Source organism: Candidatus Accumulibacter phosphatis, from assembly GCF_012939955.1.
Classification (GTDB): Bacteria; Pseudomonadota; Gammaproteobacteria; order Burkholderiales; family Rhodocyclaceae; genus Accumulibacter; species Accumulibacter delftensis.
The window spans coordinates 57,019-103,815 of sequence record NZ_SPMY01000010.1 but is presented as its reverse complement, the minus strand read 5'-3'; the positions used below and the strand labels follow the sequence as shown (position 1 = coordinate 103,815).

Here is a 46,797-nt window from a genome sequence, read left to right as displayed (position 1 = left end):
AGGAGATCGCCGACGGTCGTCGGTGAAGCATTGATCGCCCGGGCGATCTCGCGGTGGCTGCGACCGCCTTCAAGCGACAGCCGTAAAACGTCAAAAATCTTGCGCATGGATAGCCTGCTATTCGCCATGTGGGCCTCGGCAAATCTCCCGAGGGTGCCACGGTTATCCCGCGCGCTACGATATTACAAATGACTGTCCAGTTTGCTCTGGAATCGGTGTCCAGTTTGCCGTGGAATCACTGTCCAGTTTCGTCTGGAATCCGTGTCCAGTTTGGTGTGGAATACGCATGGGTTTTGCGAGCTGAGCACAGTAGCGGAAAATGCCCGGCGGTGAAAGCAGGAATCGCCGCCGGTCTGCCCGTCCCGTGTGCCGGGAGCGGCCCGCACAACAGGCACACGCATTCGGCAAGCACGGTGCCGCCGGCTGAGGCAGGCCTGGCCAATGCCAGTCATTCCTGGAAATGGCCGGGTCTGTCGTCAACAGCGCCATGGCAGGCGAACATGCAGCACTTTCCACGCTCCCCACGATTCCCACGATTCCTTTCCATGGCCGATTTATACTGCCTTCCCGAGCCGATGTTCCGGAGAGAAAGCCACCGCCTGACTCCCTGCGCGTTGCCCATGAGGACCCCTTCAAGCCGCGCGCTTCACCGCAACCAGCCACGCCCAGCCGCTACCGATGCCCGTCGATCACTACGAAAACTTCCCCGTCGCTTCGCTGCTGCTGCCCCGGCGCCTGCGTCGACCCATAGAGGCCATCTATCGTTTTGCGCGCGGCGCCGACGATATTGCCGACGAAGGCGACGCCAGTGACGCGGCACGTCTGCAAGGGCTCGCCGACTATGGCGAAGAAATCGGACGCATCGAACGCGGCGCAGCACCTCTCCGGCCAGCGTTCAACGAACTGGCCGAGATCATCGCCGAATGGCACCTGCCGACGCCTTTGTTTCGCGACCTGCTCGACGCTTTTGCGCAGGATGTGGTCACCAAGCGCTACCCCGATTACCCGCAGTTGCTCGACTACTGTCGGCGCTCGGCGAATCCCGTCGGCCGCCTGCTGGTGCATCTCGTCGGGCGCGCCAACGAAGAGAATCTGCACCGCTCGGACTGTATCTGCACGGCGCTGCAGTTGATCAATTTTTGGCAGGACGTGGCCATCGACTGGCAGAAGGGCCGCGTCTACCTGCCGCAGAGCGACCTCGAACGCTTCGGCGTCGGCGAAAGGCAGATCGCCTCCGGACGCTGCAGCGCCGAATGGACAGCGCTGCTCGCCTTCGAGGTAGAACGCACACGCGACTTGATGAACGCCGGCGCAGCGCTGGTCCACCAGCTGCCGGGGCGCATGGGCTGGGAAATACGCTTGACGGTGCAGGGCGGCCTGCGCATCCTGGAAAGGATAGAGCAGACCGACGGCGACGTTTTCCAGCAGCGTCCACAGCTGGGTCCGAGCGATTACCTGTTCATCGCCAGCCGCGCGCTGTTCATGTAAGTGCTACAAGCCGGGCAAGTCATGTGAGAATTGCGACCCTGTGCACCTCCAGAGATTGCGAATGACCCCCGACGAATACTGCCAAGAGAAAGCCGCCCGCAGCGGTTCCAGCTTCTACTACAGTTTTCTCTTCCTGCCGCCGAGCCAGCGCCGCGCGATTACCGCGCTCTATGCCTTCTGCCGCGAAGTCGACGATGTCGTCGACGAGTGTCAGGACGTGCAGATCGCGGCCACCAAACTGGCCTGGTGGCGGCAGGAATTGAGCAGCGTCTACGGCGGTAAACCACAGCATCCGGCAACCCAGGCGCTGCAGGCAGCCTGCGCCGAATTCAACCTTCCGGAAGAGCAATTGCAGGAAATCATCGACGGCATGGAGATGGATCTGCAGCAATCGCGCTACCTCGACTTCAAGGTGCTGTCGCTCTATTGCTACCGTGTCGCCAGCGTCGTCGGGCTGCTGGCGGCCGAGATCTTCGGCTACCAGGACCGCAAGACGCAGAAATACGCGCACGATCTGGGCCTCGCTTTCCAGCTCACGAACATCATTCGCGACGTCGGCGAAGACGCGCGCATGGGACGCATCTACCTGCCGATCGACGAACTGCAGCGCTTCGACGTGACCGCCGCCGACATCCTCAACGCGCGCCACAGCGACAACTTCGAGCGCTTGATGGCTTTCCAGGTCGAACGTGCCGAGAGCTACTACGCGCAAGCCATCGACGCCCTGCCGGCCAGCGATCGCCGCACGCAACGCCCTGGCCTGGTGATGGCGGCGATTTACCGTACCCTGCTCGACGAGATCAAGCGCGATGGCTATCAAGTCCTCAGCCAGCGCACTTCACTGACCCCGATACGCAAGCTGTGGATCGCCTGGCGGACCTGGGCGCGGGGATGAGAGCGGCGATCGTCGGCGGTGGCTGGGCAGGTCTCGCCGCCGCCGTCGAACTGGCCCGGTCAGGGGCACAGGTGACACTCTTCGAGGCCGCCAGACAACTCGGTGGCCGGGCACGCAGCGTCGAGACGCACGGCCAGCGTCTGGACAACGGCCAGCATCTTCTGATCGGCGCCTATCGGGAAACGCTAGAGCTAATGAAGGACGTCGGCGCAGACCCCAGGCAACTGCTCAAGCGCCTGCCGCTCGAACTGAATTTCCCGGCTGGCAAGAACAACCACTTCCGGATGCGCCTGCCGCGGCTGCCAGCCCCCTGGCACCTCGCGGCAGGCCTGCTCGGCGCGCGCGGCGTCGGCTTCGCCGAGAAAATCGGCGCGGTACGCTTCATGCGTTTTCTGCAGGGCGTGCGCTACCGCCTGGACGCCGACTGCACGGTCAGCGCACTGCTCGATCGCCATCACCAGCACGGACTGCTGCGCAGGTATCTGTGGGAGGCGCTTTGCCTGGCCGCGCTGAACACCGCGCCGGAGCAGGCATCGGCGCAGATTTTCGTCAATACGCTGCGCGACACCCTCGGCGGAGGCCGCGCGGCCACCGACCTGCTGCTGCCGGCAACCGACCTCGAGCAGGTATTCCCGGCCGCTGCCGCCCGCTTCATCGTTGCGCACGGCGGGAAAATCCGCCTGGCGACGCGTATCGAAAGCATTGAGAGCATTGACGACAATTTCGAGCTCGCTGGCGAGCGCTTCGATTACGTAGTCGTCGCCGTCGGTCCGCAGCACGCGGCGCCCTTGCTCGCCGGCCAGCCGGCGACGGCCGAAAGCGCACGGCTGCTCGCCGGCTATCGCTTCGAGCCGATCGCCACCGTCTACTGCGGCTATCCACCGCAGCTGCGCCTGCCTTTCCCGATGCTCGGCCTGGCAGCGCAGAACGGTGGCCAGATCGGGCAGTGGGTTTTCGATCGCGGCATGCTATGCGGCACGCCAGGAGTGATCGCCTTCGTGCTCAGCGGCCATGGCGCCTGGGAGAAACTCGACAAGCCAACGCTGGTTGCGCAGCTCGACAGCGAACTCTCGGCAGCGCTGTGCACCCGCCTACCGGCGATCGAATGGCAACAGGTGATCCGCGAACAGCGCGCGACGTTCTCGTGCCGCCCGGGCCTGCATCGCCCAGCCGCACGCACCGCGCGCAACGGTTTGTGGCTGGCCGGCGACTATGTATGCGCCGACTACCCGGCGACGCTCGAAGCAGCGGTGCGCAGCGGCCTGGCCGCTGCGCGCGGCATACTGCTCGAAAGCCGCAGCTGAGCGCGCGCTCAGGCGGGCGCTTTCCAGCTCTCGAGGCGCGTCCGCGAGCAGTCAACGGTCGCCGCAGAGAAGAGCTCGGAGTGGCGGAGGACGACTTCCTCGAAAGCGTAGTCCTCGAGACCCAGTTCGAGCAGTGCCGGATAGCTGCCGACGTCAACGTCACGATTCACGGCGCGCTCGACGGCGCCGATGATGCCATGGCGCTTGATCAGCTGCCAGGTACGCAGATCGCGCGTGGCCTTGCCATTCCTGGCCGAGAGCACGCCTTCGTAGGCATAAACTGCCTCCAGGCACTGCCGTTCGGGCTCGCTGTTCGCTCCGTATTTCTCGGCACGCAATTCGAGCGCACGCTTGCGCGCCGCGACCGCCAGGTCGGGGCGCCCGCGTTCGAGAACGTTCTTCTCGAACATGGTGCACTCTTCCGGCGTCTTGAGGTTTGCTACTCGTTCGACCATCAGCGACATAAGATTCCTAAGCTATTGAACTACAGTGGTTACTACCAGCGCGGAAGGAAATGGGACATCTCCTCCCTCGGCGCCTCGTTTCTCGCCCAGCCTGCTACGACTTCTCCAGCGGCTCGGCACTGACTTCTTCCAGCTGTCCGGCTTCCATACGCAGGCGACGACGGCAACGCGCGGCGATCTCCTCGTCATGGGTGACCAGAATCAGGGTCGTCGCACTTTCAGCGTTGATCGCAAACATCAGGTCGATCACCTGATGTCCGGTCACCGCGTCAAGGTTGCCAGTCGGCTCATCGGCCAGCACCAGTCCTGGCCGCGGGGCAAAGGCGCGGGCCAGAGCCACGCGTTGCTGCTCCCCACCCGAGAGATGCTTCGGATAATGCTTCAGACGGTGCCCCAGCCCAACCCGCTGCAACCAGCGCTCAGCCTCGCTGCGAGCGTTCGGCGTAGCCGCCAGCTCCAGCGGCAACATGACATTTTCGATCGCCGTCAGCGATGGCAGCAACTGAAAAGTCTGAAAGACAAAACCCAACATCCGACCACGCAATACGGCGCGCGCATCCTCATCCAGCGTCCCCAGGTTCTCGCCCGCCAGGACCACCGAGCCCGCACTCGGCTGGTCGAGGCCAGCCATCAGACCAAGCAGGGTAGACTTGCCGGAACCCGAGGCGCCAACAATGGCCACTGTCTCGCCCGCCGCGACGGCGAACGAAATCTCGTGCAGAATGGTCAACGGCTGGCCGCCGCTATCCACCCGTTTGGCCAGATCGCGAACCTCTATCACCATTGCTGCGGCATCTCCTACCACGCTACCATGCTCCGTTTATTGATCTTGCGCTCCCTGCTACTCGCCGGATTGCTGCTACTTGCCCCCGCTGCACAGGCGGCGCGTACCATACTGATCTTTGGCGATTCGCTTTCGGCGGGCTACGGCATCCGCCAGGAGGCGTCCTGGCCAGCCTTGCTAAGCCGACGCTTGCAGGAGAAGAAGCTCGATTATAACGTCGTCAATGCCAGCATCTCTGGAGAAACATCCGCCGGAGGCCGTACGCGCATCGCCGCGGCACTGCGAAAACACTCCCCACAGATCGTCATCGTGGCCCTTGGCGCCAACGACGGCTTGCGTGGCCTGCCGCTGGCGCAGCTGCGCGAGAACCTCAGCGCCATCGTCACCAGCGCCAAGGATAGCAAGGCGCAGGTGCTCCTGGTCGGGCAGCGCATCCCGCCCAATTATGGTGCGTATGCGAGCCAATTCCACGCCAGCTTCGGTGCCGTGGCCGAAGCCCGCAAGGCCGCACTGGTGGACTTCCTGCTCGCTGGAGTGGCGACCACGCCACAACTGTTTCAGGCCGACAACCTGCATCCGACCGCTGCCGCCCAACCCCAGCTACTCGACAACGTCTGGCAAGGGCTGGCGCCGCTGCTAAAATAGCAGGCTGCCAACCAAGGAACTTGCCGAGCATGCAGGCAGCCGTATGAAACGCGATATCGCGACCCTCGAACAACTCAGCGAACTGTCTACCTTTGACCAGGTCATCGACGTTCGCTCGCCCGGCGAGTTTGCCGAGGACCACATCCCGGGCTCGATCAACTGTCCGGTACTCGACAACCAGCAACGTATCGAAGTCGGTACGCTCTACAAACAGGTGTCGCCCTTCGCGGCCAAAAAGCTTGGCGCCGCCTACGTGTCCACCAACATTGCCAAGCATCTGCAGGCACAGTTCTTTGACTGCGCGAAGAGCTGGCGCCCGCTGATCGTCTGCTGGCGTGGTGGCCAGCGCAGCGGCGCCATGACCTACGTTTTCCGGCGTGTCGGCTGGGACGCGCTACAGTTGGAAGGCGGCTACAAGGCCTATCGCCGCCTGGTCGTCGAAGACCTCGCCGAGCTGCCGCGAAAACTGCAGTTCAAGGTCCTCTGCGGCGCCACTGGCAGCGCCAAGAGCCGCATTCTGCAGGCCATTGGCCGGCGCGGCGAGCAAGTCCTCGATCTCGAGGAACTGGCCTGCCACAAGGGTTCGGTGCTGGGCGTCCTGCCCGACTCGGCGCAACCGTCACAGAAAATGTTCGAGTCGCAATTGCTGACCGCGCTGCGCGCACTGGACTCGAATCGCCCGATCTATGTCGAAGCCGAAAGCCGCAAGATCGGTTCGCTGCAAGTGCCGGCCGCACTGATCGAAACGATGCGCGGCGGCGAATGCTTCACTATCGAAGCGTCTTTCGCCGCGCGGGTCGATTTTCTCTTGCGCGACTACGATTATTTCCTGCTTGCCCCGGCACGACTGAACGCCTGCCTGCATCCCTTGCGCACCCTGCAGAGCGCGGAAACCCTCCTGCGCTGGCAGGACTACGTGCGCGACGCGCAGTGGCGAGAACTGGTCAGCGAACTGCTCGAACTGCACTACGACCCGCTCTACAGTCGCTCGCAAACGCGAAACTACGGCGGATTCGCAGCGCCCGCACGCTTCACCAGCGACGACCTGACCCCGGTCGGCGTCGAAGCCCTGGCACTGAAAATTTGCGGCGGATAGTTGCGGAGTCGAATAGTCGGATCAGCAGTGGGAGTCGCCGTCAGAGCCGAGCCGCAATCGCCCCTCGCGTGCCGCACAAGCGTTGCACCATTGCCGGCTTCGGCGCATCGACCTGACCTTCCTCGAAAGCCGCCACCTGCCAGCCGCGCTCGCGCACCCAGCCAAGCATCTCCTGCGAGCGCAGCAGAAAGTCCGGATTCGACGGTTTGCCGTAGCGCTCATTGCCGACCATGAAGGTTTCGTAGAGCAGGACCCCCGGTTCGGCGAGGCAGGCCAGGAGTTCTTCGATGCGCGGGCGATAGAGGTAATTGGTGACCACGATCCCCGCGAACAGGCGGCCATGGTATGGCCAACTGCCGCCTTCCAGGTCAGCCTGGCGCGGCGTCACCCGCGCGATGCCCTGCAGCGACGCAAGCGCCAGGGGACTGCGATCGACCGCCTCGACCTGGTAAGCAAGCCCCGCCAGCAAACGCGCATGGCGGCCAGTCCCACAGGCCAGATCAAGCACCTCGCCATGCTCGGGGATCAGGCGCGCAAAACGGCGTATCCAGGGCGATGAGTGGAATTGAGGAGATGGCGGCGATTCATCGGGAGAAGCTGCCATGTGCGGTCTTCCTTCCTTTATCATTAGCCAACCTTTTCGGAGAGCACAGCATGGCACAAGAAAAAGCGCCCGTGGTCGTTAGCGAAAACGGTCGGGGACCCTACCAACAGACAGTTCGCCTCGGCAGGCACACGCTGATTGCCGATGAACCTCTGGCCATGGGCGGCGAAGACGCGGGCCCTGAACCCATGGATTTCCTGCTCGCCGGCCTTGGCGCCTGCACCTCGATCACTCTGCGCATGTATGCCCAACACAAGAGTTGGCCGCTGACCGGGGTCAGCGTCGCGCTGATACACGACAAGCTCGACCTTGACAATGGCCGCGGCACGGTCGATCGCATTGCCCGCGTGATCACCCTGGAAGGCGAGCTGACAGCGGAGCAACGGCAGCGCCTGCTGGCCATCGCCAACAAGTGCCCAATGCACCGTACCCTGCAATCCGACACACGCATCGACAGTCGGCTCAGCGATCTTTGCGCGGCAGCAGCAAACGCCGCCTAGGCCGAATTCCTGGGCACTGGGAAGCAGCCGCAAACAACACGACTCGGGGGCGTAGCGGTGCTCCCCTGCATGCTCGAGGGGTGACAAATGTCGCAGCTGGGGGTCAGGGCGACCGCCATATTTCGAGACTCGACGGGCCATCTGTGGTAAATTGATGCGGTGCAACATCAACCTGTACCGCGCCTCACAAACACGAGGTGAAAGTCCCCAATGCTAGAACATCACTACCTCACTACGCTGTTTGAACCGAAATCTGTCGCGGTAATCGGCGCCTCCGACCGAGCGAACTCGGTCGGCAACGTGCTCTTCAAGAACATCCTCGATTCTGGCTACAAAGGTCGTCTGTATCCGATCAACACGAAGCACGACACGGTCCAGGGCGTGCCTGCGTACAGGTCCATCGAAGAGATCAGCGCCCGTGTCGAGCTCGCGGTCATCGTCACCCGACCGCAGACGGTGCCGAGAATCGTCGAGCAATGCGGCCGCAGCGGCGTCAAGAACGCCATCGTCATCTCGTCCGGCTTTGCCGAGGCAGGGCACTCGGGGGCTGCGCTCGAACGCAAGATGATGGAGATCGCCCGCAGCTACGGAGTCCGCCTGCTCGGCCCGAACTGCCTGGGGATCATTCGTCCGGACCTTGGCCTGAATGCCACTTTTGCCAGCGTGCACGCGCACGTCGGCAATCTGGCGCTGGTTGCGCAGTCGGGCGCCATCTGCTCGGCCGTTCTCGACTGGGCCTCCAGCAACCGCATCGGCTTTTCCAGCGTCATCTCGCTGGGGGGCACCGCCGACGTCGATTTCGGGGAGATCCTCGACTACCTGATCTATGACAACCGCAGCCATTACATCCTGCTCTACGTCGAAGGCATTCGCGACGCCCGCCGCTTCATGAGCGCGCTGCGCTCGGCGGCGCGCGTCAAGCCGATTGTCCTGCTCAAGGCCGGTCGCCACGCTGGCGGACTGGCAGCCGTCGAAACGCATTCCGGCATGGCCGCCGGCTCGGATATCGTTTTCGATGCCGCCGTGCGCCGTGCCGGCGTGGTGCGGGTGAAGAACATCGGGCAGCTGTTCTACGCCGCCAAGGCGCTGGCCTCGAAATTCCGTCCGCAAGGAAAGCGCCTGGCGATCATCACCAACGGTGGCGGACCCGGAGCCATGGCTGCCGACCGTGCCGGCGACCTCGATATCCCGCTTGCCGAGTTGTCACCAAGCACCATGCAGGTGCTCAACGCGAAAATGCCGGCGACCTGGTCGCAACGCAATCCGGTGGACATCGAAGGCGATGCGACCGCCAAGCGTTATCACGACGCGATTCTCGCCGTTGCCGAGGACAGCGAAGTCGACGGTGTTCTGGTGATGCTGTCACCGCAGGCAATGACTGACCCGATGGCAGTCGCCAAAGCCGTCATCGAAGTCGACCTGCTGACCGCCAAGCCGATTCTCACCTGCTGGATGGGCGAGGAGCAGGTCGGGGAATCACGCGCCATGCTCGAAGAAGCCGGTATCCCGTCTTTTCGCATGCCGGAAACCGCTGTCGAGCTCTACTACCATATCTCGACCTACTACTGGAACCAGAAGCTCCTCTTGCAGACCCCGGCGCCCTTGTCCAAGGACGCGCGCCCGGAAACCGAAGGTTCCAAGATGTTGATCGACGCGGTACTGCACGAACGCCGCAAGATTCTCTCGGAAATGGAATCGAAGGCGATCCTGCGCGCCTTCCGCATTCCGGTCGCGCAGACCATGGTCGCGCACACGCCAACCGAATCGCTGCTGCTGGCCGAACAGATCGGTTTCCCGATTGCCATGAAGATCGATTCGCCGGACATCGTCCACAAGAGCGAAATCGGCGGCGTGCGGCTGAACATCACCAATGCGCCGGCCGTTCGCAACGCCTATCACGACATCATCGAAACGATCAAGAAACGGCACCCGACGGCGCGCGTCAATGGCGTCTCGATCGAACCCTATCTGGCGCGCCCGCACGGTCGCGAGCTGATGATCGGCGTGTCGCGCGATCCGATTTTTGGTCCGATCATCACTTTCGGCGCCGGCGGCACCGAGGTCGAGGTTTTCAGCGACCGGGCAGTCGCCCTGCCACCGCTCAACCGCTTCCTGGCGCGTGACCTGATTGCGTCGACGCGGGTGTCGAAACTGCTCGACGAGTTCCGCAACATGCCGCCGGTCAACCTCGAAGCCCTGGAAGACGTCCTGCTGCACGTCTCGCAAATGATCTGCGAGCTGCCGTCATTGCAGGAACTCGACCTCAACCCGCTGATCGTCGACGAGAACGGCGCCATCGCCGCCGACGCGCGCATCGTGATCGACTACGCGGCGCCATCGGGCGACCGCTATTCGCATATGGCGATCCACCCCTACCCGGTGCATCTGATCCAGGACTGGGAATTGCCCGATGGCCGCATGGTCACCATCCGCCCGATCCGCCCGGAAGACGCCGAGCGCGAAAAGCAGTTCGTCATCTCGATGTCCGAGGAAAGCAAGTACTACCGTTTCATGGACACCATCCGCGAGTTGACGCAGACCATGCTGGTACGCTTCACGCAGATCGACTACGACCGCGAAATGGCCTTGATCGCGACAATCCTCGACGGTGAAGGCAAGGAAGTGCAGATCGCCGTCGCCCGCTACGTGACCAACCCGGACGGCGAATCGGTCGAGTTTGCCCTGGCCGTCGCCGATGACTGGCAAAAGCACGGCGTCGGCCGCAAGCTGATGAGCGCGCTAATCGCCTGCGCGCGCGCCAAAGGCTACCGGACGGTCGTCGGCGACGTGCTGTCGATGAACACCAAGATGTTCAGTCTGATGACCAAGCTCGGTTTCACGATTCACCCACACCCCGACGACCCGGCAGTCAAGCGCGTCATCAAGCCCCTTAACACTTAAAGGCCTGTCCGCTTCGCGGTTAGCGGGCCGGGTGCCGTCTTGGCCCCACCGTTCAAGTCGGAGCAGCGGCAAAAAGCGACCAGACCCTGTGCGGGCCTGGTCGCTTTTTGCCGCAAACTCCCTGAAGAAGCGGCCTACTGCTGTTCGAAATTGACGTCGTAGGGATAGGGGCGAGGCGGCTCGCTGGCTTCCCGGTAGGCTCGCTGCTCGTCGAGATCGGTCTTCTTGTCCCAGAAAATCGCCCGACCACGGCTTTGGTCTTCAAGCCACTCCGGGTGCTGGGCCAGCATCTCGCGCATAAACTTGGTGTGCTCGGATTCGTACAAGGCCATCTGGCCTACTCCCCATGAAAAAACAGCTTTAGGCGATTGCCGGAAAAGAACGTACCAGATTGCGCCGGATTTTCGGTCGGCTTCAAGGCGCGACACCAGGCGCATAGTCGAACTATGTAACTGTTGTCGCAACACAGAAGACGGGCGAAAAGACAAGCAAGATGGTAGGTTGTTTGACAGAAATCGCCTTAATCAGCGACATCGTCAAGTCAGGGATTATACGCTGGCTGCCGGTGGACTGTCAGCGACGCCCAGACGATCACGGCCCGCCGGGCGCCGCTGATCGAAGGGGCGAACCCAGAACAGCTCATGGCGACGAACGGCCTTGCGAAAGAACTCGTTCTCACCGCTGGCCGGCCATTGACGAGCGGCGAGCAGTTTCTGGATCGCGCGCCGCAAGCGTTTCTTGAACGGTAGCGATCCTTGCAGGTCGTGCTGCATGGCCAGTGCCATGGCCTTGTCGAGTTGCGTGGCGGCGCTCAGGCAGGGGCTCCACAGGGCATCGGGCGGTAGCGGCGACAGCACTGGCGGCAGGGCGACGCCCTGCCCCGCCGGACCCATTGGCCAGCGGTCGTTGTCGTGCAGGTGATTGGCGTAGAGGAGGCTGGTTGCGGGCTTCCAGGACGAGCGCTCGACCGCCAGCAGCAGCGCCTGCGCGCCGGCCACGTGGTCGGCGTGCGGATCCAGCTCGGGGTGCGGCATGACGACGACTTCGGGGCGGAAGTGCTCGAGCAGGGCAACCAGATCGGCCAGCAGATTTTTCCCGCACGGCAGGCCGTCGGCATCGGCCGGCAGAGGAAACGGATTATGCGCTCGCGCCGAGCGCACATCGGCTTCAGCCGACTCGCGTGAAGCCCACGCGCGCTCGGGTTCGGAAAGCATCGCCGGCAGTTGCAGGCAGTAGTAGCCCAACTGCACGCATCGGCTCTGCGGGACACCTCCCCAGAGGGGCACGGCCAGGCTGTCCCAGGTCCGCAAGCGCCCTTTCAGGCGCGCCGCGGCAGCCGCTTCCAGATCCAGGCAGCGATAGCGGTCGGCTTCGATCTCGCCCTGGGTCAGGGTGACGATGCTGAGCTCGGGGCCCTGGCCAGTCTGGGCGGCCCCGGCAGCACGGCTATAGAGGCCAAAAGCCGCCAGCTCGGCGTCGTCGGCGTGTGGCGCGATGAGCATCATTCGCCGTTGCGCGTAGTCGGGGTTGCCCAGCACGTAGAGGGTGGCGGTCGCCGGCAGGCGGCAGAAGCGGCCGCAGATCGACAACTCGCCGCTGGCCAGTGCCGCTGCTTGCCCGGACAGGTTCAGATAGCGCCGCCCTCTGACGCCGCGCTCAAAATCCTGCCGGTCGTCGCCGAGGACGACCTGTGGGTCCAGACAGTGACCGAGCAGGGTACTGCGTAGGTGCAGCTCGAGAAGCAGTGTCTCGCCGGCCGCCAGCGGTACGCTCAACTGCACTCGCCCGTCACTCAGCGAGACGGTCTGCTGCGCCGTTTCGGCCGGGAAAGCATATTGGTAGTCGTCCTGCGGCGAATAGAACAGGTGGTCGGCAAACCAGGCTTCGTGCGCCACCCAGGCGCACAGCGACAAGAGCGGCAGCAGCCACCAGGCAAGGAAGAAACCAAGGGCGACGAGGAGTATCAGGGCTGCCAGCAGAAAGAGGCGCTTGCGCTGGCGATAGCGCTTCAACAGTTGCTGTTTTCTTGCAGTCATGGGCCTGCTGCTTCCTAAATTCGATAGGCCGGCACGCGGTGGCACCAGCGATCCTTGTACTCGCGATCAGCACGACCAAAGGAAAAGCGCAAAGGCTTGCCGAGCGCGCGCGCGTCTGCCCAGGCGCTCTGCGTATTGATGAAACTGAGCACGCTTCCGGGACTGAAGTCACGCGTTTCGGGATCGACACCGCCATTGATGTATTCGAGCGAAATCCACGCCGGAGCTTCGACGCGATAGAGAATCTGCACGGCAATGGGCTGCTCTTGGCGAAAAAGGATGGCCCCGGTCATGAATTCGCGCAGCAGCGCGAACACTTCAGCCAGATGCGCATGCCCCCTGGCCGCGAAACCCCAGCGGCGCCGGAAGAGATCGGCATACATGCTGGCCTGCTCGCGCGGCGAGAAGTCCAGCATCTGGCGCACCTGCCCGCCTGCCTCTTCGAGCAGGCGCAGCTCGCGCCGCTGGTTGTAGCGAAACTTCTTCGAGTAGTCCTCGGGAGCACGCGCCAGCGCCAAGCCTTCCGGCTGCGCCTTGAGTTCGCTGATCCGTCCGGCGTTGAGCTCGGATACGTAACGCATGCGCTGGCGTACCGGCACACAGGCCTGCGCGTCGATCGGCAAGATCACTTCGGCATTGCCCAGATCGAACAGCTCGCGCTGACCGCGTGTTTTCAGCACCTCCTTCGACAACGCGAGGTAGCGCCCCCAGCAGGGAATCGCCGCCAGCAACTCCTCGCCGGAGAAATAACCGAGGTAGCGCACCGGGATCCCCGCCAGCGCCGAGAGGCGCTCGACGACCAGCGGATGGGTGAACATGCTGCCGCCGCAGCGCTGCCAGGCGGCGGCATAAGCGGCGGCATCGATTGCTGTCCAGCCGCGCTCGCGCCAGACTCGCAGGCGATTCAACATGCGCCGGCGGAGTGTGTGCAGAAGCGGGTCATGACAGCCGGAGTCCTCGCGGTTCGCAGCGCCTGGAGGAATCTCCGGATGCTCGTGGTGGGGTGTCGTTGAACTGTGCAAACGAACCACAGCCAAGGCTGGAAGGATAAACCAATTACGACGCCGTATGCCCCGCGTTCGCGATAAGCGCAGGCTATGGCTGGCGCGATATACTTGTCGGCCTGGAGCGCACCCCAGCTCGGCGGCAAGGAGTGGCGCGTGATCAACATGGAGGACTACAACGATGTCGGCTGAACCGCGCCGCGTGCTGCAGCTTTGCCACAGCTATGGTGCACCGTTCACGGATGTCACCTGCCAGTGGGCCAGGCTGTTCGTGAACCGGGGCTGGCGAATGACGACCGTCTACCTCACCGGCGAAGCCGACGCCGAGGTGGTGCGCAGATCCGGCGGCGACGAGGTCCTCTTTCTCGGCTTCGACTCAGGGCAGGTGCGCGGCCTCAAGCTGGCTGCCCTCTGGAAACTGCGCCAGTTGCAGCAAGCACAGGGTTTCTCGCTGGCCATCGCCCATCGCTTCAAGCCCATCTACGCCTGCTGCCTGGCGCTGGACATCCCGGTCATCGGCGTCCATCACGCCTATGGCGACTACCGGCGCCTGGGACGGCGCCTGTTTGCCGGTGCCTACACCACCCGACTGGCCTTGCTGGGAGTCTCCGATGCGGTGCGCGACGACCTTCGCTCCTGCCTGCCGCGCTGGCCGGCAGAGCGCATAGGGACGCAGTACAACCACGTCGAACTGGCGGCACTACAGGCTCGGCAGCAGCCCCGGGACGAGGCGCGGCGGGCGCTCGACCTGCCACACCACGCCTACGTCTTCGGCAATGTCGGCCGCCTCCACCCGGACAAGGACCAGGCAACCCTGATCCGCGCCTTCGCCGGCCTGCAATCCGCCGACGCGCCGCTGCTGGCCATCGCCGGACACGGGCGCCTGGACGATTCGCTCAAGGCGCTGGCCGCCGAACTGGGCGTCGCCGACCGCGTGCGCTTTCTCGGCCAGGTGCCGGGCATGGACCGCTACTTCCGTGCCTTCGACAGCTTTGTCCTGAGCTCGGATCACGAGCCCTTCGGGATGGTGCTGCTGGAGGCCATGGCCGCCGAAATTCCGGTCGTCGCCACCGACTGTGGCGGCGCCCGCGAAGTAGTCGCTGCCGCCGAGTGGCGTTTCCCGCTCGGCGACACCGACACTCTGTGCACCCGCATGCATGCCGTCAGGGCCTTGCAAGAGGGCGCCCGGACAGACCTCGTCATGGCACAGCTGGCACACCTCGAAGCTCATTTCTCGCTGGCCGCAGCGCGGCGCCAGTTCTGGGAGCAAGCCTGCATGCAGACCTGGAGCGAGCACGATGCCAAGCTCTGAAATCCGGCGGCAAAGCAGCTCGGTAGCCGGTTTTCCGGCGGACCGCAAACGCCGCAGTCAGTTAACTGCCTGCCGTAGCTCACGTTGCCGTGCGTAGTCCAGAAAGGCCTCGATCTGCTCGCTACAGAGCAAGCAGCTAAGGCTGCGTACTTCCTGCTCGGGCCAATCCCACCAAGCGGCCGCCAGCAGCGCCTGCCGCGTCGCCTCCGGAAAGCGCCAGCGAATCTGCCGCGCCGGGTTTCCCGCCACCACGGAATAGGGCGCCACGTCTTGGCTAACCACCGCACCAGCAGCGACCACCGCGCCATGCCCGATGGTGACGCCGGACAGGATGATGGAGTTGCTGCACAACCAAACGTCGCTGCCGATAAGCACATCGCCACGCGTTATCGCATATCCGCGAATCCCGGCGGCCTCGGGGATCATCGCCGGAAACGGGTAGAGACTGACCCAATCCGTACGATGATGGCCGCCCAGGAAGATTTCCACATTCTCGGCTATCGACGTGTAGCTGCCCAGCTTGAGCGTCGCGCCTTCTTGCCAGTCATGGACGACGGGGATACCGTAGGTTCCCAGACCAATTTGATACTGCGGATAGAGCGCCCGGAACTTCGCTGGTCCACGATAGAACTTGGCTAAGCGGCGTATCGACTTGTTGGCGCGCCGCTTCAGGAATCTTGCCCAAAAGCCCATTTCGACTCAGCCCTTCGCCCATGGCAATAGGTAAAGCCTCACCAGGCCCCGCCAGGTTTTCTTCGACCAACGCTTGAAGGGAATCTGCGCCAACAGTTCACGGGCCAAGCCACGATCACGATTGGAGCACTTGAGAAACATCGAGTTGAGAAAACGGTAGCGGACCCAATCGTATTGCGGATGCTCGCCAAACACGGCATAGGTCTTGAGAATGCTATCGACCATGAAGCGGTGATTTTTGTACGAGTTGCTGGCGTGTTTACGATAACGCGCAAGCACTTCGCCAAGGCAATCGATGTAGTAGCCCGCATGGGTGATCTTCAACTCGATCAATAGATCTTCCAGCCGAATTTCAGGGTCGAAACCTCCGACTTTCAGCAAGGCCTCCTTGCGGAACATCAAAGTAGGCGCTGGCGGGTAGGGTTTGCGCTCCATGAACACGTCTTCGAAATCCAGCCGGCGAAAGGGCACGTTGCGACGCTGCCGCTTTTCCGGATACGCTCGTCCAGCGGCATCGATCAGTTCGATATTACCCGCACAGATCCCGACTTCCGGCTTGTCCCGCAGATAGGCGACCTGCTTGGCCAAGCGCTCGGCAAGCATGATGTCATCCGAACCGAAGGACACGATCAGACTGCCCTGGGCTTGCTTGATGGCCGTATTGAGGGTGTGCGTCAAACCCTGGTTCGTTTGCTCCATAAAGAAAAAACCATGCTCGGCCTGCAAACGCCGGATGCGCTCGACACTATCATCAGTGGAGCCATCATCGATAACCAGTAACTCCACATAGGGATAGGTCTGTTCCAGCACGCTGCGGATGCTCGCCTCGATATAGGGACCATGGTTATAGGAGGCGATGATGACGGTGACTAGTTCGTGATTTCTGTTCATGACGGTCGGTTAAGCTGGGCCAGCGACTCATCGACGAGTCGCAAGTACTGTTGACGGAAGCTTTCGATATCGTGGCTGGCGCATAAATAGGCGTAGGCTCGCTCGCCCCTTTCCTGAAGCTCTTGATCACTCAGCCGCAGATAATCAGCCAATGCACTGGTCAACGCATTGACGTCTCCTGGCGGCACGGCAAGACCGCCTGCGCCCTGGATCAACGGCAGCATGGCAGGCACACTGGAGGCAATCACCGGCAAGTGCCCGCTCATGCCTTCAAGCAAGGCCAGCCCCAGGCCTTCGGCGAGGGAAGGCATCGTCCAGATATCGAAGGCACGAATATATTGCAAGGCATCGGCGCGAAAGCCGAGCAGGTGAACTCGCCCCTGCAAGCCGAGCCTGTCAACCTCCGCCAGCAATCGCGGCTCTTCGCGCCCTCTTCCGATGATCGCGAGCGTCGCTCGCGGATAGATATCCTTCAACCGGGCGAAAGCCTGGAGTAGGTAAACATGCCCCTTGACGGGAACCAGACGGCCGCAGGTACCCAGCAGACGCACCTGTTGGTCGATCCCCAACAAGCGGCGCGCCTCATCGCGAGGAAGCTGCAGACCCTCTGCCTGCGCGATATCAATGGCATTGGTTATGGCCACAGTATTCTGCTGGGTAAAGCCGCATTTGCAGTCGAGCAAGTATTGCTTGACTGCCGGCGAGACGCCAACGAAGCGCCAGGCGCGGTCAATTAGAGACCTGGCCTGCAGGCGCCGGTAGTAGCGCCCGTACTCGCCAAAGCCATGGGAAATACCGATGCACAACGGCACTCGCAGCCAGCGGTTCAACTGCAAGAGCATGTTGACCGGCTTGAAGCGGTTGCAGATCACCACATCGAAGCTTTCTGCCCGGCAGAAACGATAGAGCTGCCACATGGCCTGCAAGCGCAAGCCCTTCAGTTGCGGGTCGGAAAACTCGAAATAGACCGAGCGATCTGCCCGACTCACTGGCTCGCCCTGCTGCGGCTTACCGCGGAGGAACGCTGCCACAATCTCGTAGCGTTCAGCCGGCAAGGCCTTGACAATCTGTTCGGCGAGGTCGGCGAAATCGTGCGCCTTGACGTTGTAGTCGGGCTGCAGCTGCAAGACCTTGATTCGCTTACTTATCATTATTTACGCTCGAAACCTTGGTCACTGATTGAGTAAGCGGAGATCCCAGAAAACCTCGTGGCTGCCTGCAGCCGATCGGCCGGAAGCTTTTCCGATTAGGATCTCTTTCAGACCATAAAGTGGCCATCCGGAAGCTCGCTAACCGCAGTCTGGGGCCTCTCGGACTCGCGTGCCATGGTGCCATGACCTCGTTCTTGAACGACCTCGGTGCGGCGATGATCGCCTCGTGCGCCATGGCGCGGGATCAAGCCGGTTCCATACGTTGGTTTCGTCGGCCCATGCTCCTCCAGGATGAGGAGGAACTACCGAACCATTGCCATGCCCGGTGGCCGGGCAGCGCCTCGTTTTACTATTCGCTAAGAATAGTACGATTCAATCACCGCGAACAGGTCCGCCCACCGTATGATCCTGTCACTCTCGGCAAGAAACCGCTTACCCGTGGGCACCGCTGCCTGCCTTCAAACTGACGTTTGAGAGAACTGATCTACTTCCGCGGGCTCGCGCGAGCATGACAGCCCAACTATACCATAGGTATATGTCGGGCTGGGCCATCGTTTCTCTGGTGCAGAGCCGCATTCGTGAAAAGCCTTCGAGCAGGGTTGAAAGCAGCGCGAAACCCTGTCCGTGCCTGGAATTCACAGCTTCCACGCGGCCTGCCACAGGACAGCAGCCGACTCATTGAAAAATTCGACGCAATCGTTCTTAAGGATATAGAAAGATGCCACCCTTGGTGCTGACACGCTCACAACAAGCCTTTTCTTTCATCTGCAATTGGCTACTCCCCTTAGGTTACGTGACCTTGCTGGTAGGCTTGGTCGTGCTGCCTGATCGCAGCATCTACCACAAGTTCTTCTACGCACTGATTGTAGGTCCCGCCGCGATTGCGCTGCTCTTGCGACCAGCAACGCTAAGGGTGTTGTTGCGCGAACCCATCGTCATTCTTTTCCTGGCCTTCGCTACTTGGGCGCTGCTCAGCGTCACCTGGTCAGGCGCCGACACCTCAATCGGCAGCATGCTGAAAAAGCCTCTGTACGTCCTACTGCTATTTGCCGCTTGCTCTTTGCTAAGCCTTCAAGCCAGTAAGCGACTAGAACAGAGCACACTTGTCAGCGCCTTGCTGATGATTCCGCTGACGATGTACTCGCTGGGCACATTCGCCATTGCTTGGACCCCTGGCGAGAGACTGGTTGGTCCAGGCGCATTGGACAACCCTCTGCTTAGCTCACATATTTTCGGTTTCTTTTGCACCCTTTGGCTCGCTTTGGGCATCACCTTGCCGCGACGCCAGGCCTGCCTGGCGATCGCTCTGGCCATGATTTTCGGAGGTGCTCTGCTAGCAACAGGTTCGCGCTCTCCGCTCATCGCCACGGCATTGGTCTTCGCTTGGCTAGCCGTCGCCTGCTGGAACAAGCGTTCGATCATACTCGTAGCGGCGGGCCTATCAGCCTTGCTGGCTTTGCTCCTGCTGCATCCCGATGCACTCCTGAGTCGCGGCACTTCCTATCGCCTTGAAATCTGGCAGCAGGCCCTGGCAAAGATCAGCCAGCACCCTTGGCTGGGCTTCGGGGTCGGCGCCTCCCTGGCCATTGACATCAAGGATTTCGCAGTGCCGTTCAGTGAACCACATAGTTTCGCTCTTGGCATTCTGTACTACACGGGCATCATCGGCTTGTCTCTGTGGCTGGCCCTCAACGCGGTGGCTCTCAGTCTTTGCTGGCGCCAAAGACACCGTCTGGGCTTCCTGGTTGGCGGCGCGCTCCTGATCTATGGTGCTGGCGCTGGACTGGCGGAAGGTGGCTGGATCCTGTCCAGACCAAAAGAGCACTGGTTTTTGACGTGGATCCCGCTAGCGCTGATCGCAGCCTTCAACATCGCCGCTCGCCAAGCCGAAGAGACGCGGAGGTGACTGACGCGTGGTTGCAGAACGAACTCAGCGCCGTGTCGGCTGGTGCAATAGTCCTCAATAACCATCAGCGGCAATCAAGAGTTCTGCGCTTTGAGAGCACGCCCCGCCCACCGTCGACGCTCACGCCGCAGTAACGGCGGCGGCATCGAGTGACGGGTAGTCGATGTAGCCTTTCGCCCCTCCCTTGTAGATCGTCGTCGAGTTCCAGGGCGCCAGGGGCGCCCCGATGCGCAAACGCTGGACGAGATCCGGGTTGGCGATGAAGTGCCTGCCGAAGGCGATCAGATCGCCACTCCCGGCACGCAACGCCGCTTCTGCGCGTTCGTGATCGAAGCCTCCGCAAAGAATCATCGTGCCCGGAAAGCAGGCGCGAAGGTGCGGCAGAAGATCGCCCTGTCGATCGTGGATCCAGCTTCCTTCCTGGTCATAGACGTGCAGATGACCGACCCGCAAGAGCTTCAGCCGCGTTGCGAGATAGCCATAGCTGACCAGGGGATCCGGATCGGGCTGCATCTCGTGCGCGGTACCCAGTGGCGAGATACGCACACCGACGCGTGCGCTGCCGATCGCCGCCGCGACGGCTTGCACCGTCTCCAGCAGGAAGCGCCAGCGATTGGACAGCGAGCCACCGTACTCGTCGGCACGGTCGTTCACGTAGGGGCAGCGGAACTGATCGAACAAATAGCCGTTCGCGGCGTGAATCTCGACGCCGTCGAAGCCCGCGGCGACGGCATTGTGGGCAGCGCGAACGAAGTCGGCGATGATCAGCCGCACCTCCTCGGTCGCCAATCCGCGCGGCGCCTCGCAGGGCACCATCACCGGCTCGGCGCCGCCGTTAAGGATCGGCACCCGGTCACTGTGCAGGCCGATTCCAGTCGGCCCAACCGGCGGGGAGCGGTCCGCGCGCAAGCTGCTATGGCCGACGCGCCCGACGTGCCAGAGTTGCAGATAGATGCGGCCACCGGCATGGTGCACCGCTTTGGTCACCTTGCGCCAACCGGCGACCTGCGCGCCGCTGTAAATTCCAGGCGTGCGGGCGCAACCACGAGCCTGCGGCGAAACCGGCGTCCCCTCGGCAATGATCAAGCCGGCGGAGGCGCGCTGGGAATAGTATCTGGCGGTCATCGCTGGCGGCGCGAGTTGCCAGTCGGTCGCACGGTTGCGGTTCATTGGCGCCATGACGACGCGGTTCGCCAACAGCTGACCGCCGAGCGAATGACGAGAAAACAGTTTTCTAAACATCGTTTGCCTACCTCCGTTGATGGCTGGGCATATCGGCAACAAAGCAATTCTCGTGCCGTCAACCATCATTTCTACTACAAATTATTCAGGGTGATACGTCAGCAGTGCTGGTTCGCCACTGCGGCGAGTGCAGCATGGGGGCTACAGGTTTCGAATTTGTGGCAGCGGCAAGCGCTGCCCGGGAGACGCGCCAGCAGCCGGCGCACCGCACACGCTGGACACGCAGAAAAATGCTGTGACTCCGGCACCAGGAGAGCGCGACCCACGCTCAAGAGCGCCCTGTGGCACGCGACCAGGGAGAAAGTTTCGTCAACTCCGAGAACTTCTGGCGCCGCTTCCGGCCGCGTGACGCTGGCTACGCAGGCAGCCGGCTAGCTCCCCTCGCACTTCGGATCGCGGCTGAGCAGTTTGTCGACCACCGATGCGGCCGGTTCATCGCGATAGAGGATGGCGTAAACCGCCTGCGTGATCGGCATCTCTATCGCCAGTTGGCTCGCCAGGCGAGCCACTTCGCGCGTCGTGCTGACGCCCTCGGCAACGTGACCGAGGTCGTGGAGTATCTGCGACAGCGTCTTGCCGGCGGCGAGTTCGAGGCCCACCCGCCGATTGCGCGACAAAGCGCCGGTACAGGTAAGGATCAGATCACCCATCCCGGCCAGCCCCATGAAAGTCTGCGCCTGTCCGCCGAGAGCCACGCCAAAGCGCGCTATTTCCGCGAGTCCACGCGTAATCAGGGCGGCGCGAGCATTGAGACCGAGGCCGAGACCATCACAGACGCCGGTGGCGATGGCCATGATGTTTTTCACCGCTCCGCCGATTTCAACACCGGGCAAATCGTCGTTGGCATAGATGCGAAAGCGGGAGCTATGCAAGGCCAAAGCCGTCTGCTGGCCGAAAACGATGTCGTTGGCCGCCAGGGTCACCGCCGTCGGCAGGCCGCGCACCACCTCGTCGGCAAAGCTCGGGCCCGACAAGGCTCCGCACAAGCGCTGCGCGCCGAGAACTTCGGCGACGATCTGGTGCGGAAGCAAGGCCGTTTCGGCTTCCAGGCCCTTGCACGCCCAGATCAGCGGGCTGGCCACAGCGGCATCACGCAAGCAACAAAGCGTTGCTCGTAGACCAGCGATCGGCGTCGCTATTAACAATAGGTCGGCATCGCCCACGGCCGCCTCAAAATCCTCCCCAATACCCAAGGCCTCGGGAAAGCGGTGGCCTGGAAGATAGCGCGTGTTTTCGCGCTTGTCGCGCAGGCTGCGCCGCACTTCCAACTCGCGCGCCCACAGCGTCACAGCATGCTGATCACTGAAAGCAGCAGCCAACGCGCTACCCCAGGCGCCAGCGCCCAGTACCGTCAACTTCATGTGTTCACAGACCCCAGATCTGATCGGCGCGGACGTAGCCTGACGCTCCGTCGCGATGGCGAACCTTGACCCAGCCGCCGGCTACGCCTTCGAGGTAATCGAGGGCGACATTCTTCTCGGCTTCGAAGACCATGGCCGCGGCTTCGTCGGCGCTTTGCCGGATTTGCGCACGTGGCGCGGTTACAACCACCGAATGTCGCATAGCGAGGTGCTTGCTCTCGATCCAGGCCATGCTGCCCTCTGAATCGCGTACCTTCGCCCAGCCTTCGAGGTGGACGACCAGTTCGACCGGTGTATCGCGCTGGATGACGAAGAGCTTTTTGCCTCGTGGCGAAGGAGCGTCGTAGAGTACCGCTGCCGTGGCGACGGTGCGAAACTCGACCGCCAAGGCCGGCGCTGCAAGGCCTACCGCGAGCAACACGGTCAGCGATCGCTTCATCGCCGAGACCTTCTCGCTTCTGGCGACCGCTTGCTCCTTACTGAATGGTCGCGTCGCCAGGCTCAGTAGCCTGCGGCGCATTTTTCGCCGCCTCCTCCTGCTGGCTCTGGAGGCGAGACATGTAAAGCGCCTCGAAATTGACCGGCTGCAGCATGACTGGCGCAAAACCGGCGCGGGTCACGGCGTCGGAAACGACTTCGCGAGAATAGGGGTAGAGAATATTGGGGCAGGCAATCGACAGCAAGGGCTCCATATTTTCGCTCGGCACGTTCTGAACACGGAAGATTCCCGCCTGGCCGACTTCGACGAGAAAGACAGTCTTCTCGCCGATCTTGGACGTCACTGTGGCCGTCAAAGTGACCTCAAAAAGCCCTTCGCCGATACCCTGCGCCTTGGTCTGCAACTGGATGTTGATCGTCGGCGTCTCGCGGTCGAGATAGATCTGAGGCGCATTCGGCACTTCGACCGAGAGATCCTTGACGTAGATCTTCTCAATGGCAAAGACGGGGTTCGGGGTTTCTTGTTCGGTCATGGTTCTTTTGCGCCTATGGTTGGGGATTGAAAACAATTGTGGGGAAGTTCACGCTCACTCGGTGAGCCGCTGTCAGGCAGCGTCACCCGCCAGCAGGGGTAACAACTTGCCCGCTCGATCGAAAGCAAGGAGATCGTCGAAACCGCCGACGTGCGTCTCACCGATGTAGATCTGCGGAACGGTACGCCTGGCGGTCCGCTCGAGCATCTCGCTACGGCGCTGGGGATCAAGATCGATGCGGATCTTGTCGATCGTGGCGACGCCTCTGGCGAGCAGCAGTTGCTCGGCACGAACGCAAAAGGGGCAAACGCCGGTGGAATACATCAACACCCGCTGCGCGCCGCTCACTTCCGCGAACCCTTTTTCAGCGGCAGGCCGGCTTCGGCCCACGCGGCAACGCCCCCCTCCAGGGAATGCAGCCTGGAGAAACCGAGCTTGGCCAGCTTGGCGCAGGCGGCAGATGAGCGGGCGCCAGATTGACAGATCAGAATCACCGGCGTGTCCTTGAACTGTGCCAGTTCCTCGATACGTTCATCGAGCGATCCGACAGGAATATTGCGCGCGTCGACCGGGTGCCCGGTAACGTACTCATTCGCTTCACGGATGTCCAGCAACTGCGCATTCTCGCGGTTGATCAACATCGTTGCCTGGGTTGTGGTCACCGATCGCGAGCCGCCCGGTCGATACACCGTAAGTACGAGTAGCAGCGTGCCGCTGACCACAGCGACAGCCACCAGAAGAAGGTTCTGCTGAATGAATTCCAATCGAAACTCCAGAAATTGACGCGAAAAATTGCGAAAAACCAGACCACATCCGGAACAAGGCCCTAGCCCACCCACGCCCCAGGACCGACGCGCAGCGCGCACGCACCCTTACGGCGCTTGCCTAATCGCCGCAGAACACCTCGCGCATCATGCCAATCAACTGCAAGGTGCGCGCGTCGCCAACGCGATAGTAAACGCGGTTGGCGTCCTTGCGCGCCAGCAGAACGCCCTTTTCGCGCAGAATGGCAAGATGCTGGGAAATGTTGCTTTGCGAAGTACCTACGGCGTCGACGATCTCTTGTACACAGGCATCCTGATCGCCGATCACACACAGGATCTTGAGGCGCAAGGGATGCGATATCGATTTGAGCGCACGTGCCGCCTGTTCGATATGCTCCTGCTTGTCGATGATGCTGGTCCGGATAGGCACGTTACGCCAGAGTCGCCGTTTATCATATAATCGCCGATTATAGAACAAAACCCCCCGCCAAGGTGGGCTCCGCACGCCTTGCACGTGAGCGTAGAATACCGTGCTTGCCGGCCTCTCGAAGTGCTGGTCCAGCGGTCTAGCGGCCCCACCCTCCCAGCCCTCTCCAGCCAATCCACGTTTCTGCCAGGCGTGCGCCGTTCATTGACCGAAACCACCGCCATTACTTTCGACGCCGCAACGCCGGACCACACTGCGGCCAAGGCCTGCCTTGCCGTGCTGCGGCCTGGGGTGCGTGCCAACACACCGCTTTCGGCAGCAGGAGCTCGAGCGGCCCGCGGCGAGTACGGGCGCCGGCTGGCCCTGGCCTTGCTCGCCAGCGCACTGCTGGCAGCAACTTCCGCCGCTGCCAGCGACAAGGATGGGGTGGATTCCGATGCGCCCTCAACAAGTGCCGTCGCCGAAAAACAGGGTGACCTGAAGTCCTTGCGCAGCCAGATCGAAGCCCTGCGCCGGGAGATGGTCGCGGCCGAAAGCTCACGCAAGGAATCGGCGGATCAGCTCAAGGACGTCGAGCGAGCGATTTCATCGACCCAGCGCGATCTGCACCTGCTGAAGGAGCAGATCGGCACGCGGCAGAGTACCCTCAAGGACCTTGACGGACAGTCGAAAGCGCTCGAACAGGAGCTCAGCCTGCAGCAGCAACAGCTCGAAAAGCTGCTCTACCGGCAGTACCTGCGTGGCAACCCGGATGCGCTGCAACTGTTTCTCAATGGGGACGACCCCTATCAGCTGGCGCGCGATCTGTACTATCTGGAAGCGATTGGGCGAGCACGCAGCCAACTCCTGCTGGAGATCGAGTCCGGCCTGCAGCGTCAGAAAGCGCTCGCCACCGAAACCCGGGAACAGGCGGCACAACTGGCTGCCGCGCAAGATAAACAGGGCGACGAACACACCAAGCTGCTGGCGCAGCGGGCGCAACGCAAGACGACACTGGACGCCCTGTCGGCACAGATTGCGACGCAGCGGCACGAAATTGGCAAGCTTCAAGGTGACGAGCAGGGCCTGACAAAGCTCATCGATCGCTTGTCGAAAATCATCGCGGCCAGAGCGGCCGAAGCACGCCGGGAAGCGCAGCGCAAGGAAGAGCAACGCCGGCAAGCAGAGCGCCGCGACGCGGAAAGACGAGAAGCCGAGCGCGAGGCAGCCGAACGACGCGCACGAGCCCTGGCGCAACAGGAACTCGCGCGCCAGGAGGCGCAACGCGCAGCCCGGCAACAGCAGCCGGCCCAGCCGGACGCTGGCACGGGCAAGGAACAAGCGTTGGCAAGCAAACCGCCGCGCCCCGAAACACCCCGAGAGTTGGCGCCGACGCCCCCTCCGCCCCCCCCTCCCGCGGCTGCCCGGGCAGTTCCCCCGCCAGCGCGCCAGCAGGCGCCACGTGAAGCCTCGCCAACCGAAGCTTTCGTGGGCAACCTGGCACAAATGAAGGGCTCTCTGCCCCTGCCAACCAGGGGCTCGGTGACCAATAGCTTTGGTAGCGCACGCCAGGAAGGCAGTACCTGGAAGGGACTGTTCATCCGTGCGGCGACAGGCAGCGAAGTGCGCAGTATCGCCGCTGGCCGCGTCGTCTTTGCCGAATGGATGCGCGGTTTCGGCAATCTGCTGATCGTCGACCACGGCCGCGACTACCTGTCGGTCTACGCCAATAACGATTCCCTGCTGAAACAGGTCGGCGACGATGTCCGCGGCAGCGAGAGCATAGCCACGGTCGGCAACACCGGTGGCAACCCGGAATCCGGTTTATACTTTGAAATCCGCCATGACGGGAAGCCGCTTGACCCGCTGGCATGGGTCAAGCGCAAATGAGGCACGCACGGAGTGAAAGAATGAGTATGTGGAAACAGGCCGGGCTGCTTTGCGCCGGAGTTCTTGGTGGCGTTCTGATCACTCTCCAGTTTTCGGCGCTGGCCGAAAAGGAGACTCGCACGAGTCTGCCTGTGGAAGAGTTGCGCACCTTCGCGGAGGTCTTCAATGCCATCAAGAAGGGCTATGTCGAACCGGTCGGCGACAAGGCGCTGATCACGCACGCGATCAGCGGCATGCTCTCCAACCTGGACCCGCACTCGACCTACCTCGATGCCGACGCCTTCAAGGACTTGCAGGTCGGTACGCAAGGCGAGTTCGGCGGTATCGGTATCGAAGTCGGCATGGAAGACGGCCTGGTCAAGGTGGTGTCACCGATCGAGGACACTCCCGCAGATCGCGCCGGCGTGAAACCGGGAGACCTTATTTTCAAGATCGACGATACGCTGGTCAAAGGGCTGACCCTCACCGAAGCGGTCAAGCGCATGCGCGGCAAGCCGCAGTCGCAGATCAGACTGTCGATCCTGCGCAAAGGCGAGAGCAAACCGATAGAAGTCGCGCTGACGCGCGAAGTAATCAAGGTGCAGAGCGTCAAGTCGAAACGGCTCGACGACGGCTACGGCTATCTACGCGTCACCTCTTTCCAGGAAAATACCGGTGCGGCGGTGGTCAAGCACCTCCAGGACCTGGCCAAACCTGGACCCATGAAGGGGCTGGTTCTCGACCTGCGCAACGATCCGGGCGGCCTGTTGAATAGTGCCGTAGGCGTATCGGCGGCCTTCCTGCCGCCGGATTCCTTGATTACCTCGACCGATGGACGTGCCCCCGACGCCAAGCACGAGTTCCACGCCTCGCCGGCAGACTATCTGCGCGGCAGCCGCGATGATTACATCAAGCGGCTGCCTGCCGAAGCGCGCACAGTACCGATGGTGGTGCTGGTCAATGGTGGCTCGGCTTCGGCGTCCGAAATCGTCGCCGGCGCGCTGCAGGATTACAAACGTGCGATCGTCATGGGAACGACCAGCTTCGGCAAGGGCTCGGTGCAGACCGTTCTGCCCCTGCCCGGAAACACCGCCATCAAGCTGACGACGGCACGCTACTTCACGCCTTTGGGGCGTTCGATCCAGGCCAAAGGCATCAGCCCCGACATTGTCGTCGAGGAAACGTCCAATGGCGGCTCGCGGCAGCGCTTGCGCGAAGCCAACCTTGATCACCACCTCGAAAACAACACCCAGCCGGCGACCGAGGCCGCGAAGCCGGAAGTGCCCGCCAAACCGTCAGGCAAGGCGCCGCTACCCGCGCAGCCGAAGCCCGACGAAGCGAAGGACAGCGACCAGGACGAAGGCGACGAGACGGCCGAGCTGCCGAACCGCGAACTGGCTTCGAAAAAGGACTACCAGCTGACCCAGGCGCTGAATTTGCTCAAGGGTATGCAGATCATCCGCAGCAAACCCTGAACCTTTCTCTCGGGGGGAGGCGCACGTGAAACGACCGGCCGCGACGAGCTACAAGACAGCACCGATCCGCAAGGAACGCAATATCCTGTTTGCCAAGTTTCCCCCGGACCAGGTGCCCGAGGCCTCCGAATTCCTCGCCCAGATCGAGCAGCTGGAGGTCGAGCGACGTGAGCAGCAGCGCGCTGTTGGCGTCGCCTACGATCTTCACCAGCACTCCCTGGAAGAGCTCGAAGCCAGCCTTGAGGACAAGGGCTACCACCTCGACAATACCTTGATGAGCAAAATGATGCGGGCGCTGATCTACTACGTCGAGGAAACGCAGCTACATAACCTCGAAGCGCCTGAGCGACCGCGGAAACACTCGCAGTCGCAAGCCTACACGCACGCCTGGGAACGCCACCCACACGGGGATCATGACGATACGCCGCCCGAGTGGCGCGAGTACAAGTAATCGCCGCATTCAGAACGCTCAGAGCAGTCAGAACATGCGCCGCACTTGCAGGAAGAGGCCAGGGCCCGCCCGATGAACGACGAGCAGTTGCTTCGCTATAGCCGCCACATCCTGCTCGACGAGATCGGCATCGAAGGACAGCAACGCCTGGTCAACGCCAAGGCGCTGATTGTCGGTGCTGGCGGCCTGGGCTCTCCGGCCGCCCTCTATCTCGCCGCCGCCGGCCTGGGCCACATTACCCTCGCCGACGGCGACCAGGTTGACCTCACCAATCTGCAGCGCCAGATCCTGCATACTCAGGAGCGCATCGGCCAGCCCAAAGCCTGCTCAGGACGGGTCGCGCTGGCGCACATCAATCCCGAAGTGCAGGTCAAGGCGATCAACAGCCGTCTTGCTGGCGAAGCGCTGGCGGCGCGGGTCGCCGACGCCGACGTGGTGCTCGATTGCTGCGACAACTTCGCCACCCGCCACGCCGTCAATCGGGAGTGCGTCCGACAGCGCACGCCACTGGTTTCCGGCGCGGCGATCCGTTTCGCCGGCCAACTCGCGGTCTTCGACAGTCGCCACCCGGACACGCCCTGCTATAGCTGCCTGTTCCCGGAAGGCGACGACGTCGAGGAGGAGCGCTGCGCGGTGATGGGCGTCTTCGCACCGCTCACTGGCATCATTGGTGCCATGCAGGCGGCCGAAGCACTGAAACTGATCGCCGGCGCCGGCGACGTCATCCTTGGCCGTCTGTGGCTGCTCGACGGCTTGTCAATGGAATGGCGCAGCGTGAACTTCAGCAAGGATCCCCAGTGTTCGGTCTGTGCGTCCGACAGCGTCAGGCAAAGCGTGCCAGCAGGCGCAGGTCCGGGCCGACCAGGCGCAGGTCGCGAATGAGCAGTCTGCGCTTGCCGGCCAAAGATTCCAGCGCCGGCAGATCGAACATCCCGCGCGCCGCGTCGCCGACCAGACAGGGTGCCAGGTAGAGCAGAAGTTCATCGACCAAGCCGGCACCGAGTAGCGAGCCGCCGAGGCGGAACCCTGCTTCGGCGTGCACTTCGTTGATGCCGCGGCAGGCAAGTTCAGCGAGCAAGGCGAGCAGATCGACCCGCCCGTCCGGCCCAGGCAGGAGCAGCACCTCGGCGCCGACTTGCCGGAGAGCCGCGATCCGCGCGACATCGCCAATGGCCGCAGCAACCAGGACGGCACCGCCGCGTAGCAGTCTGGCGTCCAGCGGCAGTTCAAGCCGGCTATCGACGACCACTTTCAGCGGCTGGCGTAAATCGCTGCGCAGCCCTTCCAGCCCACGCACATTGAGCTGTGGGTCATCGTGACGGACCGTGCCAATGCCGGTAAGCATGGCGCAGGCGCGCGCGCGCCAGCGATGCCCGTCCTGACGGCGTCCGCACCGGTCAGCCACTGGCTGGCGCCGTTGTGCAGTGCGGTCTTGCCGTCGAGACTGGCGGCGACCTTCATGCGCAACCAGGGTCGCGCACGGGTCATGCGAGCGACGAAACCAATGTTGAGTTCCCGAGCTTCGGCGGCCAGCAAGCCCTCCTCGGCAAGCACCCCGGCAGCGCGCAGGCCAGCCAACCCCTGCCCGGCGACGAGTGGATTGGGATCGGACATGGCGGCAACGACGCGGCGCACACCCGCCGCCAACAGCGCGTCGGTGCACGGCGGCGTGCGACCCTGATGACTGCAGGGCTCAAGCGTCACGTAGACGGTCGCCCCGCGCGCACGTTCAGCGGCAGCGCGCAGAGCATGCACTTCGGCGTGCTCCTCGCCGGCGCGCAAATGCCAGCCTTCGCCGACGACCTGGCCATTATTGACGATGACGCAACCGACACGCGGATTGGGGGTCGTGGACTGCAGACCCAACTCGGCCAGGCGCAGCGCCCGCGCCATCATTTCGTGATCGGCGGCGCTGAAACCCTGCGCCATCAGCGACCGAGTTTCTGTGGCGAGCGAGAGACTTCGCGAATCAGCTTGGAGAACTCGTCTACGTCCTCGAAATTACGATAGACCGAAGCGAAGCGAACGTAGGCCACCTTGTCGAGTTTCTTCAATTCGAGCATAACCATTTCGCCGACTTTCTCCGAAGCCAGTTCACGCTCACCGAGGGCCAGCAGTTTCCCCTCGATGCGCGCAATCGCCGCCTCGACCGCCTCGGTGCCGACCGGTCTCTTGCGCAAGGCCAGGCGGAGACTGGCGGCCAGCTTCTCGGCGTCGAAATTGACTCGCGAGCCGTTCTTCTTGATCACCTGCGGCATGCGCAACTCGGCACGCTCGTAAGTCGTGAACCGCTTGTCGCATTTCAGACAACGCCGGCGGCGGCGGACGAGGTCACCATCGTCATTGATACGGGTATCAGCGACGGTTGTTTCGTCAGCACCGCAGAACGGGCACTTCATCCGGCCGTCCCGCCATAGACCGGGAACTTCTTGCACAGCGCCGCACCGTCGGCGCGCACTCTGGCCAGCACCTTTTCGTCACCAGGCGCATCGAGCACGTCGGCGATCATGTGGCCAACCAGCTCGGATTCGATCTCGGTGAAACCACGCGTGGTCATCGCCGGCGAACCGATGCGAATACCGGAAGTCACGAAGGGCTTCTGCGGATCGTTCGGGATGGCGTTCTTGTTGACCGTGATGTGTGCCGCACCCAGGGCTGCCTCGGCTTCCTTGCCAGTGATGTTCTTGGCCCGCAGGTCAACCAGGAAGACGTGCGACTCGGTACGGCCCGAGACGATACGCATGCCACGCTCTTCCGACAGTACCCGCGACAGAACCCGGGCGTTGGCCAGCACCTGCTCCTGGTATTTGGCAAAGCTGGGCTTCAGCGCCTCTTTGAAAGCCACCGCCTTGGCAGCGATCACATGCATCAGCGGGCCCCCCTGCAAACCCGGGAAAACCGCCGAGTTGATCGCTTTTTTCGTGCTCGGCCTTCATCAGAATGACGCCGCCGCGCGGGCCACGCAGGGTCTTGTGCGTGGTCGAAGTCACCACATCGGCGTGCGGAACCGGATTCGGATAGCAATCGGCGGCGATCAGACCGGCGTAATGCGCCATGTCGACCATGAAGATCGCACCAATTTCCCTGGCTACACGGGAAAAGCGCTCGAAATCGATGCGCAGCGAGTAGGCCGAGGCACCGGCGATCAGGATCCGCGGCTTGTGCTCGCGAGCCAGCGCTTCCATCTTCGCGTAATCGATGGCTTCATGCTTGTCGAGGCCGTAGGCCACGACGTTGAACCACTTGCCGGACATATTCAGCGGCATGCCGTGCGTCAGGTGACCACCTTCGGCCAGGCTCATGCCCATGATCGTATCGCCCGGCTTGGCGAAAGCCATCAGAACCGCCTGATTGGCCTGCGACCCGGAATTCGGCTGGACGTTGGCGGCTTCGGCAGAGAACAGCTTTTTCAGGCGCGCGATCGCCAGTTGCTCGGCGACATCGACGTGCTCGCAGCCGCCGTAGTAGCGCTTGCCCGGATAGCCTTCGGCGTATTTGTTGGTCAACTGCGAGCCCTGCGCGGCCATCACCGCGTGACTGACGTAGTTCTCCGAAGCGATCAGCTCGATATGCGCTTCCTGACGCCGATTCTCGTTTTCGATCGCCTGCCAGATTTCGGGATCCACTTTCGCCAGTGTGTCGTTAGCCGAAAACATCGTACGCCTCTCAAGCCTTGAAAAAGAAGGGGATTATAGCATGCGCCAGAGCTCTGACCGGGGCCGGAAATCAGCCGCGGCGGACGGGAACAACGCGTTGGCGGTAGTTGATAGACAGCGCGCCGAGCAAAGGATGCTCGCGCAGACGCTCGGCGAACTCACGCTCCGCCGTGCTCACCACGGCCGCGTCTACAAGTGCCTCGTACGGCAGAAATACCTCGGCTTCGACACGGCCATTGAGGTAGTGCAGGACCACACGCTGCGGTTTCGGCAGGTTCGCCAGCACCGGCGCCAGGAAACCCATCAACTCGCTGCGGTCGGGCATGCGCTGGCTCTTGCCGTCGTGGTCCTCGTCGTCTTCGACATCGACATGTACCAGCACGTCGGAGACCGTCGGGTGACTATCGAGCACCCGCTTGCGCGTCGCCTCGGCAATGCGATGCCCCTCCGAGACGCTGATCCTCGGATTGACGCAGACATGCGCATCGACTAGCGAGCGGTGCGCCATGCGCCGAGTGCGCAATTCATGCAGGCTGCCCACTCCCTGGGTGTCGATGATCACCTGGCGAATACTGGCGACCTCCTCGACCGACAGCCCGGTGTCGATCAGTTCCTGCAGCGCCTCCCAGGAAAACACCACCCCCATGCGCACGATCATGAAACCGACGATCACCGCGGCCACGGAATCGGCAAAGACGAAGCCCAGCAGATTGCCGCCAATCCCGACCGCCACCACCAGCGAGGAAGCGGCGTCCGAACGCGCGTGCCAGGCATTGGCGATCAGCATCGGCGAGCGCAGGCGTTGACCGACATGCAGCATGTAGCGAAACAGGCCTTCTTTGGCGACCAGCGCAAGAAGCGCCGTCCACAGCGCCAGCGGCGCCACTGGCGGCAGGCTGGCGAGGTCCTGCAACTTGACGCCGGCGCTCCAGATGATGGCGCCACCGGTGGCCGCGAGAATCGCCCCCAGGCCAAACGACGCCGCGGTCTCGATGCGCGCGTGACCGTAAGGGTGACTCTCGTCAGCCGGATCCTTGCTGTGATGGGCGGCGAAAAGCACCAGGAAGTCGCAAACGAGATCGGACAGCGAATGCATGCCATCGGCGACCAGCGCTTGCGAGTTGGCGACGATACCGGCGACGACCTGCGCCGCCGTCAGCAGCACGTTGACCACCACGCTGATCCACGTGCAGCGCTGGGTCAGCGCATACCGTCCCGGGTCATCGAAGGAAATTTCCGGGCTTGCCTTAGTGTTGCTCATGCTTTGGGTCACTCTGTAAGGAAGGGTTTGTCATATTTTATCGCCATCACCAGGAAAGGGATCGGTCGACAGTCCTGCAAGCTTCGCCCTTGCCCCGCGCGTCGAGGCAGCGACAGGACGCCGGGCGGTGAGCGGTGTCTAGCCGTCGCCCATTGATGGCTCCTTCGTGGCATGAACGACAGACTACCGACGCCTGCTTACGCCTGCCTTAGCGATTTTCGCCTTCTTTGCTGCCGCGCCACTACATCACGCGGCAGCAGCCGTGCCAGTGGGCGACCGCCGATTACCGGGTCAACGCGAGATACGCAAGCTCTGTCACACCGGTCGGCAGGTCGCCCTGATCAGCACGGAGCACCAATCCGGCATAGGGCTCTTGGCGGACACCCGGCGATCCGCCGTGGCCCGCCCTGTCGACTGCGAGCCTGCGGCCTGAGAGAACTGAGCCCGCTCAGCGCCCCAGCGAGTTCACCACTTGCGAAAAAGTGTGTGCGACTTCTTCTGTTGTCGACTCACCGCCCAGCTGACGCTCGATCTGATGCAGGAAGAAGGCACCGCAGAGGATATGGTTGTCGCTTTCGTCGTGCTCGACGACCAGACAGCTAAGTGTGCCCAGTTGCTTGAGCGTGGCCACGACCTGGCCGACCTTTGCCCCTTCAAGATCCCGCAGATGCACGACCTCGGCGTCGTCGTGCTTGTTGATCATTACGTTGCCGACCACCAACTCGCCAGGGCGAATTCCCATCGCATGCGCTGTCGCCAGCGGCCGGTGTCCCTTGGTGCAGGCCTCGGTGACAATGCCCAGCAACTGCCGCTGCTCGTCGCCGACCAGCAAATAGTGCACGCCGCACAAGGTCATCAGCCGGTTGGCCTCGTCAAGTGCGGCGTCGCGCGCAATGGTGGCCGGCGCAAAGCGACGAAAATCGGTCATCACTGCAAGTGCCGGGGAATCAGCGCCAACCCGCGCCCCGACGACAGCCTTCGGCAGGTAACACGGAACACCTCTCCTGAGCCGGGTCCAGGATAGAGGCTTGAAATGACTATCTAACATGTCGTGACTCCCAGTGGGTGACGGTAGGAGAATTAAAGCACCTGCCTTTCCTTCATGGCAAGTGCAATTCGGCTGCCTCGGCCGCTCGCCGACGTTGAGCGCCACGGCCGACGCAGCAGGGGCCAGCGCCCTCGCTAACGTCAGACGCCCCCTCTCAATGCCGTAACGGAGCGACGCCAGACGAAGCCAGAATTGCGTCCAGCGAGTCTTGAAGGTAGTATCCATACCGCACGCCGTACGCTTGACTTAGTCCTGTCAGCCCGATTTTGCCGCGCTGCAATCCCGGTTGCTCCCGTCTGGCTCTCCATCGCTCGCCATTTCTGGCGATGGCAATGTACCGCTGCCTGGCAGGGGTCCTTACACTAACTTCGCAGCTTCCTTTACCGTTCCCAGAATGATTCCCGGCCTACTCAAAAAGATTTTCGGCAGCCGCAATGATCGGCTGATCAAGCAGTATTCGCGGGCTGTCCGCAAGATCAACGCGCTCGAGGAAGGTATCAGTGCGTTGTCCGATGAAGAGCTGCGCGGCAAGACGGTCGAATTCAAGGAACGCGTGGCCAAGGGCGAGACGCTGGACGCGCTCCTTCCGGAAGCCTTCGCGGTCGTGCGCGAAGCCGGCAAACGGGCCCTCGGCATGCGGCACTTCGACGTGCAACTGATCGGCGGCATGGTCCTGCACGACGGCAAGATTGCCGAAATGCGCACCGGCGAAGGCAAGACTCTGGTCGCCACGCTGGCTGCCTACCTGAATGCCCTGGCCGGCAAGGGCGTCCACATCGTGACGGTCAACGACTATCTGGCCAACCGCGACGCGGAATGGATGGGACGCCTGCATCGCTTTCTGGGTCTTTCGGTCGGCGTCAACCTGTCGCAGATGCAGCACGAAGACAAACAGGCCGCCTACGCTGCGGACATCACCTACGGCACCAATAACGAGTTCGGCTTCGACTACCTGCGCGACAACATGGTCTACACGACCGGCGAACGCGTACAACGCAAGCTCAGCTTCGCGATTGTCGACGAAGTCGACTCGATCCTGATCGATGAAGCGCGCACGCCGCTGATCATTTCGGGACAAGCCGAAGACCACACCGATCTTTACGTACGCATGAACGCGATCGCGCCGATGCTCGAGCGCTGCAAGGAAGAAAATGGTCCCGGCGACTACTGGGTCGACGAGAAAGGTCATCAGATCCTGATGACCGAGGCCGGTCACGAGCACGCCGAAGAGATGCTCGCTGCTGCCGGCCTGCTTCCCGACGGCGGCAGTCTCTACGACGCCAGCAATATCCTGATGATTCACCACCTCTACGCCGCCTTGCGCGCACACAACCTGTTCCTCAAGGATCAGCAGTACGTGGTGCAGAACGGCGAGGTGATCATCGTCGACGAGTTCACCGGTCGCCTGATGTCCGGCCGCCGCTGGTCCGAGGGCCTGCACCAGGCGGTCGAGGCCAAGGAAGGCGTGAAGATCCAGAACGAGAATCAGACGCTGGCGTCGATTACCTTCCAGAACTACTTCCGCATGTACAGCAAGCTGTCGGGGATGACCGGCACAGCCGACACCGAGGCCTATGAGTTTCAGCAGATCTATGGCCTGGAAACGGTGGTCATCCCGCCCAACAAGCCGATGCGGCGGACCGACAACAACGATCAAGTCTTCCGTACCGCGCAGGAGAAACATGCGGCCATCGTCGCCGATATCCGCAGCTGTCGCGAGCGCGGACAGCCGGTACTGGTCGGCACGACGTCGATCGAGAATTCCGAATTGCTCTCGGCGCTGCTCGACCACGAGAAACTGCCGCACCAGGTACTCAACGCCAAGCAACACGCGCGTGAGGCCGAGATCGTCATCCAAGCCGGCCGCCCGGGCATCATCACCATCGCCACCAACATGGCTGGTCGCGGCACCGACATCGTTCTCGGTGGCAGCATCGAAAAGCAGATCAGCGAGATCCGCGACGGCGAAAACCTCGCTGCCGACGAGCGCGATCAGCGCATCGCCGAAATCCGTGGCGAGTGGCAGGTGCTGCACGACCAGGTGGTGGCGTCCGGAGGATTGCACATCATCGGCTCGGAACGACACGAGTCGCGCCGCATCGACAACCAGCTGCGCGGCCGTTCCGGCCGCCAGGGCGACCCGGGCTCCTCACGCTTTTACCTGGCGCTTGACGATTCCTTGCTGCGCATCTTTGCCGGTGATCGCCTGAAAGCGATCATGGAGCGACTGAAGATGCCCGAAGGCGAGCCGATCGAGCATCCGCTGGTCTCACGCTCACTGGAATCGGCACAACGCAAGGTCGAAGCGCGCAACTTCGACATTCGCAAACAGCTGCTCGAGTACGACGACGTCTCCAACGATCAACGCAAGGTCATCTACGCGCAGCGCAACGACTTGCTCGAGAGCGAAGACATCTCGGAAACGGTCACCGCGATGCGTGCGGCGGTGTTGCAGGAGAATTTCCGGCGGCACGTACCGACCGACAGCGTCGATGAGCAATGGGACCTGCCCGGGCTGGAAAACACGCTCGCCGCCGACCTGCAGCTAGCGCTGCCGATTGTCGCCTGGTCAAGCGACGAGCCCAACTTACGCGACGAAGAAATGCTCGAGCGAATGCTCGACGCGGCGACGGCCAGCTATTCCGCCAAGGTCGATCTGGTCGGCGCCGAGATGTTTCACCAGTTCGAACGCAACGTCATGCTGCAGAGCCTGGACACACACTGGCGCGAGCACCTGGCAGCACTTGATCACCTGCGCCAGGGAATTCATCTGCGTGGCTACGCACAGAAAAACCCCAAACAAGAGTACAAGCGCGAAGCCTTCGAACTTTTTGAGAGCTTGCTCGACAGCGTACGCGCCGACGTGACACGAATCTTGATGACCGTTCAGATTCGCCCGCAGGATGTCGAGGAAAGCGCTCCGCATGCCGAAGTACAGAACGTCCAGTATCAGCACCTCGGCTACGACGAAGCGCAGGGGAGCGACGATCAAGGACCTCCGGCGGCAGCCATGAAACCGCTGCAGGCCGGGCCAAAAGTCGGCCGTAACGACCCCTGCCCCTGCGGCTCTGGCAAGAAGTACAAAGTCTGTCACGGCAAGTTGTCGTAAGCGCCGCTGCCACCACAAAACCCAATTGCATGGCGGCGAGAATAACCGCCCACGTGCGCCGCTGGCGCCCGCTGCCGAAGCCGTAGCCTGCGCTTACCGCCGCACACTGTCTCTGCCCTACCCCGTTCGCGAGGTTGCAATGCCCGTCAATTATCGTACCCCCGCCGCCGCAGATCTCTGGCCGGTTGCCGGCGTTCGTCTCGGCGTCGCCGCGGCGGCCATCCGCAAGCCTGATCGGCATGACCTGACCGTGCTGGCTCTCGACCCCGGCTGTCGCGTCGCCGGCGTATTTACCAGCAACCGCTTTTGCGCCGCACCGGTGCACGTCTGCCGCCGCCATCTGGAACTCGGCAGCGATGCGCGCGCGCTACTCATCAATACCGGCGTCGCCAACGCCGGCACCGGCGAGCAAGGCTTGCGGGCGGCAGCCGAAACCTGCGCGGCCCTCAGCCAGCTGCTGGCTATCGATGACCGCCAGGTGCTGCCTTTCTCGACCGGCGTGATCCTCGAACCGCTGCCCGTCGAGCGCCTGATTGCCGGCCTGCCAGCCTGTATCGCCGACCTGCGCGCCGACCACTGGCATACGGCGGCACACGCCATCATGACCACCGACACCGTCGCCAAAGCCGCCTCGCGGCGCTTCGAGATCGACGGCAAGCGCATCACCATCACCGGCATCAGCAAGGGCGCCGGCATGATCCGGCCGAACATGGCGACCATGCTCGGCTTCATCGCCACCGATGCCGGCGTCGCCGCGCCGCTGCTAGAGCAACTGCTGCGCGAAGCTGCCGACGAGTCGTTCAACTGCATCAGCGTCGACGGCGACACCTCGACCAATGACTCCTTCATCCTGATCGCCACCGGCCAGAGCGGCATCGAAATCGCGGACGCGTCGACAGCGGCCTACGCGCAACTGCGCGAAGCGCTAATCGCCGTCGCCATGGAACTGGCCCAGGCGATCATTCGCGACGGCGAAGGGGCCAGCAAATTCATCACCGTCGCCGTCGAAGGTGGCCGCGACCGCCAGGAATGCAAGCGCGTCGGCTACGCCGTCGCCCATTCACCGCTGGTCAAGACGGCTTTCTTTGCTTCCGATCCCAATCTGGGGCGCATCCTGGCGGCCATCGGCTACGCCGAAATCGACGCCCTCGACCCGCTCGACGTCGACCGGGTCAGGGTCTGGCTGGCGAGTGGCGGCAGCGAGATTCTGGTTGCCGAAAAAGGCGGCCGTGCCGCTTCGTATCGCGAAGAGGACGGTGCGCGCATCATGGGCGAGGCCGAAATCAGTGTCCGCGTCGACCTGGGACGCGGCAGCGCGCGTGCCGCGGTGTATACCTGCGACCTTTCCTACGAATACGTGCGGATCAACGCCGACTACCGCAGTTGACCGCCCCCTCGCATCGGTCTGAACCCGCTGGCGGCCAATGCCGCTGCCGACGCCGCTCAACAGGACCTGCGCTGGCCCCGCCGGTACAAACGTCAGTGCAAAACACGCGGCACGGCGAGGGTGAACTCGCGGATTTCCGCGTCGAACTGCTTGCCGTCTACGGCCGTTAACTGGTAACTGCCGCGCATCGTGCCGACAGGCGTTTCGAGTTGGCAACCGCTGGTATATTCGAACTTCTCGCCCGGCTGCAGCAGCGGCTGCCGGCCGACGACGCCGAGGCCGCGCACCTCCTGCACCTCGCCGGCGGCATCGGTGATGATCCAGTGCCGCGAAATCAATTGCGCAGGCACGGTTCCGACGTTCTCGATGGTAATCGCATAGGCAAAGACATAGCTGTCGTTGGCCGGATCCGACTGCTCGGCGATATATTTCGGGACCGCGCTGACTGCGACCTCGTATTTCTTGCTTTCGGCCATGTTTGCTCAATGTTGGGACGATCAGAACCGGCATTGCACACCAAAGCGCGCACGCTGACAAGTCCGACGACCAGGCCCGACACGGCGCGCGGCCGAAGGAAGCCGTTTCGCGCTAAAATATGCCCTCATCTTTCCCGCGGGTTTTTGTCCATGCACGTCATAGCGCCCAGCATTCTTTCCGCCGATTTCGCCAGGCTTGGCGAGGAAGTGATCAACGTCCTTGCCGCCGGCGCCGACTGGATTCACTTCGATGTCATGGACAACCACTACGTACCCAACCTGACCATCGGCCCGCTGATCTGCGCGGCGATCCGCCCGCTGACCAAGGCACCGATCGACGTGCACCTGATGGTCAAACCCGTCGACCGCATCATTCCCGACTTTGCCAAGGCCGGCGCCAACCTCATCACTTTTCACCCCGAAGCCAGCGAGCATGTCGACCGCTCACTGGCGCTGATTCGTGAATGCGGCTGCCAGGCCGGCCTGGTGTTCAATCCGGCGACGCCGCTGGACGTCATGGACTACGTCATGGACAAGCTGGATATCGTCCTGCTGATGAGCGTCAACCCCGGCTTCGGCGGACAGAAGTTCATCCCCGCGACGCTGGCCAAACTGCGCGCCGCACGCGCGCGCATCGACGCCTACGAACGCGAAAGTGGGCGCCACATCCGCCTTGAGGTCGATGGCGGGGTGAAGGTGGACAACATTGCCGAGATTGCCGCCGCCGGCGCCGACGCTTTCGTCGCCGGTTCGGCAGTCTTCGGCGCTGGCAGCGACAGCGACGCCAATCGTTACGACACGGTCATCGCGGCGCTGCGCGCGCAACTGGCGACCGCATGATCTCAGGTCCACTCGCCGTGCGCGCCGTGCTCTTCGATCTGGACGGCACGCTGATCGATACCGTCCTCGATCTGCACGCCGCAGCCAACGCCATGCTCGGCGACCTCGGTCGCCCGGAAATTGCTGTGGCAGCGGTTCGCAGCTACGTCGGGCGCGGCATTCCCAATCTGGTCAAGCGCGTTCTCGCCGGCAACATGGTCGCTGCCGATGACCCGGCGCCGCCGCCCAAGGCAGCGCTGGACAGTTTCCGGCACCACTACGCGATTGCCAACGGACGCCACGCGCTCCTTTTTCCGGGCGTCCGCGAAGGCCTCGAAGCCTTCCGGGACCTGGGCCTGCCGCTCGGAGTGATTACCAACAAGGCCGAAGCCTTCTCGGTTCCGCTGCTTGAGCAGGTCGGTCTGGCACCTTTTTTCCAGGTGGTCGTCAGCGGTGACGTACTGCCACGGGCTAAACCCGACCCGATGCCGGTGATCTGGGCCAGCGGCCGCCTCGGCGCCTCGCCCGCCGAGGTGTTGATGATCGGCGATTCGGTGCACGATTTTCACGCCGGACGCTCGGCTGGCTGCCATGTCTTTCTGGTCCCCTACGGCTACAACGAAGGGCGCGGGGTGAGCGATCTCGCTTGCGATGCTATAGTTTCGACCCTCGCCGAAGCGGCCCAGCGCGTCAGTCACGCATGAACACCATCGACCACAAATTGCATTCGCCGCCTGCCAGTCGGGCAGAGGCCTGGCCCTGGCGCCCCTGGCGCCGGTAGACAGGCCGGCAGCGTCGCCGCTGCCCCCCCGCCCCGCGGCGTGCATCGAGCCTGGTGCACACCTCTTCCAGCAGTGTTTTCTTGTGGAGTTCCCATGACTGCAGCGTATTTCAATCGGCTGGCCGCCGAAGGCTACAACCGTATCCCGGTGACGCTGGAAACTTTTGCCGATCTCGACACCCCCTTGTCGATCTACCTCAAACTGGCCAACCAGCCCTACACCTACCTGCTTGAATCGGTGCAAGGCGGCGAGCGCTTCGGCCGTTACTCGATCATCGGCCTGGCCAGTCCGACGCGAATCGTGGTCAACGCGCATCAGGTACTGGTGCTCAACGGCAATCGCATCGCCGAACGCGAAGACGACACCAACCCGCTCGACTTCATCGCCAAATACATGCAGCGCTTTCGCGCCGCACCGACCACCGGCCTGCCACGCTTCTGCGGGGGCCTGGTCGGGTGCTTCGGCTACGATACCGTGCGCTATATCGAGACGCGCCTGACGCGCTCGCAGAAGCCCGACGACCTCGGCATTCCCGACATCGTCCTCCTGCTCTCCGAAGAGATCGCCGTGGTCGACAACGTCTCGGGCAAGCTGACGCTGGTGGTCTACGCCGAACCGGGCGTTCCCGGCGCTTACCAGAAGGCCCAGGCAAGACTGCGGGAACTGCTGGCCAAGCTGCGCGAACCGGTGCGCATTCCCGCCGAAAAGCCGCAGCCCTCGCAGCCGGCGACCTCAATGTTTGGTGAAGCGCAGTTCAAGAAGGCGGTGCTCAAAGCCAAGCGCTATATCACCGAAGGCGACATCATGCAGGTCGTCCTCTCGCAACGCATGAGCAAACCACTGACCGCCAGCCCGATGGCCCTGTATCGCTCGCTGCGCTCGCTCAATCCCTCGCCGTACATGTTCTATTTCGACTTCGAGGACTTCCACGTCGTTGGCGCCTCGCCGGAGATCCTGGTTCGCCTCGAGGGCGACACGGTGACCGTGCGGCCGATCGCCGGTACCCGTCGGCGCGGTGTTTCCTTCGCCGAAGATCAGGCCCTCGCCGACGAGTTGCTGGCCGACGAAAAGGAACGTGCCGAGCATGTGCAGCTCCTCGACCTCGGCCGCAACGACGCCGGCCGCGTCGCCCGTGTCGGCAGCATCAAGCTCACCGAAAACATGATCGTCGAGCGCTACTCGCACGTGATGCATATCGTCTCGAATGTGGAAGCCCGACTGCGCCCCGAGCTGAACGCCTTCGATGTCCTCAAGGCCACTTTCCCGGCGGGAACTGTCTCCGGCGCTGCCAAGGTGCGGGCGATGGAGATCATCGACGAGCTGGAACCGGTCAAGCGCGGCATCTATGCCGGTGCCGTCGGGCACATGGGTTTCAACGGCGACATGGATCTGGCCATCGCCATCCGTACCGCCATCGTCAAGGACGGCCAGCTGCACGTGCAGGCCGGTGCCGGCATCGTCGCCGATTCCGACCCGGCTTCCGAATGGCAGGAAACCCAGAACAAGGCACAGGCCGTGCTGCGCGCCGCAGAACTCGCCGAACACGGCCTCGACACACGCTTGTGAATAGGGAGAGGCCGCGCGACAACCGGGTGCGAGGACGCGATTGACACCTGGACAGTTCCGCGGCTGGAGCGGGCTCAACCCGAATTGAATCGTGCCGGCAGCAGCGGCGCGCAAGAAAAACAGATATGCGACAATCTCCCCGTCTCCGGCCAGAGCTTTCGACCTTCCCACTCCGCAACGAGCAGCGGACGGGTATCGATAAGCAGCATCGCCGAGCGCGCTCAACGCAATCAATAGGATAGGCCGCAAATGCTCCTGATGATCGACAACTACGATTCCTTTACCTACAACCTCGTCCAGTATTTTGGCGAGTTGGGTCAGGAGGTCAGGGTGTTCCGCAACGATGCCATTTCGATCCCGGAGATTGCTCGTCTCGACCCGGCGCTACTGGTCATTTCTCCGGGTCCGTGCACGCCAGCACAAGCCGGCATCTCGCTGGCGACGATTCGCGAGTTTGCCGGCAGGATTCCACTGCTCGGCGTATGCCTCGGTCACCAGGCGATCGGTGAAGCTTTCGGCGGTCGCGTGGTTCACGCGCACAGGTTGATGCATGGCAAGGTCTCGCCGGTCGAGCACACCAATCAGGGCGTATTTCGCGGGCTGCCGAACCCACTGACCTGTACGCGCTACCACTCGCTGGCCGTCGAGCGCCACTCCCTGCCGGACTGCCTGGAGATTACCGCCTGGACCGATGACGGCGAGATCATGGGCTTGCGTCACCGTAGCCTGGCCGTCGAAGGCGTTCAGTTCCATCCGGAATCGATCCTGACCGAGCGCGGTCACGACCTGTTGAAAAACTTCCTCGAGGAGCACAGCAAATGAAAGCACAGGAAGCACTGGCGCGAGTCGTCGAACACCGCGAGATCTTTCACGACGAAATGGTCTCTCTGATGCGCCAGATCATGAGTGGTGAAGTGACGCCGGTAATGATCGCGGCGATCATTACCGGTCTGCGCGTCAAGAAGGAAACCATCGGCGAGATTTCGGCCGCGGCGCAGGTGATGCGGGAATTGTCGACCAAGGTCGTGCCCGGCAATCGCGCGCACCTGGTCGATACCTGCGGCACCGGCGGCGACGGCGCGCAGACCTTCAACATTTCAACGGCGGCGATGTTCGTCGCCGCGGCGGCCGGCGCCCGGGTCGCCAAGCACGGCGGCCGCTCGGTCTCGTCGCAGTCCGGCAGCGCCGACGTCCTCGAAGCGCTCGGCGTCAATATCAACCTCAGCCCGGCGCAGGTCGGACAATGCATCGACGAAGTCGGCATCGGTTTCATGTTCGCCCCCAATCACCACAGCGCAATGAAGCACGCGGCGCCGGTCCGCCGCGAGTTGGGCGTGCGCACCCTGTTCAACATTCTCGGCCCGCTGACCAACCCGGCCGGCGCCGACAATCAGGTACTCGGTGTTTTTCATCCCGACCTGGTGGGAATCCAGGTGCGTGTCCTGCAACGACTCGGCAGTTCGCGCGCGCTGACCGTTTTCGGCCGCGAAGGTCTCGACGAGATCTCGATCGCCGGTGAAACATTGGTCGGCGAACTGAAAGACGGCCGTATCGACGAGTACAGCATCCACCCGGAGCAGTTCAATCTGTCGGTGCAGGATCCCGGCGCCTTGCGTGTCGCCAACGTCGAAGAGTCGAAAGCGATGCTGCTCGCCACCCTGCAGAACAAGAGCGGCGCGGCGCGTGACATCGTCGCCCTGAATGCCGGCGCGAGCATCTACGTCAGCGGCCTCAGCGAGACGCTGGCCGACGGCGTCGAGCGCGCTTTCGAAGCCATCGCCGCGGGCGCCGCCCTCGCCAGGCTCGACGAATTCGTCGCCTTCACGCGCGACTTCTCGGCCTGATCAGCGACCTGGCAAAGGAGACCGGCATGGCCATCCCGCAAACTGAAAAGCACTTCGATGCGGCCGCTTACCTGGCCTGGGAAGACGCACAGATCGAGCGTCACGAATACGTCGCCGGCGAGGTCTTCGCCATGGTCGGCGTGCGCCAGTCGCACAATGTGGCCACGCTGAACCTGGCCAGCGCTCTGCGCCAGGCACTCAAAGCCACTCCGTGTCGAGTTTTCGTCGAAGCGGTCAAGGCCCGCGTCGAAGCCGCCGATTGCTTTTTCTATCCAGACGTACTGGTCACCTGCGACCCGCGCGACCGCTTGACGCCTGACTATGTCAGCCATCCCCTGCTGGTCGCCGAAATCCTTTCCGAGTCGACCGCGGCCTTCGACCGCGGCGGCAAGTTCGCCGCCTATCGCAAACTCGACAGCCTGCAGGACTACGTACTGATCGACCTGGCGGTGCAACACGTCGAAGTCTTCCGTCGCGACGCGGAGAATCACTGGGTGCTGCATGACTATGGCCCTGGCGAAACGGTCGAACTGGCTTCCCTGGCGCTGCAGTTGCCGCTTGACCAGATCCTCGAAGACACCGCCGAAGAAGGCGCCACACAGAGCACGGAGAGCGCACCGCGATGAGCGACATCCTGAAGCGAATTCTTGCCGTCAAACATGACGAGGTCGCGACGGCGCAGGCCGCCACCCCTCTGGCTGAGCTGCGTGCCGCCGCCGAGAAACAGCCCCCAACACGCGACTTCGTCGCCAGCCTGCGCAGCAGAATTGCCGCCGCGCAGCCGGCGGTGATCGCCGAAATAAAGAAAGCCAGCCCCTCCCGCGGCGTCCTGCGTGCCGATTTCCACCCCGCCGAGATCGCCGCCAGTTATCAACGCCACGGCGCAGCCTGTCTATCGGTGCTCACTGACAGCCAGTTTTTCCAGGGCTCGCCCGCCTATCTGCAAGCGGCGCGTTCAGCCTGCGCGCTGCCGGTATTGCGCAAGGACTTTCTGGTCGATGCGTATCAGCTCTTCGCAGCGCGCGCGATGGGCGCCGACGCGATCCTGCTGATCGCTGCGGCGCTGGACCTGCCCACCATGCTCGACTTCGAGGCCATCGCCGACAGCCTGGGGATGGCCGTGCTCGTCGAAGTACACAATAGCCAGGAACTGGAAGTCGCCCTGCAACTCGCCACGCCCTTGATCGGCATCAACAATCGCAACCTGCGCAGCTTCGAAGTCAATCTGCAGACGACTCTCGATTTGTTGCCAGCGATCCCGGAAGATCGCCTGGTGGTCACCGAAAGCGGCATTCTTGCCAATCGCGACGTCGCCTTGATGCGCGACCACGGGGTCCACGCCTTCCTCGTCGGCGAAGCTTCATGCGCGCCAGCGAACCCGGAGAAGCCCTCGCTGCACTGTTTTCCTGATCCATTCAGGAATCCCCGGAGGCTTCCCGAGCAGGGCGCTGGCCATCAGAATTCGCAGCGCGCCAGCGAAACCGAAACGTGCGAAAGAGCTCGCTCCGAAGAGCTGCACCCAAGGAATCGCCAGGCTTGTTGCAAAAACCCAACACTCTTTTCCCAACAAGCCACTAAAGCACTCGGGGAACTTGCCGCGCTTATCGGCGTTTGCCACAATCACTCCAACTTCTCGTCTTTACCGAGAGGTCCAGTTTGATGAAGCACCAGTTGGATTCATTGATCGCAAACTTAGAGGAGATTCACCATGCAAAAGAAAATCATCGCGCTGGCCGTTGCCAGCCTGGCCTCGGGCGCCGCTCTTGCCCAGACCAACGTCACCATTTACGGTATTGCTGACGCCGGCTATGTCTACTCCAGCGGCGGCTCGAATAACATCCTCAACACCAACAATGGCAACAAGACCTTCAGCGGCGTCCAGTCCGGCATCCTGGGCGGTTCGCGGATCGGCTTCCGCGGCACGGAGGCCCTCGGCAACGGTCTGAGCGCCATCTTCACTCTCGAGTACTCGCTGACCATCGACGACAACACCGGCGTCGGCACCAGCAACGGCAACGGCGGCCTCAACGCTCGTCAACAGTTCGTTGGCCTGCAAAGCGACAAGCTCGGTACCGTCGCCCTCGGCCGTCAGTATGCCCCTGGCTATGTGGCAACGGTCAATAACGATGTGCTCGCCGGTTCGATCCTCGGTTCGCAGTCCATCCTGAGCTCGCAGGCCGGCAACACCATCACCCCGAACTCGGCAGCGCGCTGGGACAACGCCGCCACCTACACCTCGCCCAACTGGAGCGGCTTCACCGCCAAAGCGATCTACGCTTTCGGCGAGAGCGAGACCCTCGCCAAGGACGGTAAGGACTCGAACGCCAACCTGCGCGTCTACGATAGCAATCTTTCCAGCACTGACAACGGCAGATTCGGTCTTGGCGGCAACTACTCCAACGGAGCGTTGAACATTGACCTGGTCTACCAGCAGCGTTACAGCGTCGTTCCGACCGCGGACTCGGCCATGGCCGTCCCGAACCTCTGGGGCAACGACATCAACGAAGGCTACATCGGCGCCTCCTATGACTTCAAGGCCGCCAAGGTCTCGGCCAGCTATCAGCAGCAGAACGACAAGAACGTCGCCAACAACGACAACACCGTCTGGTCCCTTGGCGTAAAGGTCCCGGTGATGG

General features: G+C 62.7%; 42 protein-coding genes and 3 pseudogenes (1 of these 45 only partly in view). 23 read left to right on the top strand and 22 right to left on the bottom strand.

The window, feature by feature from the left end:
- Positions 1 to 678 precede the first annotated feature (678 nt).
- The 3 genes from hpnC to hpnE all read left to right on the top strand — a co-directional run bounded on the left by hpnC (position 679) and on the right by hpnE (position 3,687).
- Positions 679 to 1,488, top strand: a complete 810-nt coding sequence (gene hpnC / locus E4Q23_RS03885; protein ID WP_169065407.1) for a squalene synthase HpnC — start codon at positions 679 to 681, stop codon at positions 1,486 to 1,488.
- 61 nt (positions 1,489 to 1,549) lie between these two features.
- Positions 1,550 to 2,383, top strand: coding sequence for a presqualene diphosphate synthase HpnD (hpnD, locus tag E4Q23_RS03880; protein WP_169065406.1), 834 nt, complete (start codon positions 1,550 to 1,552; stop codon positions 2,381 to 2,383).
- The gene (gene hpnE / locus E4Q23_RS03875) at positions 2,380 to 3,687 is read left to right on the top strand and encodes a hydroxysqualene dehydroxylase HpnE (protein WP_169065405.1); all 1,308 of its coding nucleotides are present in this window, start codon (positions 2,380 to 2,382) and stop codon (positions 3,685 to 3,687) included. Before hpnD ends, hpnE begins: the two co-directional genes overlap by 4 nt.
- Before the next feature lie 8 nt (positions 3,688 to 3,695).
- Here the strand turns inward: hpnE and E4Q23_RS03870 are convergent, their stop codons facing one another.
- Positions 3,696 to 4,142: a hypothetical protein gene (locus tag E4Q23_RS03870; RefSeq protein ID WP_169065404.1), complete on the bottom strand. Its 447-nt coding sequence runs from the start codon at positions 4,140 to 4,142 to the stop codon at positions 3,696 to 3,698.
- Positions 4,143 to 4,245: 103 nt separating this feature from the next.
- Complete coding sequence (locus E4Q23_RS03865; RefSeq protein ID WP_169065403.1) at positions 4,246 to 4,935, bottom strand: ABC transporter ATP-binding protein; 690 nt, start codon at positions 4,933 to 4,935, stop codon at positions 4,246 to 4,248.
- Positions 4,936 to 4,962: 27 nt separating this feature from the next.
- On the opposite strand from E4Q23_RS03865, the gene E4Q23_RS03860 reads away from it, so the two are divergent.
- Both E4Q23_RS03860 and mnmH read left to right on the top strand, forming a co-directional pair.
- On the top strand, positions 4,963 to 5,580 hold the full coding sequence (locus E4Q23_RS03860; RefSeq protein WP_169065402.1) for an arylesterase: 618 nt from the start codon (positions 4,963 to 4,965) through the stop codon (positions 5,578 to 5,580).
- A gap of 43 nt (positions 5,581 to 5,623) precedes the next feature.
- Positions 5,624 to 6,676 carry a tRNA 2-selenouridine(34) synthase MnmH gene (gene mnmH / locus E4Q23_RS03855; RefSeq protein WP_169065401.1) on the top strand — a complete coding sequence of 351 codons (1,053 nt, stop codon included), beginning with the start codon at positions 5,624 to 5,626 and terminating at the stop codon, positions 6,674 to 6,676.
- 40 nt (positions 6,677 to 6,716) lie between these two features.
- Here the strand turns inward: mnmH and E4Q23_RS03850 are convergent, their stop codons facing one another.
- Positions 6,717 to 7,280: a class I SAM-dependent methyltransferase gene (locus tag E4Q23_RS03850; RefSeq protein ID WP_248595220.1), complete on the bottom strand. Its 564-nt coding sequence runs from the start codon at positions 7,278 to 7,280 to the stop codon at positions 6,717 to 6,719.
- A 50-nt stretch (positions 7,281 to 7,330) separates the two neighbouring features.
- Between E4Q23_RS03850 and E4Q23_RS03845 the strand changes: the two genes are divergently transcribed.
- Both E4Q23_RS03845 and E4Q23_RS03840 read left to right on the top strand, forming a co-directional pair.
- Positions 7,331 to 7,780 (top strand): OsmC family protein, encoded by a 450-nt coding sequence (locus E4Q23_RS03845; RefSeq protein WP_169065399.1) that lies wholly within the window; start codon positions 7,331 to 7,333, stop codon positions 7,778 to 7,780.
- Positions 7,781 to 7,990: 210 nt separating this feature from the next.
- Positions 7,991 to 10,681 (top strand): bifunctional acetate--CoA ligase family protein/GNAT family N-acetyltransferase, encoded by a 2,691-nt coding sequence (locus tag E4Q23_RS03840; protein WP_169065398.1) that lies wholly within the window; start codon positions 7,991 to 7,993, stop codon positions 10,679 to 10,681.
- A 134-nt stretch (positions 10,682 to 10,815) separates the two neighbouring features.
- Here E4Q23_RS03840 and E4Q23_RS03835 read toward each other — a convergent pair whose 3' ends face one another.
- From E4Q23_RS03835 to E4Q23_RS03825, 3 genes are all read right to left on the bottom strand, one after another.
- Positions 10,816 to 11,013, bottom strand: coding sequence for a DUF3460 family protein (locus E4Q23_RS03835; protein WP_169065397.1), 198 nt, complete (start codon positions 11,011 to 11,013; stop codon positions 10,816 to 10,818).
- A gap of 216 nt (positions 11,014 to 11,229) precedes the next feature.
- Positions 11,230 to 12,717 (bottom strand): PIG-L deacetylase family protein, encoded by a 1,488-nt coding sequence (locus tag E4Q23_RS03830; protein ID WP_169065396.1) that lies wholly within the window; start codon positions 12,715 to 12,717, stop codon positions 11,230 to 11,232.
- A gap of 14 nt (positions 12,718 to 12,731) precedes the next feature.
- Positions 12,732 to 13,628, bottom strand: coding sequence for a GNAT family N-acetyltransferase (locus E4Q23_RS03825; protein WP_169065395.1), 897 nt, complete (start codon positions 13,626 to 13,628; stop codon positions 12,732 to 12,734).
- A 274-nt stretch (positions 13,629 to 13,902) separates the two neighbouring features.
- Between E4Q23_RS03825 and E4Q23_RS03820 the strand changes: the two genes are divergently transcribed.
- Positions 13,903 to 15,033 carry a glycosyltransferase gene (locus E4Q23_RS03820; RefSeq protein WP_169065394.1) on the top strand — a complete coding sequence of 377 codons (1,131 nt, stop codon included), beginning with the start codon at positions 13,903 to 13,905 and terminating at the stop codon, positions 15,031 to 15,033.
- A 57-nt stretch (positions 15,034 to 15,090) separates the two neighbouring features.
- Here E4Q23_RS03820 and E4Q23_RS03815 read toward each other — a convergent pair whose 3' ends face one another.
- From E4Q23_RS03815 to E4Q23_RS03805, 3 genes are read right to left on the bottom strand one after another with little or no spacing between them, the layout of a single operon-like run.
- The gene (locus tag E4Q23_RS03815; RefSeq protein ID WP_169065393.1) at positions 15,091 to 15,726 is read right to left on the bottom strand and encodes a CatB-related O-acetyltransferase; all 636 of its coding nucleotides are present in this window, start codon (positions 15,724 to 15,726) and stop codon (positions 15,091 to 15,093) included.
- A gap of 6 nt (positions 15,727 to 15,732) precedes the next feature.
- Positions 15,733 to 16,617 (bottom strand): glycosyltransferase, encoded by an 885-nt coding sequence (locus E4Q23_RS03810; protein ID WP_169065392.1) that lies wholly within the window; start codon positions 16,615 to 16,617, stop codon positions 15,733 to 15,735.
- Positions 16,614 to 17,765, bottom strand: a complete 1,152-nt coding sequence (locus E4Q23_RS03805) for a glycosyltransferase family 4 protein (protein WP_169065418.1) — start codon at positions 17,763 to 17,765, stop codon at positions 16,614 to 16,616. Before E4Q23_RS03805 ends, E4Q23_RS03810 begins: the two co-directional genes overlap by 4 nt.
- A gap of 733 nt (positions 17,766 to 18,498) precedes the next feature.
- Here E4Q23_RS03805 and E4Q23_RS03800 point away from each other — a divergent pair.
- Positions 18,499 to 19,674, top strand: coding sequence for an O-antigen ligase family protein (locus E4Q23_RS03800; RefSeq protein WP_336511593.1), 1,176 nt, complete (start codon positions 18,499 to 18,501; stop codon positions 19,672 to 19,674).
- 120 nt (positions 19,675 to 19,794) lie between these two features.
- Here E4Q23_RS03800 and E4Q23_RS03795 read toward each other — a convergent pair whose 3' ends face one another.
- From E4Q23_RS03795 to E4Q23_RS03765, 7 genes are all read right to left on the bottom strand, one after another.
- Positions 19,795 to 20,916, bottom strand: a complete 1,122-nt coding sequence (locus E4Q23_RS03795; protein WP_169065390.1) for an alkene reductase — start codon at positions 20,914 to 20,916, stop codon at positions 19,795 to 19,797.
- 371 nt (positions 20,917 to 21,287) lie between these two features.
- Positions 21,288 to 22,277: an NAD(P)H-dependent glycerol-3-phosphate dehydrogenase gene (locus E4Q23_RS03790; RefSeq protein WP_169065389.1), complete on the bottom strand. Its 990-nt coding sequence runs from the start codon at positions 22,275 to 22,277 to the stop codon at positions 21,288 to 21,290.
- Positions 22,278 to 22,281: 4 nt separating this feature from the next.
- The gene (locus E4Q23_RS03785) at positions 22,282 to 22,797 is read right to left on the bottom strand and encodes an SH3 domain-containing protein (protein ID WP_248595219.1); all 516 of its coding nucleotides are present in this window, start codon (positions 22,795 to 22,797) and stop codon (positions 22,282 to 22,284) included.
- Entirely contained in the window at positions 22,754 to 23,248 is a 495-nt protein-coding gene (gene secB / locus E4Q23_RS03780; protein WP_169065388.1) for a protein-export chaperone SecB, read from the bottom strand. Before secB ends, E4Q23_RS03785 begins: the two co-directional genes overlap by 44 nt.
- A 72-nt stretch (positions 23,249 to 23,320) precedes the next feature.
- The gene (gene grxC, locus E4Q23_RS03775; RefSeq protein WP_169065416.1) at positions 23,321 to 23,572 is read right to left on the bottom strand and encodes a glutaredoxin 3; all 252 of its coding nucleotides are present in this window, start codon (positions 23,570 to 23,572) and stop codon (positions 23,321 to 23,323) included.
- A 20-nt stretch (positions 23,573 to 23,592) separates the two neighbouring features.
- A complete protein-coding gene (locus tag E4Q23_RS03770) occupies positions 23,593 to 24,012 on the bottom strand; it encodes a rhodanese-like domain-containing protein (RefSeq protein WP_169065387.1) in 420 nt (139 codons plus the stop codon).
- A gap of 121 nt (positions 24,013 to 24,133) precedes the next feature.
- Entirely contained in the window at positions 24,134 to 24,442 is a 309-nt protein-coding gene (locus tag E4Q23_RS03765; protein ID WP_042335199.1) for an ArsR/SmtB family transcription factor, read from the bottom strand.
- Between the two features lie 201 nt (positions 24,443 to 24,643).
- Here E4Q23_RS03765 and E4Q23_RS03760 point away from each other — a divergent pair, with 201 nt between their 5' ends.
- The 4 genes from E4Q23_RS03760 (at position 24,644) to E4Q23_RS03745 (ending at position 29,095) form a co-directional block, all read left to right on the top strand.
- Complete coding sequence (locus E4Q23_RS03760) at positions 24,644 to 26,308, top strand: murein hydrolase activator EnvC family protein (protein ID WP_248595218.1); 1,665 nt, start codon at positions 24,644 to 24,646, stop codon at positions 26,306 to 26,308.
- Positions 26,309 to 26,328: 20 nt separating this feature from the next.
- The gene (locus tag E4Q23_RS03755; protein WP_169065386.1) at positions 26,329 to 27,762 is read left to right on the top strand and encodes a S41 family peptidase; all 1,434 of its coding nucleotides are present in this window, start codon (positions 26,329 to 26,331) and stop codon (positions 27,760 to 27,762) included.
- Positions 27,763 to 27,787: 25 nt separating this feature from the next.
- Positions 27,788 to 28,213 (top strand): hypothetical protein, encoded by a 426-nt coding sequence (locus E4Q23_RS03750; RefSeq protein WP_169065385.1) that lies wholly within the window; start codon positions 27,788 to 27,790, stop codon positions 28,211 to 28,213.
- A 72-nt stretch (positions 28,214 to 28,285) separates the two neighbouring features.
- Positions 28,286 to 29,095: a HesA/MoeB/ThiF family protein gene (locus E4Q23_RS03745; RefSeq protein ID WP_169065384.1), complete on the top strand. Its 810-nt coding sequence runs from the start codon at positions 28,286 to 28,288 to the stop codon at positions 29,093 to 29,095.
- On the opposite strand, the pseudogene ribD reads toward E4Q23_RS03745, so the two are convergent.
- The 5 genes and pseudogenes from ribD to E4Q23_RS03720 all read right to left on the bottom strand — a co-directional run bounded on the left by ribD (position 29,037) and on the right by E4Q23_RS03720 (position 34,058).
- Positions 29,037 to 30,142 (bottom strand): annotated as a pseudogene (gene ribD, locus E4Q23_RS03740) (bifunctional diaminohydroxyphosphoribosylaminopyrimidine deaminase/5-amino-6-(5-phosphoribosylamino)uracil reductase RibD). The gene E4Q23_RS03745 and the pseudogene ribD overlap by 59 nt on opposite strands.
- Positions 30,142 to 30,612, bottom strand: a complete 471-nt coding sequence (nrdR, locus tag E4Q23_RS03735) for a transcriptional regulator NrdR (protein ID WP_169065383.1) — start codon at positions 30,610 to 30,612, stop codon at positions 30,142 to 30,144. Before nrdR ends, ribD begins: the two are co-directional and overlap by 1 nt.
- Positions 30,609 to 31,869, bottom strand: a pseudogene (gene glyA, locus E4Q23_RS03730) (serine hydroxymethyltransferase). The gene nrdR and the pseudogene glyA overlap by 4 nt, the downstream one beginning before the upstream one ends.
- A gap of 70 nt (positions 31,870 to 31,939) precedes the next feature.
- On the bottom strand, positions 31,940 to 33,130 hold the full coding sequence (locus tag E4Q23_RS03725) for a cation diffusion facilitator family transporter (protein WP_169065382.1): 1,191 nt from the start codon (positions 33,128 to 33,130) through the stop codon (positions 31,940 to 31,942).
- Between the two features lie 448 nt (positions 33,131 to 33,578).
- A complete protein-coding gene (locus E4Q23_RS03720; protein ID WP_169065381.1) occupies positions 33,579 to 34,058 on the bottom strand; it encodes a CBS domain-containing protein in 480 nt (159 codons plus the stop codon).
- Between the two features lie 514 nt (positions 34,059 to 34,572).
- On the opposite strand from E4Q23_RS03720, the gene secA reads away from it, so the two are divergent.
- Together secA and argJ are read left to right on the top strand one after the other, a co-directional pair.
- Positions 34,573 to 37,287, top strand: coding sequence for a preprotein translocase subunit SecA (gene secA, locus E4Q23_RS03715; protein ID WP_169065380.1), 2,715 nt, complete (start codon positions 34,573 to 34,575; stop codon positions 37,285 to 37,287).
- 139 nt (positions 37,288 to 37,426) lie between these two features.
- Entirely contained in the window at positions 37,427 to 38,674 is a 1,248-nt protein-coding gene (gene argJ / locus E4Q23_RS03710) for a bifunctional glutamate N-acetyltransferase/amino-acid acetyltransferase ArgJ (protein ID WP_169065379.1), read from the top strand.
- Between the two features lie 92 nt (positions 38,675 to 38,766).
- Here the strand turns inward: argJ and apaG are convergent, their stop codons facing one another.
- Complete coding sequence (apaG, locus tag E4Q23_RS03705) at positions 38,767 to 39,150, bottom strand: Co2+/Mg2+ efflux protein ApaG (protein ID WP_169065378.1); 384 nt, start codon at positions 39,148 to 39,150, stop codon at positions 38,767 to 38,769.
- Positions 39,151 to 39,300: 150 nt separating this feature from the next.
- Here apaG and rpe point away from each other — a divergent pair, with 150 nt between their 5' ends.
- The 8 genes and pseudogenes from rpe to E4Q23_RS03665 form a co-directional block, all read left to right on the top strand.
- Positions 39,301 to 39,990, top strand: coding sequence for a ribulose-phosphate 3-epimerase (rpe, locus tag E4Q23_RS03700; protein ID WP_169065377.1), 690 nt, complete (start codon positions 39,301 to 39,303; stop codon positions 39,988 to 39,990).
- Entirely contained in the window at positions 39,987 to 40,673 is a 687-nt protein-coding gene (locus E4Q23_RS03695; RefSeq protein ID WP_169065376.1) for a phosphoglycolate phosphatase, read from the top strand. Before rpe ends, E4Q23_RS03695 begins: the two co-directional genes overlap by 4 nt.
- A gap of 171 nt (positions 40,674 to 40,844) precedes the next feature.
- Positions 40,845 to 42,317: an anthranilate synthase component I gene (trpE, locus tag E4Q23_RS03690; RefSeq protein WP_169065375.1), complete on the top strand. Its 1,473-nt coding sequence runs from the start codon at positions 40,845 to 40,847 to the stop codon at positions 42,315 to 42,317.
- Between the two features lie 249 nt (positions 42,318 to 42,566).
- Positions 42,567 to 43,139 (top strand): aminodeoxychorismate/anthranilate synthase component II, encoded by a 573-nt coding sequence (locus E4Q23_RS03685; protein ID WP_169065374.1) that lies wholly within the window; start codon positions 42,567 to 42,569, stop codon positions 43,137 to 43,139.
- Positions 43,136 to 44,161 (top strand): anthranilate phosphoribosyltransferase, encoded by a 1,026-nt coding sequence (gene trpD / locus E4Q23_RS03680; protein WP_169065373.1) that lies wholly within the window; start codon positions 43,136 to 43,138, stop codon positions 44,159 to 44,161. The genes E4Q23_RS03685 and trpD overlap by 4 nt, the downstream gene beginning before the upstream one ends.
- A 26-nt stretch (positions 44,162 to 44,187) precedes the next feature.
- Positions 44,188 to 44,787 (top strand): Uma2 family endonuclease, encoded by a 600-nt coding sequence (locus tag E4Q23_RS03675; RefSeq protein WP_169065372.1) that lies wholly within the window; start codon positions 44,188 to 44,190, stop codon positions 44,785 to 44,787.
- Positions 44,784 to 45,571 (top strand): annotated as a pseudogene (gene trpC, locus E4Q23_RS03670) (indole-3-glycerol phosphate synthase TrpC). The gene E4Q23_RS03675 and the pseudogene trpC overlap by 4 nt, the downstream one beginning before the upstream one ends.
- Positions 45,572 to 45,869: 298 nt before the next feature.
- A protein-coding gene (locus E4Q23_RS03665; protein WP_169065371.1) for a porin crosses the window boundary here: on the top strand, positions 45,870 to 46,797 show its 5' portion. The gene runs 263 nt beyond the window's last position; the window shows 928 of its 1,191 coding nt (coding positions 1-928); it begins with the start codon at positions 45,870 to 45,872; the stop codon falls past the right edge of the window.

Coding starts and splice junctions, on each gene's coding strand:
- hpnC (WP_169065407.1), top strand. CDS start 679: ATGCCCGTCGATCACTACGAAAACTTCCCCGTCGCTTCGCTGCTGCTG.
- hpnD (WP_169065406.1), top strand. CDS start 1,550: ATGACCCCCGACGAATACTGCCAAGAGAAAGCCGCCCGCAGCGGTTCC.
- hpnE (WP_169065405.1), top strand. CDS start 2,380: ATGAGAGCGGCGATCGTCGGCGGTGGCTGGGCAGGTCTCGCCGCCGCC.
- E4Q23_RS03870 (WP_169065404.1), bottom strand. CDS start 4,142: ATGGTCGAACGAGTAGCAAACCTCAAGACGCCGGAAGAGTGCACCATG.
- E4Q23_RS03865 (WP_169065403.1), bottom strand. CDS start 4,935: ATGGTGATAGAGGTTCGCGATCTGGCCAAACGGGTGGATAGCGGCGGC.
- E4Q23_RS03860 (WP_169065402.1), top strand. CDS start 4,963: ATGCTCCGTTTATTGATCTTGCGCTCCCTGCTACTCGCCGGATTGCTG.
- mnmH (WP_169065401.1), top strand. CDS start 5,624: ATGAAACGCGATATCGCGACCCTCGAACAACTCAGCGAACTGTCTACC.
- E4Q23_RS03850 (WP_248595220.1), bottom strand. CDS start 7,280: ATGGCAGCTTCTCCCGATGAATCGCCGCCATCTCCTCAATTCCACTCA.
- E4Q23_RS03845 (WP_169065399.1), top strand. CDS start 7,331: ATGGCACAAGAAAAAGCGCCCGTGGTCGTTAGCGAAAACGGTCGGGGA.
- E4Q23_RS03840 (WP_169065398.1), top strand. CDS start 7,991: ATGCTAGAACATCACTACCTCACTACGCTGTTTGAACCGAAATCTGTC.
- E4Q23_RS03835 (WP_169065397.1), bottom strand. CDS start 11,013: ATGGCCTTGTACGAATCCGAGCACACCAAGTTTATGCGCGAGATGCTG.
- E4Q23_RS03830 (WP_169065396.1), bottom strand. CDS start 12,717: ATGACTGCAAGAAAACAGCAACTGTTGAAGCGCTATCGCCAGCGCAAG.
- E4Q23_RS03825 (WP_169065395.1), bottom strand. CDS start 13,628: ATGTTGAATCGCCTGCGAGTCTGGCGCGAGCGCGGCTGGACAGCAATC.
- E4Q23_RS03820 (WP_169065394.1), top strand. CDS start 13,903: ATGTCGGCTGAACCGCGCCGCGTGCTGCAGCTTTGCCACAGCTATGGT.
- E4Q23_RS03815 (WP_169065393.1), bottom strand. CDS start 15,726: ATGGGCTTTTGGGCAAGATTCCTGAAGCGGCGCGCCAACAAGTCGATA.
- E4Q23_RS03810 (WP_169065392.1), bottom strand. CDS start 16,617: ATGAACAGAAATCACGAACTAGTCACCGTCATCATCGCCTCCTATAAC.
- E4Q23_RS03795 (WP_169065390.1), bottom strand. CDS start 20,916: ATGTTTAGAAAACTGTTTTCTCGTCATTCGCTCGGCGGTCAGCTGTTG.
- E4Q23_RS03790 (WP_169065389.1), bottom strand. CDS start 22,277: ATGAAGTTGACGGTACTGGGCGCTGGCGCCTGGGGTAGCGCGTTGGCT.
- E4Q23_RS03785 (WP_248595219.1), bottom strand. CDS start 22,797: ATGCGCCGCAGGCTACTGAGCCTGGCGACGCGACCATTCAGTAAGGAG.
- secB (WP_169065388.1), bottom strand. CDS start 23,248: ATGACCGAACAAGAAACCCCGAACCCCGTCTTTGCCATTGAGAAGATC.
- grxC (WP_169065416.1), bottom strand. CDS start 23,572: ATGTATTCCACCGGCGTTTGCCCCTTTTGCGTTCGTGCCGAGCAACTG.
- E4Q23_RS03755 (WP_169065386.1), top strand. CDS start 26,329: ATGAGTATGTGGAAACAGGCCGGGCTGCTTTGCGCCGGAGTTCTTGGT.
- E4Q23_RS03745 (WP_169065384.1), top strand. CDS start 28,286: ATGAACGACGAGCAGTTGCTTCGCTATAGCCGCCACATCCTGCTCGAC.
- nrdR (WP_169065383.1), bottom strand. CDS start 30,612: ATGAAGTGCCCGTTCTGCGGTGCTGACGAAACAACCGTCGCTGATACC.
- E4Q23_RS03725 (WP_169065382.1), bottom strand. CDS start 33,130: ATGAGCAACACTAAGGCAAGCCCGGAAATTTCCTTCGATGACCCGGGA.
- E4Q23_RS03720 (WP_169065381.1), bottom strand. CDS start 34,058: ATGACCGATTTTCGTCGCTTTGCGCCGGCCACCATTGCGCGCGACGCC.
- secA (WP_169065380.1), top strand. CDS start 34,573: ATGATTCCCGGCCTACTCAAAAAGATTTTCGGCAGCCGCAATGATCGG.
- argJ (WP_169065379.1), top strand. CDS start 37,427: ATGCCCGTCAATTATCGTACCCCCGCCGCCGCAGATCTCTGGCCGGTT.
- apaG (WP_169065378.1), bottom strand. CDS start 39,150: ATGGCCGAAAGCAAGAAATACGAGGTCGCAGTCAGCGCGGTCCCGAAA.
- rpe (WP_169065377.1), top strand. CDS start 39,301: ATGCACGTCATAGCGCCCAGCATTCTTTCCGCCGATTTCGCCAGGCTT.
- E4Q23_RS03695 (WP_169065376.1), top strand. CDS start 39,987: ATGATCTCAGGTCCACTCGCCGTGCGCGCCGTGCTCTTCGATCTGGAC.
- trpE (WP_169065375.1), top strand. CDS start 40,845: ATGACTGCAGCGTATTTCAATCGGCTGGCCGCCGAAGGCTACAACCGT.
- E4Q23_RS03685 (WP_169065374.1), top strand. CDS start 42,567: ATGCTCCTGATGATCGACAACTACGATTCCTTTACCTACAACCTCGTC.
- trpD (WP_169065373.1), top strand. CDS start 43,136: ATGAAAGCACAGGAAGCACTGGCGCGAGTCGTCGAACACCGCGAGATC.
- E4Q23_RS03675 (WP_169065372.1), top strand. CDS start 44,188: ATGGCCATCCCGCAAACTGAAAAGCACTTCGATGCGGCCGCTTACCTG.